Annotated in this window: 52 protein-coding genes (2 of these 52 cut by a window edge); 28 read left to right on the forward strand and 24 right to left on the reverse strand. The window is 64.4% G+C overall.

Features of this window, described 5'->3' with window-relative positions; translation table 11 throughout:
• A protein-coding gene (locus V3388_RS03645; RefSeq protein ID WP_336366157.1) for an NAD-dependent protein deacetylase crosses the window boundary here: on the forward strand, positions 1-563 show its 3' portion. Its footprint begins 334 nt before the window's first position; 563 of the gene's 897 nt are visible here — the last part of the coding sequence; the start codon falls outside the window, past its left edge; its stop codon occupies positions 561-563.
• A gap of 28 nt (positions 564-591) precedes the next feature.
• Here the strand turns inward: V3388_RS03645 and V3388_RS03650 are convergent, their stop codons facing one another.
• On the reverse strand, positions 592-2004 hold the full coding sequence (locus V3388_RS03650; protein WP_336366158.1) for a sodium-dependent transporter: 1413 nt from the start codon (positions 2002-2004) through the stop codon (positions 592-594).
• A gap of 108 nt (positions 2005-2112) precedes the next feature.
• The gene (locus tag V3388_RS03655) at positions 2113-3213 is read right to left on the reverse strand and encodes a Glu/Leu/Phe/Val family dehydrogenase (RefSeq protein ID WP_336366159.1); all 1101 of its coding nucleotides are present in this window, start codon (positions 3211-3213) and stop codon (positions 2113-2115) included.
• Positions 3214-3458: 245 nt separating this feature from the next.
• Between V3388_RS03655 and V3388_RS03660 the strand changes: the two genes are divergently transcribed.
• The gene (locus V3388_RS03660; RefSeq protein WP_336366160.1) at positions 3459-4202 is read left to right on the forward strand and encodes an AzlC family ABC transporter permease; all 744 of its coding nucleotides are present in this window, start codon (positions 3459-3461) and stop codon (positions 4200-4202) included.
• Positions 4192-4509 (forward strand): AzlD family protein, encoded by a 318-nt coding sequence (locus V3388_RS03665; protein ID WP_336366161.1) that lies wholly within the window; start codon positions 4192-4194, stop codon positions 4507-4509. The genes V3388_RS03660 and V3388_RS03665 overlap by 11 nt, the downstream gene beginning before the upstream one ends.
• A 132-nt stretch (positions 4510-4641) precedes the next feature.
• On the opposite strand, the gene V3388_RS03670 is transcribed toward V3388_RS03665, so the two are convergent.
• The 3 genes from V3388_RS03670 to V3388_RS03680 form a co-directional block, all read right to left on the reverse strand.
• Positions 4642-5427, reverse strand: coding sequence for a DUF3750 domain-containing protein (locus V3388_RS03670; protein ID WP_336366162.1), 786 nt, complete (start codon positions 5425-5427; stop codon positions 4642-4644).
• A 27-nt stretch (positions 5428-5454) separates the two neighbouring features.
• Entirely contained in the window at positions 5455-6669 is a 1215-nt protein-coding gene (locus V3388_RS03675; protein WP_336366163.1) for a GNAT family N-acetyltransferase, read from the reverse strand.
• Positions 6670-6776: 107 nt separating this feature from the next.
• Positions 6777-7154 (reverse strand): hypothetical protein, encoded by a 378-nt coding sequence (locus tag V3388_RS03680; RefSeq protein ID WP_336366164.1) that lies wholly within the window; start codon positions 7152-7154, stop codon positions 6777-6779.
• A gap of 171 nt (positions 7155-7325) precedes the next feature.
• Here V3388_RS03680 and V3388_RS03685 point away from each other — a divergent pair, with 171 nt between their 5' ends.
• From V3388_RS03685 to V3388_RS03710, 6 genes are all read left to right on the forward strand, one after another.
• Positions 7326-8012, forward strand: a complete 687-nt coding sequence (locus tag V3388_RS03685; protein ID WP_336366165.1) for a response regulator transcription factor — start codon at positions 7326-7328, stop codon at positions 8010-8012.
• Positions 8009-9361 carry a sensor histidine kinase gene (locus V3388_RS03690; protein WP_336366166.1) on the forward strand — a complete coding sequence of 451 codons (1353 nt, stop codon included), beginning with the start codon at positions 8009-8011 and terminating at the stop codon, positions 9359-9361. The genes V3388_RS03685 and V3388_RS03690 overlap by 4 nt, the downstream gene beginning before the upstream one ends.
• Positions 9358-9966 (forward strand): IMPACT family protein, encoded by a 609-nt coding sequence (locus V3388_RS03695; protein WP_336366167.1) that lies wholly within the window; start codon positions 9358-9360, stop codon positions 9964-9966. Before V3388_RS03690 ends, V3388_RS03695 begins: the two co-directional genes overlap by 4 nt.
• Before the next feature lie 73 nt (positions 9967-10039).
• Positions 10040-10573, forward strand: coding sequence for a DUF4136 domain-containing protein (locus tag V3388_RS03700; RefSeq protein ID WP_336366168.1), 534 nt, complete (start codon positions 10040-10042; stop codon positions 10571-10573).
• A gap of 48 nt (positions 10574-10621) precedes the next feature.
• Entirely contained in the window at positions 10622-10975 is a 354-nt protein-coding gene (locus tag V3388_RS03705) for a translation initiation factor Sui1 (RefSeq protein ID WP_336366169.1), read from the forward strand.
• A gap of 84 nt (positions 10976-11059) precedes the next feature.
• Positions 11060-12313, forward strand: a complete 1254-nt coding sequence (locus tag V3388_RS03710) for a D-amino acid dehydrogenase (protein WP_336366170.1) — start codon at positions 11060-11062, stop codon at positions 12311-12313.
• A gap of 94 nt (positions 12314-12407) precedes the next feature.
• Here the strand turns inward: V3388_RS03710 and V3388_RS03715 are convergent, their stop codons facing one another.
• The 8 genes from V3388_RS03715 to V3388_RS03750 form a co-directional block, all read right to left on the reverse strand.
• Entirely contained in the window at positions 12408-14054 is a 1647-nt protein-coding gene (locus V3388_RS03715) for a fatty acid--CoA ligase (protein ID WP_336366171.1), read from the reverse strand.
• A 181-nt stretch (positions 14055-14235) separates the two neighbouring features.
• The gene (ppnP, locus tag V3388_RS03720) at positions 14236-14517 is read right to left on the reverse strand and encodes a pyrimidine/purine nucleoside phosphorylase (protein ID WP_336366172.1); all 282 of its coding nucleotides are present in this window, start codon (positions 14515-14517) and stop codon (positions 14236-14238) included.
• Positions 14518-14603: 86 nt separating this feature from the next.
• Positions 14604-14936 (reverse strand): Na+/H+ antiporter subunit G, encoded by a 333-nt coding sequence (locus V3388_RS03725; RefSeq protein ID WP_336366173.1) that lies wholly within the window; start codon positions 14934-14936, stop codon positions 14604-14606.
• A gap of 11 nt (positions 14937-14947) precedes the next feature.
• Positions 14948-15217, reverse strand: a complete 270-nt coding sequence (locus V3388_RS03730) for a K+/H+ antiporter subunit F (protein WP_336366174.1) — start codon at positions 15215-15217, stop codon at positions 14948-14950.
• Complete coding sequence (locus V3388_RS03735; RefSeq protein ID WP_336366175.1) at positions 15214-15702, reverse strand: Na+/H+ antiporter subunit E; 489 nt, start codon at positions 15700-15702, stop codon at positions 15214-15216. Before V3388_RS03735 ends, V3388_RS03730 begins: the two co-directional genes overlap by 4 nt.
• Positions 15702-17219, reverse strand: coding sequence for a monovalent cation/H+ antiporter subunit D (locus V3388_RS03740; protein WP_336366176.1), 1518 nt, complete (start codon positions 17217-17219; stop codon positions 15702-15704). The genes V3388_RS03735 and V3388_RS03740 overlap by 1 nt, the downstream gene beginning before the upstream one ends.
• Positions 17216-17578: a Na+/H+ antiporter subunit C gene (locus V3388_RS03745; RefSeq protein WP_336366177.1), complete on the reverse strand. Its 363-nt coding sequence runs from the start codon at positions 17576-17578 to the stop codon at positions 17216-17218. The genes V3388_RS03740 and V3388_RS03745 overlap by 4 nt, the downstream gene beginning before the upstream one ends.
• Entirely contained in the window at positions 17578-20379 is a 2802-nt protein-coding gene (locus V3388_RS03750; protein WP_336366178.1) for a monovalent cation/H+ antiporter subunit A, read from the reverse strand. Before V3388_RS03750 ends, V3388_RS03745 begins: the two co-directional genes overlap by 1 nt.
• 367 nt (positions 20380-20746) lie before the next feature.
• Here V3388_RS03750 and V3388_RS03755 point away from each other — a divergent pair, with 367 nt between their 5' ends.
• On the forward strand, positions 20747-22549 hold the full coding sequence (locus tag V3388_RS03755) for an acyl-CoA dehydrogenase (protein ID WP_336366179.1): 1803 nt from the start codon (positions 20747-20749) through the stop codon (positions 22547-22549).
• A 314-nt stretch (positions 22550-22863) separates the two neighbouring features.
• Here V3388_RS03755 and V3388_RS03760 read toward each other — a convergent pair whose 3' ends face one another.
• Entirely contained in the window at positions 22864-24171 is a 1308-nt protein-coding gene (locus tag V3388_RS03760; protein ID WP_442915603.1) for an alkane 1-monooxygenase, read from the reverse strand.
• A 208-nt stretch (positions 24172-24379) separates the two neighbouring features.
• Here V3388_RS03760 and V3388_RS03765 point away from each other — a divergent pair, with 208 nt between their 5' ends.
• The 5 genes from V3388_RS03765 to V3388_RS03785 all read left to right on the forward strand — a co-directional run bounded on the left by V3388_RS03765 (position 24380) and on the right by V3388_RS03785 (position 30742).
• Positions 24380-24673, forward strand: coding sequence for a hypothetical protein (locus V3388_RS03765; RefSeq protein ID WP_336366180.1), 294 nt, complete (start codon positions 24380-24382; stop codon positions 24671-24673).
• A 218-nt stretch (positions 24674-24891) separates the two neighbouring features.
• Positions 24892-26712, forward strand: a complete 1821-nt coding sequence (locus V3388_RS03770; protein WP_336366181.1) for a PhoX family protein — start codon at positions 24892-24894, stop codon at positions 26710-26712.
• A 110-nt stretch (positions 26713-26822) separates the two neighbouring features.
• The gene (locus tag V3388_RS03775) at positions 26823-28508 is read left to right on the forward strand and encodes a hypothetical protein (protein ID WP_336366182.1); all 1686 of its coding nucleotides are present in this window, start codon (positions 26823-26825) and stop codon (positions 28506-28508) included.
• A gap of 154 nt (positions 28509-28662) precedes the next feature.
• The gene (locus V3388_RS03780; protein WP_336366183.1) at positions 28663-30303 is read left to right on the forward strand and encodes a methyl-accepting chemotaxis protein; all 1641 of its coding nucleotides are present in this window, start codon (positions 28663-28665) and stop codon (positions 30301-30303) included.
• 82 nt (positions 30304-30385) lie between these two features.
• Entirely contained in the window at positions 30386-30742 is a 357-nt protein-coding gene (locus V3388_RS03785) for a DUF4870 family protein (protein WP_336366184.1), read from the forward strand.
• 41 nt (positions 30743-30783) lie between these two features.
• Here V3388_RS03785 and V3388_RS03790 read toward each other — a convergent pair whose 3' ends face one another.
• Complete coding sequence (locus tag V3388_RS03790; protein ID WP_336366185.1) at positions 30784-31860, reverse strand: aldo/keto reductase; 1077 nt, start codon at positions 31858-31860, stop codon at positions 30784-30786.
• 823 nt (positions 31861-32683) lie between these two features.
• On the opposite strand from V3388_RS03790, the gene V3388_RS03795 reads away from it, so the two are divergent.
• Together V3388_RS03795 and V3388_RS03800 are read left to right on the forward strand one after the other, a co-directional pair.
• The gene (locus V3388_RS03795; protein WP_336366186.1) at positions 32684-33040 is read left to right on the forward strand and encodes a hypothetical protein; all 357 of its coding nucleotides are present in this window, start codon (positions 32684-32686) and stop codon (positions 33038-33040) included.
• Positions 33041-33228: 188 nt separating this feature from the next.
• Complete coding sequence (locus V3388_RS03800; protein ID WP_336366187.1) at positions 33229-34839, forward strand: methyl-accepting chemotaxis protein; 1611 nt, start codon at positions 33229-33231, stop codon at positions 34837-34839.
• Positions 34840-34918: 79 nt separating this feature from the next.
• On the opposite strand, the gene V3388_RS03805 is transcribed toward V3388_RS03800, so the two are convergent.
• Positions 34919-36082 (reverse strand): glutathionylspermidine synthase family protein, encoded by a 1164-nt coding sequence (locus V3388_RS03805; protein ID WP_336366188.1) that lies wholly within the window; start codon positions 36080-36082, stop codon positions 34919-34921.
• 143 nt (positions 36083-36225) lie between these two features.
• Between V3388_RS03805 and V3388_RS03810 the strand changes: the two genes are divergently transcribed.
• The 3 genes from V3388_RS03810 to V3388_RS03820 are packed head-to-tail and all read left to right on the forward strand — an operon-like array spanning position 36226 to position 38639.
• On the forward strand, positions 36226-36957 hold the full coding sequence (locus V3388_RS03810) for a DUF1190 domain-containing protein (protein WP_336366189.1): 732 nt from the start codon (positions 36226-36228) through the stop codon (positions 36955-36957).
• Between the two features lie 3 nt (positions 36958-36960).
• Complete coding sequence (locus tag V3388_RS03815) at positions 36961-37911, forward strand: hypothetical protein (RefSeq protein WP_336366190.1); 951 nt, start codon at positions 36961-36963, stop codon at positions 37909-37911.
• Positions 37912-37913: 2 nt separating this feature from the next.
• Positions 37914-38639 carry a hypothetical protein gene (locus V3388_RS03820; protein WP_336366191.1) on the forward strand — a complete coding sequence of 242 codons (726 nt, stop codon included), beginning with the start codon at positions 37914-37916 and terminating at the stop codon, positions 38637-38639.
• A gap of 119 nt (positions 38640-38758) precedes the next feature.
• Here V3388_RS03820 and V3388_RS03825 read toward each other — a convergent pair whose 3' ends face one another.
• From V3388_RS03825 to V3388_RS03855, 7 genes are all read right to left on the reverse strand, one after another.
• On the reverse strand, positions 38759-40378 hold the full coding sequence (locus V3388_RS03825) for a hypothetical protein (RefSeq protein ID WP_336366192.1): 1620 nt from the start codon (positions 40376-40378) through the stop codon (positions 38759-38761).
• Between the two features lie 49 nt (positions 40379-40427).
• Positions 40428-40880 carry a hypothetical protein gene (locus tag V3388_RS03830; RefSeq protein ID WP_336366193.1) on the reverse strand — a complete coding sequence of 151 codons (453 nt, stop codon included), beginning with the start codon at positions 40878-40880 and terminating at the stop codon, positions 40428-40430.
• Positions 40881-40989: 109 nt separating this feature from the next.
• Positions 40990-42834 carry a protein kinase domain-containing protein gene (locus V3388_RS03835; RefSeq protein ID WP_336366194.1) on the reverse strand — a complete coding sequence of 615 codons (1845 nt, stop codon included), beginning with the start codon at positions 42832-42834 and terminating at the stop codon, positions 40990-40992.
• Positions 42835-42847: 13 nt separating this feature from the next.
• The gene (locus V3388_RS03840; protein WP_336366195.1) at positions 42848-44140 is read right to left on the reverse strand and encodes a 2-oxo acid dehydrogenase subunit E2; all 1293 of its coding nucleotides are present in this window, start codon (positions 44138-44140) and stop codon (positions 42848-42850) included.
• Between the two features lie 26 nt (positions 44141-44166).
• A complete protein-coding gene (locus V3388_RS03845) occupies positions 44167-45144 on the reverse strand; it encodes an alpha-ketoacid dehydrogenase subunit beta (RefSeq protein WP_336366196.1) in 978 nt (325 codons plus the stop codon).
• A gap of 1 nt (position 45145) precedes the next feature.
• Complete coding sequence (locus tag V3388_RS03850; protein ID WP_336366197.1) at positions 45146-46372, reverse strand: thiamine pyrophosphate-dependent dehydrogenase E1 component subunit alpha; 1227 nt, start codon at positions 46370-46372, stop codon at positions 45146-45148.
• 275 nt (positions 46373-46647) lie between these two features.
• Positions 46648-47961 carry an MFS transporter gene (locus tag V3388_RS03855; RefSeq protein ID WP_336366198.1) on the reverse strand — a complete coding sequence of 438 codons (1314 nt, stop codon included), beginning with the start codon at positions 47959-47961 and terminating at the stop codon, positions 46648-46650.
• A gap of 246 nt (positions 47962-48207) precedes the next feature.
• On the opposite strand from V3388_RS03855, the gene V3388_RS03860 reads away from it, so the two are divergent.
• The 3 genes from V3388_RS03860 to V3388_RS03870 are packed head-to-tail and all read left to right on the forward strand — an operon-like array spanning position 48208 to position 51131.
• Positions 48208-49050 (forward strand): 23S rRNA (adenine(2030)-N(6))-methyltransferase RlmJ, encoded by an 843-nt coding sequence (locus tag V3388_RS03860; protein WP_336366199.1) that lies wholly within the window; start codon positions 48208-48210, stop codon positions 49048-49050.
• 28 nt (positions 49051-49078) lie between these two features.
• Positions 49079-50311: a hypothetical protein gene (locus V3388_RS03865; RefSeq protein ID WP_336366200.1), complete on the forward strand. Its 1233-nt coding sequence runs from the start codon at positions 49079-49081 to the stop codon at positions 50309-50311.
• A gap of 10 nt (positions 50312-50321) precedes the next feature.
• Entirely contained in the window at positions 50322-51131 is an 810-nt protein-coding gene (locus V3388_RS03870; protein ID WP_336366201.1) for a mechanosensitive ion channel family protein, read from the forward strand.
• A 117-nt stretch (positions 51132-51248) separates the two neighbouring features.
• On the opposite strand, the gene V3388_RS03875 is transcribed toward V3388_RS03870, so the two are convergent.
• A complete protein-coding gene (locus V3388_RS03875) occupies positions 51249-51650 on the reverse strand; it encodes a DUF4168 domain-containing protein (protein WP_336366202.1) in 402 nt (133 codons plus the stop codon).
• Between the two features lie 193 nt (positions 51651-51843).
• Between V3388_RS03875 and V3388_RS03880 the strand changes: the two genes are divergently transcribed.
• From V3388_RS03880 to V3388_RS03900, 5 genes are all read left to right on the forward strand, one after another.
• Entirely contained in the window at positions 51844-53316 is a 1473-nt protein-coding gene (locus V3388_RS03880) for a sensor histidine kinase (protein ID WP_336366203.1), read from the forward strand.
• Positions 53313-54692: a sigma-54-dependent transcriptional regulator gene (locus tag V3388_RS03885; RefSeq protein ID WP_336366204.1), complete on the forward strand. Its 1380-nt coding sequence runs from the start codon at positions 53313-53315 to the stop codon at positions 54690-54692. The genes V3388_RS03880 and V3388_RS03885 overlap by 4 nt, the downstream gene beginning before the upstream one ends.
• Before the next feature lie 49 nt (positions 54693-54741).
• Positions 54742-55683, forward strand: a complete 942-nt coding sequence (locus V3388_RS03890) for a DMT family transporter (RefSeq protein ID WP_336366205.1) — start codon at positions 54742-54744, stop codon at positions 55681-55683.
• A complete protein-coding gene (locus V3388_RS03895; RefSeq protein ID WP_336366206.1) occupies positions 55673-55951 on the forward strand; it encodes a GIY-YIG nuclease family protein in 279 nt (92 codons plus the stop codon). The genes V3388_RS03890 and V3388_RS03895 overlap by 11 nt, the downstream gene beginning before the upstream one ends.
• An 87-nt stretch (positions 55952-56038) precedes the next feature.
• On the forward strand, positions 56039-56179 hold the beginning of the coding sequence (locus V3388_RS03900; RefSeq protein WP_336366207.1) for an alpha/beta hydrolase. The gene runs 861 nt beyond the window's last position; only the first 141 of its 1002 coding nucleotides appear in the window; the start codon lies at positions 56039-56041; the stop codon falls past the right edge of the window.

Genomic DNA, 56179 nt, shown 5'->3' on the forward strand with positions numbered 1-56179 from the left:
TCGCCGAGCTGGAACTGCTGAACCACAGCGCCCTTGTGGTCACCCAGAACGTGGACCGGCTGCACCAGAAAGCCGGCACCCACGGAGTGCTGGACCTGCACGGCCGGGCGGACGAAGTGCTTTGCATGAGCTGCCAGTACCGCTGCCCCCGGGACGAGGTGCACGACCGCTGTGCCACCCTCAACCCCGGCTTCCTGCGCTACACCGCCGGCACGGCCCCGGACGGCGACGCGGACCTGGACGTGGATTTTGACGATTTCCGGATCGCGGACTGTCCCAAGTGCGGCGGTATCCTCAAGCCAGACGTCGTGTTCTTCGGGGATTTTGTGCCCAAGACCCGGGTGACCACTGCCCTGGAGACGCTCAAAGCGAGCGACGGACTGCTGGTGATCGGCTCGTCATTGATGGTGTATTCCGGCTTTCGCTTCTGCCGGTACGGGCGGGAGTGGGGCAAACCCATGGCCACCCTCAACTTGGGCCGCACCCGGGCCGAGGATCTGGTGGATGTGAAGCTGAACGCGCGGATTGCCGAAACGCTCTCGGTGGCGCTGTCCCGGCTGTAGCTTCCGGCCTTCCCTGGCCGGATTGGCGTCAGACCAGGTTGTAGAGGAACACGGCCGCCACGGCCACCGGCGTCACATAGCGCACCGTGACGAACCACAGCCGGAAGGCGGAAGACGACATTGCCATCTCCGCCTCCAGGGCGGGTTTGGACATCACCCAGCCGGCAAACACCGCCACCGCCAGGCCGCCCAAAGGCAGCAGGATGTTGGCGGTCAGAAAGTCCAGCAGATCAAAGATGGTCTTGCCTTCCAACGCCGGGATGAAACTCATCGGCGTCACGTCGGACCACAGGTTCAGGGACAGGATCGAGGCAATCCCCAGCAGCCAGCACACGGTGCCAGAGATCACCGTGCTCAGGGTACGGTTCATGCCCTTGCGCTCTTCCAGCCATTCCACAATCGGCTCCAGCAGGGAAATGCCCGAGGTCCAGGCGGCGAACAGCAGGAGCACGAAGAACAGGGTGCCAAAGAAGCTGCCGCCCGGCATCTGGCCGAACGCCAGGGGCAGGGTCTGGAAGATCAGGCCGGGGCCGGCGCCCGGCTCCAGGCCGTTGGCGAACACCACCGGGAAGATCGCCAGGCCGGCCAGCAGCGCCACCACGGTATCAATGATCGAGACGGTGATGGAGGTGCGGGCAATGGACACGCCCTTGGGCAGGTAAGAGCCGTAGGCCATCATCACCGCCATGCCCAGGCTCAGGGTGAAGAAGGCGTGGCCCAGGGCCACCAGAAGGCCGGTGGTGGAGAGTTTCGAGAAATCCGGCTGAAACAGGAAGGCCGCGCCCCGGGCAAACGCGCCGGAGTTCATGGCGTAGCCCACCATGATCAGCAGCAGCACGAACAGCGCCGGCATCAGGATGGTCACCGCCCGCTCCAGGCCGGCTTTTACCCCTTTGGCCACCACCACCATCACAAGCACCATGAACACGGTGTGCCACAGCAGCAGCGTGCCCGGGCTCGCCAGCAGACCCGAGAACAGGCCTCCGATGGCGTCCGCCGACTGGCCGGCGAGTTGGCCGCTGGCGGCAGTGCCGATGTAGGAAATCGCCCAGCCGCCGATCACCGAATAGAACGACAGGATCAGAAAGCCGGCGAGAATGCCGATGGCGCCCACCAGCATCCAGGCCGGTTTCAGTCCGTCCTTGCGGGCAATAGCCCTCAGGCTGTTCACCGGGCTGCGCCCGCCCCGGCGGCCGATCATCACCTCCGCCATCATGATGGGAATGCCCACCACCGCAATGCACACCAGGTACATGAGCACGAAGGCGCCGCCGCCGTTCTCACCGGTGATGTAGGGAAACTTCCAGATGTTGCCCAGGCCCACCGCCGAGCCGGTGGCGGCCAGAACAAAGGCGAGGCGCGACGACCAGAGGCCGCGGCCGGCGGAGGCGGCGCCGGTGCTGCCCGAGAGGGTGGTGGAGCCAGAGGAAGACACAGACATAACAATCTCCTGCAGTACTTGTTGTTGTCAGGGAAAGCGCTGCCGCGGCCCGCAGAGGGGGTAACCAGGGGCCGGGCAGCCTGCGTGGCCGGAGGGTCCGGCCGTGGGTTACCCGGCGCGGGCGACCGGCCGCTGGGCCGTATCGGAAGCCGGGTGGTGTTTGCGGAAGCGTTCTTCGGCCAGGGCGTTGGCAATCTCGCCGGTGGGTCGGCCGCTGCGGTCCGCCCGCTCGAAAATTTCGGTCAGGGTGTCGCCGATGGTGTCCACGTGGGCCCGGATGGTCTCGGGTGAACTGCCGGCCCGCTCGTGGAACACGTCGATGATGCCGCCGGCGTTGATGGCAAAGTCCGGCGCGTACAGGATGCCCCGCTGCTGGAGGGCCTGGTCATGTTCAGGGCGGTCCAGCAGGTTGTTGGCCGCGCCGGCGACAATGGCGGCGCGAATGGCGGGAATGCTTCGGTCGTTCAGCACCGCCCCCAGGGCGCAAGGGGCAATCACATCCACCGGCAGGGCCAGGATGTCCTCGGCGCTGGCCACGTGGGCACCCAGTTCGTCCACCGCGCGGCGAAGGTTGTCCGGCTGCACGTCGTACACCCACAGCTCGGCGCCCGACTCCCGCAGGTAACGGGCGAGGCGGAAGCCGACGTTGCCAACGCCCTGGATGGCCACCTTCAGGCCCGTAAGGTCGTCCAGGCCCAGGCGATGTTTGACGGCGGCCTTCAGGCCGATGAAGGTACCGTAGGCAGTCACCGGTGACGGGTCGCCGGTGCTGGGCTGGCCGTCAAACCCGGTACGGCTGGCAATGCCGGCCACGTGCCGGGTTTCCCGGCCCATGGTTTTCAGGTCCGGGACGCTGGTGCCGGAGTCTTCGGCCGCGATATAGTGCCCGCCCAGGCGTTCCAGGGCGCGGCCCATGGCGGCCAGCAGGGCGTCGGACTTGTCTTTGCGGGGGTCGCCAATGATCACGGATTTACCGCCGCCCAAGTCCAGGTTGGCCAGGGCCGATTTGTAGGTCATGCCCCGGGACAGGCGCAGCACGTCCCGCAGGGCGTCGTCGTCGCTGGCGTAGGGGTACATTCGGCAGCCGCCAAGGGCGGGGCCCCGGGAGGTGTTGTGGATGGCAACGATGGCGCGGAGGCCGGTTTCGGCATCGCAGACAAACGACACCTGTTCGTGGAAATCAAATTCCGGGTGGCTGAACACGTTCATGACGCTTCCCTCTTGAGCCTGGCCGCCCGCGGCCCGGTTGTCGGCGGCAGGGGCATCTTGTTGTTGTCGCTCCGGCTTGTGGCCGGCGATGGCTGTCCTTCCCGGAGGTGTCGGGGTGCCCTTTTGGGGGTGGACAAAAAATACGCTAGAGTAAGTTTACGTGAACGTCAACCAAAAACGGCCCTCTCAGTGCGTGGTGGTTTCTACCTATACGCGATGGGGTCTGTTCGGCATAGCGTCTGCAGATGACAACTGACGCCTACCCCTACCGTTTTGATCGCCGGAAAATCCGCTCGGAATTTTTCCGGCTCATGCCCATTTCCCTGTTTGTGGTGGCGTTCGGCATGGCCTTTGGCCTGGCCGCTGTTCAGGATGGCCTGTCGCCCCTGCAATCCATCCTGATGAGCGTGGCGGTGTTTGCCGGTGCCTCCCAGTTCGCCGCGGTGGATCTGTGGGGCGCCACGGTGCCGATCCTGCCCCTGGTGGCGGTGGTGTTCGCGATCAATTCCCGGCACCTGCTGATGGGAGCGGCCCTTTACCCGATGCTGCGGGAGGTCTCACCGGGTAAGCGATATGCGCTGTTGCTGTTGCTGACGGACGCGAACTGGGCGGTGGCGGCGCAGGATTACCAGAACGGTCGCCGCAATCTGGAGGTGATCCTGGGCGGCGGCGCGGTGCTGTGGCTGGCCTGGGCGCTGGGGACGTCCCTGGGGGTGTATTTTGGCGGTCTGCTGCAGCATCCGAAGGCGTTCGGGCTGGATATGGTGCTGGGCTGCTTCTTGCTGGCGATGGCCCTGGGTGGGCGTAAGACACCCCGAATCCTGGTGGCGTGGCTGGTGGCGGCGCTGGCGTCCCTGGCCGCCTGGCGCTGGCTGCCGGCGAATACGCATGTGGTGGCCGGAGCCCTGGCGGGCGGCGTGGTGGGTCTGTTCTGGACGGAGCAAGGGCCGTCGAAAGGGGCGATGCAGGGAGCCGCGGATGAGCATTGAGACGACGCCGGCGGGGGTGCTGGCGCTGATCGCGATTATGACGGTGGTGACGTTGCTGACCCGGTTTGGCGGGGTGTTTGCGATGTCGTTTGTCCGCATCAGCCCGCGGGTGGAAAGTTTTATTACGACCATGGCCAGTTCGGTGCTGATTGCGATCATTGTGCCGATGGCGGTGGCCGGCGACCTTGGCGCGCTGGCGGCGTTGGTGACGACGGCGGTGGCGATGCTGGTGCTGCATCGGCCGTTGCCGGCCATTGCACTGGGGTTGGTGGCGGCGGCCTCTGTGAGATATGCCTTCGGGGCCTGAGGCAGCCTTCTTTTGGCCTGATGGTTGGGTGGTGCGCTGGTCGAACGTTGAGGATATCGCTCCTACTTATCGACCCTTTTGGACAATTCCCTGTCGTTCCAACCGCTTGTTAAATCCTGATCGGTTGTGCACCTACTGCACGTCACCTTCCTCTCGCCCTTCCATCGGGTTTGTCGATCTGAGTGCCAGTTCACCAATACCGGGGAGTTTGATGCCCAGGGCCAGGGGATTCACGCCCACGGATAGGCCAAGCAGGTTCAGTTCGAGCCCTTCGCGGACGCCGGCGAGAATACCGAAGTAGCCGCCGAGGGAGATCTGGTAGCCGGTTCCGCCGGGGACAGGGGCGGCTAGGCGGTCGCCCAGGTAGTCTTTGCCAATGGCGTTATTGGGCAGTGCCACGTCCAGGCCCGGGGTCTCGCGGATCACCCAGGCGGTGAAGGTGTTGCTGTTAGGCCCGGGCCAGGCGGTGTATTCCGTGGCGTAGGGATAAGCAGCAACGGCTTTTTCGATGGCCGGGATCAGGCGGGCGGCGTCGGGGCCGCGGAGGTCGGCGTAGAGTTCGGGTGTGGCGCCGTACCAGCGTCGGTCGGGGAGGTCGGGCCGGGAGTTGACCACGTAGTGGCGCCAGCCGGTGACTTCGTGGACTCGGTAGTGGTCGGCGCCCGCTTCCTTGGTGGCAATCCAGGTGTGGACGGCAAAGTAGCCGCGCCAGCCCCAGGTTCGGGCGCCATAGACCTGAATCACGGCTTCGGGGGCGTCCGACGGTGTCGGGGCAATGCCGGCGCTGTCCCGGCTGGCGGTGCGCCAGCTGGCGGGTTCGTCGCCCAGGCTGGCGGCGGCGAGCAGGGCAGGGCCGGCCAGGAGCACAGCGAGGGTGGCCACCAGGGCGGTCAGGCCGATACGGACGCGTTTGATCATCGCGATGTCCTTAAGGGTGTCTGTTGTTCAGTCGTCCTGCCGATAAGGCAGCGCGCCCCGGGCGTGGTCCAGGTACTGGCGGACCTGGTCGGCTTCGTCGTCAACGAAGTCGGCAATGGCCTCGCGGAAGCCGGGGTGCTCGATGCCGTGCCAGGAGTGGGTGAGCAGCGGCTCGAAGCCCCGGATCAGTTTGTGTTCGCCCTGGGCGCCGGCGTCGAAGTGGCTCAGGCCGAGAGTGAGGGCCAGTTCGATGCCCTGGTAGTAACAGGTTTCAAAGTGCAGATGCTGGTACTCCTCCAGGCAGCCCCAGTAGCGGCCGTACAGGGTGTCGCCGCCGGCCAGGAACAGGGCGCCGGCGATGACCTCGCCGTTCCGGAGGGCGAGTACCAGGTGGAGGTGTTCGGGCATTCGATCCCGTAGGGCGGCGAAGAAGTCCCGGTTCAGGTAGGGGCGCTGGCTCCGTTTGTAGTAGGTGGCCTGGTAGAACACGAAAAACCGGTTCAGCACGGTGTCCGAGATGTCCCGGCCGTGGACGTGGCGAAAGCCGATGCCCATGTCCGCCACCTGTTGGCGCTCCTTGCGGATCGATTTGCGCTTGCGGGAGGTGAGTGCCGCCAGGAAGTCGTCGAAGGTGGTGTAGCCCCGGTTGTGCCAGTGGAACTGGCAGCCGAGACGGTGCAGGGTGCCCGGGTGGTCCAGCAGGGCTTGGTCGTCGGCGTTGGGGAACAGCAGGTGCCAGGAGTGGGCGCCCATCTGGGTCATTACCCGGTCCAGCAAGCTGTGCAGCCGTCCGCCCCGGAGCTGGTCGCGCAGGGCCGGTTCGAGGAGCAGGCGCGGCCCCTGGGAGGGGGTGAAGGGTACCGCCAGCAACAGCTTGGGGTAGTAGGGCTGGCCGTAGCGTTCGTAGGCGTCGGCCCAGGCCCAGTCAAACACGTACTCGCCCCGGGAGTGGGTTTTCAGGTAGGCAGGGGCGAAACCCACCGGGCGACCCTGTTGATAAAAGGCCAGGTGGCAGGGCTGCCAGCCGGTCTCGGCGCGGGTGCAGCCAGCATCCTCCAGGCTCTGGAAGAACTCGTAGCGCAGGAAGGGGTGACCGGTACCTGCCAGCCGCTCCCAATCTGCCCGGGGCAGATCACTGAAGCGGCTGTGGGTGGTGACCTGAAGGGCCTGGGGGGGCTGGCTCGCGTTCGGCGTGGCGTCGGATGCCGATGAAGGCGTGGGTTCGGACGTGGGTTTGGGCATAGAACAGCGGATCACCGTTGAGTTCGGATGTCATGCCATACCATACGTCAGATCGGCCACGCTGATCACCGGGGCCCGGCCAGAATTCTTGCCGGGCCCCTGCGCCCTTACTGTGCCGGAGCGTCGCAGCGCTCGGCCATCTTGGCTTTCCACGCGGCCATGCGCTCCTGGCGCTTCTGGCGCTGTTCGGCTTGCATCTGGTCCCAGATCTGGCGCTGTTCATCGCTCAGTTTCAGGCGCTTGGCCATCTCCTCATGACGGGCGTCGGCCTTGGCCCGCCATGTCTCCATTTTTGCCTCGCGAGCCTCTTTGGCCTCAGGGCTGAACTTGCCCGTGCCGGCTTTGTACTGTTCGCAGAGCTGGGTCATGTCGCGCTTGCCATGTTCGCCGTCTCCATGCTCGTGGGCCAGGGCGAAGGGGCTGGCGGCCAGCAGCGCGGCAGTGAGGGCGGTGGCGGTGATCAGGTTGCGTTTGGTGGTTGCCATGGGTGTCTCCTATGGGCGGTTGGGTCCGTGAATCGGATGGGGCCAGCATAGCGCCGGGTGGCGTCAACCGGTGTCAGCGGCCTGTAAAGGTTCTGCAAAGGAAGTCAGCGTGAAATCAGCGTCTTGGCAGCGGCGTGATACACTGCCCGCAGACGGTCAGGAGGTCACACAATGCAAAATCGCGTGTTGCTGGTGGAGGACGATGACGAGCTTCGGGAACTGCTCGCCCGGTACCTCACCAACCAGGGTTTTGAGGTCCGCGAGGCGGCCAATGGTCGGGACGGCTTGGCCCTGGCGTTGGGGCAGGACTGCGACATTGTGGTGCTGGACATCATGCTGCCGGACATCAGCGGGCTGGAGGTGCTGCGTTCCCTGCGGGGGCAGGCGCATCTGCCAGTGGTGCTGCTGACCGCCCGGGGCGATGAGACGGACCGTATTGTCGGCTTTGAGGTGGGTGCGGACGACTACATCCCCAAACCCTGCAACCCCAGGGAGCTGGTGGCCCGGTTGCAGGCGCTGCTGCGTCGCATCGCCTGGGACCAGAAAGCCGAGGTCAACAGCCCCCGGGAATACGGCGATCTGCGCATCGAACCGGCACACCGGCGCGTGTACCAGAGCGATCAGCCGGTGGAACTGACCGCCACCGAATACGAGGTCTTGCAGGTGTTGCTCGCCCACGCCGGCAGTGTGGTGCGCAAGACCGATCTGATGCAGTGGGCGCTGGGACGGCGCCTGGAGGCCTACGACCGCACCCTGGACATGCACATCAGTAACCTGCGCAAGAAGCTCGGCAACGAGGACCCGCCGCGCATCGAAACCGTTCGTGGCCTGGGCTACAGCTATCGGGTGCCGGTATGAGTCGGTGGTCCCTGTCCCTGTTCTGGCGCATTTTTCTGTCCATCTGGCTGGCGATGGCGACGACGGTGGTGGCCAGCAACCTGGCGACCCGCTTCCTGCTCGATCGGGAACGCCAGGCCATTGAGCGGCAGGTGGGCCTGCAGGACCTGGCCCACGAGGCCATCCGCATCCGGGAGCAGGAAGGCCGGGGTGACGCCTGGCGCTTCCTGCGGGACCAGGGCGAACGGCTGGATCTGCACCTGGTGCTGATCGAGCGGGGCGAGCAGGGCGACCCCCTGCCCAAACCGATCCGCGAGCGCATGCGCTCGGACTGGTATCCCCAGAAACCGGCGGTGATCAACGTGTCTGACGGCTACCAGTTGATCGCGTGGCCCCGCGCCAGCAGCGACGGCTGGCTGGACCCACGCTTCTTCCGCGCTCTCGAGCTGGCCCTCGCGTTTGTGCTTATCACCCTGGCGTGTGTGTGGATCGCCCGCTTTCTGTCCCGGCCGCTCAAGCACATGGAGGCCACGGCCCGGGCGATTGCCGCCGGCAAGAACCGGCTGCGGGTCAACGCAAAAATCGCGGGACGCGGGGATGAAATCGGCCAACTGGCCACGGCGTTCAACGCCATGACCGACCAGCTCTGCAAACTGCTGGAGCGCCAGCAGGGCCTGTTACGGGACATTTCCCACGATTTGAGAACGCCCCTGGCCCGGCAGCGGGTGGCCATCGAGCTGGCCAGCGAGGCGGGCGCGGACGCCGGCCTGATGGCCAGCATCTTACGCCAGAACGAGCGCCTGGAGACCATGACCGGGCAGATCCTCAGCCTGTACCGGGTGACCGAGCAGGGCGGTGACCTGGCCCGTGTGCCGGTGCAGGTTCAGGGGCTGGTAAACCGGGTACTGCAGGATGCCGCTGACTACGCCGAGCACCAGCGGGTCGACTGTCGGCTGGTGGCCAATCCTGGCGTCGTCGGGGTCAGCGTGCTGGGTGATGCCGAGCTGCTGCAGCGGGCGCTGGACAACATCCTGCAAAATGCCCTGGACCACACGCCGCCTGGCCATGCCATTCACCTGACCTTGGCCAGCGGCGCCGAGTGGGTCACCCTGACCCTGGACGATGAGGGCCCGGGTGTGCCCGAGGAGGCCCTGGCGCATCTGTTCGAGCCCTTCTATCGCGGCGATGCGGCCCGGGGCGGCCAGGGCTGGGGGCTCGGCCTGGCCATTGCCCGCAACATCCTGGCGGTCCATGACGGCCACATTCGCGCCGAAAACCGCCCCGAGGGTGGCCTGCGGGTGACGGTCACCCTGCCGGTGTTCGTCCACGACGGCCGCGGCTCGCCGTTAAACGATGAGGCCGTCGGATGAGCCGTGACTATCCGGTACCAGCCGGCTTTCTGGAGCGGGAGACCGAGATTCGCAAGAGCCGGTTTATCGCCCGGGTGGCACCGGTGGCGTCCCGGGAAGAGGTGCACCAGTGGCTGGCCGAGGCGCACCGCGATCATCCGGACGCCCGTCACATCTGCTGGGCCTACCAGGTCGGGCGCCCGGGATCGGCCGCTGAGGCCGGCATGAACGACGACGGCGAGCCCTCGGGTACCGCCGGCAAACCCATCCTCAACGTGATCCAGCACAAGGACATGGGGGATGTACTGGTGATGGTGATCCGGTATTTTGGGGGCATAAAGCTGGGCGCCGGCGGTTTGGTTCGGGCTTATGCAGGCGCGGCGGAGAGCGTGCTGTCGGCGGTCGAGCGTGTCGTCCAGCCGACCCTGACGCCGGCCCGGGTGACGGTGCCGTTCGCCGGGGAGCAGCCCCTGCGCCACTGGTGCGACCAGCACGGCGCGCAGATCGACGCTGTCGACTATGGCACCGAGGTTCACATTCGCCTGTCGCTTCCGGACACCGAGTGTGAGCCCTTTGTCGCCTACTGCGAGGCTGGTCAGCTGGATTACCATCTGGACAGGGAATAGGGCCCGGCGACATCGGCCCGGGCCGTGTCGGCGTATACTTTCGGACATCGGTTTGTATGGAGGAGTGCAGCGCATGCGTGGTCTGATTCTTTCCCTGGTCGCAGCCCTGTCGCTGGCGGGCTGCGCCAGCAACGTGGTCACCGATTACAACGACTCGGTGGTGTTCGGCCACTACGCCACCTGGGCCTTTGCCCCCGACGCCGGCAAGTCGTCGTTTGTGTCCCTGGACGGCAACCGGGTTCGCACCGCCATCGACCGGGCGCTGACCCGCAAGGCCATGCGCCAGGTGCCCGCTGACGAGGCGGATCTGCTGGTGAACTGGCAAATCGTCGAGGAAGACCGGCTTGAGCAGAGCGGCCTGGGCCTTGGCTTCGGGTTCGGCACCGGTCACTTTGGCTGGGGGCTGGCCGCGCCGCCACCGGTCCGCCAGGTGACCGAGGGTAAGCTGGTGGTTGAGCTGGTCGATACCGACACCCAGCAGGTGGTGTGGCGCGCCGCCAGCCGCCGTTACCTGCGGGAAGGCCAGTCGCCGGAGGAGCGCAAGACCCTGATCGACGAAGTGGTCACGGAAATGTTTTCAAAGTACCCGCCCGGGCTGGATGAGTAAGCGGGCAGAGTACCAGCAACAGTATCGACAACAGGAGTTGTAACCGTCATGAAACGCGGAAGCGGGGGCCTGGTCTATTCCACCGATCAGGGCCGCATGTGCCCGCATTGCCGGCACCCGATGGACGATTGCCAGTGCGGGAAAGCGCGCCGCCCGGTCGGTGACGGCATTGTTCGGGTGAGTCGGGAAACCAAGGGCCGCAAGGGCAAGGGCGTGACCCTGATCACCGGTATCCCCCTGGATGACACCGAGCTTAAAGCCTACGCCAAAATCCTGAAAGCCAAGTGCGGCACCGGCGGCACGGTCAAGGACGGTGTCGTCGAGATTCAGGGTGACCAGCGGGACCTGCTGATCCCACTGCTGGAACAGCGGGGCTGGACGGTCAAGCGCGCCGGCGGTTGAGCCGGCTCGCCAGCGGCCAGGCGGGTCTCGTCGGTCACCGATTCTCTTTGGATTAACCTGATTTTTCGATGCATGGAGGTACCGATGCATATTGTGGTTCTGGGAGCGGGTGTCGTTGGCACAACCACCGCGTGGTACCTGCAGAAGCAGGGCCACCAGGTGACGGTCATCGACCGGCAGCCGAAGGCCGGCCTGGAGACCAGTTACGCCAACGGCGGCCAGATTTCGGTCTCCCACGCGGAACCCTGGGCCAACCCGTCGGCGCCCCTGAAAGTGCTGAAGTGGCTGTTCAAACCCGATGCGCCGCTGCTGTTCCGGCCCCGGCTCGATCCCGGCCAGTGGCGCTGGGCGCTGGCGTTTCTGCGGGAGTGCACGTCCGCCCGGGCGGCCTACAACATCCGCCAGATGGTGAACCTGGGCACCTACAGCCGCGAGCAACTGCAGGCCCTGCGGGTCGAACTTGGGCTCGAATACGATCATCTGGAGAAGGGCATCCTGCACTTCTACACCAACCCGGATGAGTTTGAAGGCGCCCGCGAACCCACCCGCATCATGCAGGACCTGGGCTGCGACCGGCAGATCATCAGCGCCGATCGGGCGGTGGAGCTGGAGCCTGCGTTGCGCCCCATCCGCGATCGCATTGCCGGCGCCACGTACACTGGCGAAGACGAGTCCGGCGACGCGCGCAAATTCACCCAGGCCCTGGCGGAACGCTGTCGGGATGCCGGCGTCACCTTTCACTACGACACCGACGTGGTGGGCTTCGATTATGCGGGCGACCGGGTGCTCGGTGCGCAGATCCTGCGGGAAGGTCATCACGAAACCCTGCGGGCCGACGCCTACGTGCTCAGCCTGGGCAGCTTCAGCTCGGCGCTGGCCCGGCAACTGGGCATCACCCTCAACATCTACCCGGCCAAGGGCTACTCCATCACCGTGCCGGTAAAAAACGAAGAGGCCGCGTTCAAGGTCAGCCTGACCGACGACGAGTACAAGCTGGTGTACTCCCGCCTCGGCAACCGCCTGCGGGTGGCCGGCACCGCCGAACTCAACGGCTACAGCCGGCAGCTCAATCTCACCCGCTGCCGCGCGATCGTCCGCCGCTCGGCGGAAGTGATGCCCGAAGCCGGGGACTGGGACCGCGCCGAATTCTGGACCGGCCTGCGCCCGGCCACGCCCTCGAACGTGCCCTACATCGGCAAGAGCCACTTCGGCAACCTGTACCTCAACACCGGCCACGGCACCCTGGGCTGGACCCATTCCTGCGGCTCCGCCGCCGCCCTGGCGGATATCGTTGGTGGCCGCCGGCCGGAGGTGGATTTTTCGTTCACCGGAGTTTGAGGTCGGCGCAAACCTGGGGTCAGATGAAACTCATCTGACCCCCCTTCTCCACCCCTGGGGTCAGATGAATTTCATCTGACCCCTTTTTACCCCCCTAGCCCTTGATCTGATCCCGAATCAGCTTCTTGTTGATCTTGCCAACGCTGGTCTTCGGAATGTCGTCCACGAAGCGCATCTGCTCGGGGATGGCCCACTTGTTGATGTCGCCGCTGTCGACGAACTGCTGCAGGTGGTTCTGGATGTCCTGCTCGCTCGCCGTCTCACCGGGTTTGAGGGTGATCATGGCGTAGGGGCGCTCGCCCCATTTTTCATCGGGAATGCCGACCACCGCTGCGCCGGCGACGGCCGGGTGCTGGCTGATCAGGTTTTCGAGGTCCAGGGAGGACAGCCATTCGCCGCCGGTCTTGATCACGTCCTTGATGCGGTCCTTGATCAGGATGGTGTGATCCGGGTCCATGCTGGCGACGTCGCCGGTGTGCAGCCAGCCGCCTTCCCACAGGGCCTCGCCTTTTTCCGGTTCCTTGAAGTAGCTCTGGGTCAGCCAGGGCGCCCGGGCCACCAGTTCGCCCTTGGCTTCGCCGTCGTGGGCGACGGGTTTGCCGTCCGGGTCGATGATTTCCAGTTCCACCATGGGCACGGCCACGCCGGTTTTCACCCGACGGTCGGTCTGCTGCTCCAGGGGCAGCTCCAGATCGCGCGGGGTCAGGTGGGTGGTGCTCAGCAGCGGGCAGGTCTCAGACATGCCGTAGCCGGTGTACATGCGGATGCCAAGTTTGGCGCCAGCGTTGCACAGGCCCTGGGTGAGGGCGCTGCCGCCGATCAGCACGTGCCAGTTGGTCAGGTCCGCCGTTTTGATGGACTCGGTGGCCAGCATCATCTGCATGATGGTGGGCACGCAGTGGGAGAAGGTAACCCTGTGTTCCTTGAGCAGGGTGACCAGCAGCTCCGGATCGTACCGGCCCGGGTACACCTGCTTGATGCCCATCATGGTAGCCGCGTAGGGCACGCCCCAGGCGTGTACGTGGAACATCGGCGTGACCGGCATGTACACGGAGGTGGAGCGCAGCAGCGGCATTTCATCGGAGAAGCCGAGGGAGCCGACCTGGGCCAGGGTGTGCAGTACCAGCTGCCGGTGGCTGAAGTACACGCCTTTCGGGTTGCCCGTGGTACCGGTGGTGTAGAAGGTGGTCGCGACGCTGTTCTCGTCGAAATCCGGGAAATTAAAGTGCGGCTCGGCCTTGGCCAGCAGTGCTTCGTACTCGCCCAGGGTGCTCACGCTGGCAGCAGCGGGCTGGTCGTTATCGGTGAGCTGGATGTAGCTTTTGACGGTTTTGATGTCGCCTTTGACCGCGTCCAGGATCGGCAGGAAATCATCGTGCACCAGCACAACGTCGTCCTCGGCGTGGTTCATGGTGTAGACAATCTGCTCCGGGGACAGGCGCACGTTGATGGTGTGAAGCACCGCGCCCAGCATGGGTACCGCGAAGAAGCATTCGAGGTAGCGGGGCGTATCCCAGTCCATGACGGCCACGGTGTCACCGGGCTTGACGCCCGCTTCCGTCAGCACGTTGGCCAGCCGGTGAATGCGCTCCACCAGGGTGGTGTAGGTGTAGCTGCTCCGGTTGGCGTAATGGATCGCCTGGTCCGGGTTGTAGCGCGGGCCGGACAGCAGGAGCTGCTTGATCAGCAGGGGATAGGGGTGGGCGTTCCTCGCCGGAGGCAGAATACGCGTCTGTGCCATGGTGTCTTCCTCATTCTCTGCGTTGTGGTTGTTATCGCTTGAGCCACGAGAACCCCAAATCTGACACAGAATGACGGAAACCGGAACCGCAGAATGAGAAAAATTCGCAGAACGGACCTCTTAGATTTCAACCAGATGGACCGCTCTGCGAATTCGAGTATTGCAGAAAAATGTTTAGTCGTTACTCGTAGGTGCAGAGATAAGCGACATCAACATCGTTTTTCACTTTAAAGCTGGCTTGGCCGGCCACGTTAAAGCTCTCGCCAGCGCCGTAGGTCATCCACTCATCCATGCCCGGCAGCAACACCTTCACAGCACCGCTGATGATGGTCATGGTTTCTTTTTTGGTGGTGCCAAACTCGTACTCGCCCGGACTGAACACGCCAATGGTGGCGGGCAGGGTGGCGGTCTGGAAGGCGATGGACTTGGCCTTGCCGTCAAAATATTCGTTCACTTTCAACATGGGTTGGCCTCCTGGAACGTTATGGGCCGCTTACTATACGGCAAAACGCCGACAGTCCAATGACAATTTTCGGGGCTGGCGTGGCGCTACTGATCCCACGGTCGGCCCCGGGTATTGTCCATGCGCCGCACCTGCAGGTGCATGGCGGCCTTGGCCAGAATGTTGGCGCTGATCGGGGCGGTGATGAACAGGAACACGGTAATCAGGATCTCGGAAATGGCCGGTTTGCCGTCGGCGACGGTGAACCAGACCACCGAGGCCAGCATGATGGCGCCGACACCGATGGTGGTTGCCTTGGTCGGCCCGTGCAGCCGGGTGAAGAAATCCGGCAGCCGGGCCAGGCCAATGGCGCCGACCAGGGTAAACAGGCCGCCAATCACGAGCAGCGCCGATACGGTGTATTCAATCCAGGGACTCATACGGGGCCTCCTTATTCAATGACGCTGCCGCGCTTGAGGTACTTGGCCATGGCCACCGTGCCGAGAAAGCCCATGACGGCGATCAGCAAGGCGGCTTCGAGGTACAGCCGGGTGCCCAGGGTCATGGCCAGCAGGATGATCAGCGCGATGGCGTTGATGTACAGGGTGTCCAGGGCCAGCACACGGTCCGGGGCGTCGGGGCCCCGGATCAGCCGGTAGACGTTGAGCAGCACGGCGGCGATCACCATGGCCATGGTGATCCACAGGGCGTAGTGCATCATTGGAACATCTCCTGCAAGCGGCGTTCGTAACGCTGGTGAATGGCGTCGACGACGGCCTGGTCGTCGGTCGCATCCAGGGCGTGAATCAACAGCCGGCGCTGGTCGTCGCTCACATCCACCGTTACCGTGCCCGGCGTCAGGGAAATGGTGCCGGCCAGCAGGGTGATGGCCAACGGATCGTCCAGCGACAGCGGGTAGGTGACGAACGCCGGCCGGGGCTTGCGGCCGGAGACGATCAGCCAGCCGACCTGAACGCTGGCCACGGCGATGTCGTACAGCACCACCGCCAGGTAGGATGGAAACCGCCACCACTTGAGCACGGACGGGCGTTCCGGCCAGAAGCCCTGGGTCATTTGCGGGATGCCCCAGGCCAGCAACAGGCCCAGCACGGCACTGCCGCCGCTGACGCCGCCACTGAGGAATTGCCAGACCACAAACAGCATCAGGCTGAGCCACGGCTGGGGGAGAGTGAGTCGGTCGAGCATCAGTGGTCCTCCCCAACGGTTTCAACGGTCAGGATATTCACATAGCCGTTCTGGTCCAGTAGCTGGTCAGCGGTGGCATCCGTGTACTGATGGATCGGCCCCGCCAGCGCCACAATCACCAGGCTGGTGGCGATCAGTGCCCCTGTGGCCACCCGGGTGGTGTTGCTGAGCCCGGGCGGGGACTCAATGTGGCCATCAACGGTGCGCCAGAACACGATGCTGCCGGCCCGGCTGTAGGCGATCACCGTGAAGAAGCTACCGGTAATCACCACGGCCCACAGCCACGCCAGGTCAGGCCCGGAGGTGACGGACTGCAGGATCAGCACCTTGGAGAAAAACCCGCTCAGCGGCGGCAGGCCGGCGGCGGACACGGCACCCAGCATGAACAGCACGCTCAGCAGGGTCCGGTGGGCCATGGCCGGCGCGGTGACAATGCGGTCACCGGCGCTGCCCCGCTGATTGGCTACCAGCTCGGCCAGCAGGAACAGCCCGGCGACGGTCCAGGTGGTGCTGAGCAGGTAGAACAGCGCTGCGGAAATCCCGGCCCGGGAGCCCAGGGCAATGGGCGCCAGCAGGGTGCCGACGGAAATCACCACCTGCCAGGCCACCAGGGTTTTCAGGTTCTGGGCGCCCAGGGCGCCGATCACGCCAATTGCCAGCGTCGCCAGCGCGACCGGGAACAGCCAGTCCATGCCCAGGCTGGCCAGGCCGCCGGCGCCCTGCCCGAAAATCAGCAGGTACACCCGCAGGATGGCGTAGACGCCCACTTTGGTCATGACGGCAAACAGCGCAGCGACCGGCGCCGTGGCCCGGGCGTAGGCCCGGGGCAGCCAGAAGTTCAGGGGCAGTATCGCCGCCTTCAGGCCAAACACCACCAGCAGCATCAGGCCGCCGGCCTCCACCAGGCGCAGGTCGGCGCCGGTGAGATCGGGTACGGTCCGCGCCAGATCCGCCATGTTCAGTGTGCCGGTGGCGCTGTAGATCAGGCCCACGCTGATCAGGAACAGGGCCGAGCCAGTGAGGTTGAGTACCACGTAATGCAGGCCCGGGGTGGTCCGCGAGGTGCCTTCGCCGTGCATCAGCAGGCCGTAGGAGGCAATCAGCAGGACCTCGAACGCGACAAACAGGTTGAACAGGTCCCCGGTCAGAAACGCAATGTTCAGGCCCATCAGCTGAAACAGGAACAGGGCGTGGAACTGCCGGTTGCCCTCGTCCCAGCCGCCCACGGAGAACAGGTGGCAGAACAGGGCCAGCACGGCGGTGAGCAGGACCATCAGCGCCGCCAGCCGGTCCAGCACCAGCACGATGCCGAACGGCGGCTGCCAGTTACCGAAGGCGTACACCCGGTACTGATCGTCCATGGCCAGGCTCAGCAGCACCAGGGCGCTGACCAGCAGCAGGCTGGTGGTGATCAGCGCCAGCGTCCGGCGCAGGCTGATCGGGGCGTAGCCCATAAACACCTGGATCACGCCGCCGATCAGCGGGATCAGTATGGGCGCCAGCAACCAGTCGTTCATGCGCGGGGCTCCTCGTGGTCATTGGCGGGCGCGACTTGCTGTCGGGACGGGTTGACGTGGTCATCGTCATGGTCCGCCAGGCTGCGCAGGGACAGCACCACCACGAACGCGGTCATGGCGAAGCCGATCACGATGGCGGTCAGTACCAGCGCCTGGGGCAGCGGGTCGGCGTAGTGGTCGGTGCTGCCGATGATCGGCTGCCCGCCGGTCACCAGCCGCCCGGTGGCGAACAGGAACAGGTTCACGCCGTAGGAAATCAGGGTCAGGCCCACCACCACCGGAAAGGTCCGGGCCCGCAGCAGCAGGTACACACCGGAGCCCACCAGGGTGCCAATGACCAGGGCATATACCAGTTCCATCAGACGGTCTCCTGTGTTGGCTTGATGGCGGAATGGGGCGACAGACGGCCAATGCTGACCAGCGCCAGCAGGGTGGCGCCGACCACGGTCAGGTACACGCCCAGATCGAACACCATGGCGGACGCCAGTTCAAAATCACCCACCACCGGCCATTCGATGTGGCCAAAGGTGGAGGTGAGGAACGGGTAGCCGAAGGACAGGCTGCCGGCGCCGGCGATGATTGCGAACAGCAGGCCCAGGCCAATCATGTTCTGGTAGCGGAAGGGAATGCGATCTTCCGTCCAGGCCATGCCGCTGGCCACGTACTGCAGCAACAGGGCCACGGAGGTCACCAGGCCGGCGATGAAGCCGCCGCCGGGCAGGTTATGGCCGCGCAGGAAGATGTACGCGGACACCATCAGGGCCAGTGGCAGCATCGGCCGGGCGATCTGCCGCAGCATCAGCGGGTGCGGATCCCGGCTCCAGGCGTGGCCCTGGCCGTCGCCGGTGGTCGGGGTCAGCGCGGTGTTCTTGAGCATGGCGTAGATGCCCAGGGCCGCGATGGCCAGCACGGTGATCTCGCCGAGGGTATCAAAGCCCCGGAAATCCACCAGAATCACGTTGACCACGTTGGTGCCGCCGCCCTCGGGCTTGCTGTTCTCCAGGAAGAACGAGGAAATGGACGAGAACGGCCGGGTCAGCATGGCCAGGGTCAGCAGCGTCATGCCGCCGCCGGCCAGCACCGCCACCACCAGATCCCGCACGCGCCGGCGTGCACTGGTTTCCAGAGGCGTCCAGGACGGCAGGTAGTACAGCGCCAGCATCAGCAGCACGATGGTGACCACTTCCACGGAAAGCTGGGTCATGGCCAGGTCCGGTGCGGAGAACCGCGCGAACGCCAGCGCCACCAGCAGGCCCACCACGCTCAGCAGGGTGAGGGCGTAAAACCGCTGGCGGTGCATCAGGGCCGTGAGCACGGCGGAGAGCGCCAGCACGGCGGCGGCGATGGCGGTGGGCGCGTCCACCGGGGACAGGCCAGACTCGCCAATAAACACGCCCAGGCCCAGCAGCGGCGCGGCGGTAATGGCAATCACGCTGATCACCAGCAGCGCCAGATAACGTTGCAGCGAGCCGTTCTCCAGCAGGCCGGTGACCCGGTGGGCGGCGGCGGTGAAACGGGCCACCACGGCTTCGAACACCGCTTTCTCATCGATTTCCCGGAAGCGGGCGTGGAAGCGGAAGAACCGGTGGCGCTGGCTGTACATCAGCAGCCCGCCAAAAAACGCCAGGAAACTCATCATCAGCGGCAGGTTGAAGCCGTGGGCGACGGTGAGGTGGTATTCCGGCACTTGCCCGCCGAGGGTAGCCGACGCCGCCGCGTACAGAAGCGGCCCGACGGAAAGCGCTGGGAACACGCCCACCATCACGCAGGCAAACACCAGGATTTCCACCGGAATCTTCATGTACCGGGGCGGCTCGTGGGGCGGGAACACCGGCAGGTCCACCGGCTTGCCATTGAAAAACACGTCGTGCACGAAGCGGGCGGAGTAGGCCACCGAGAAAATGCCGGCGAGCGTCGCGATCACCGGCGGCAGCCAGGCCCAGAGCCCCGGTAGGTTCAGGTCCAGGGACTCGGCGAAGAACATTTCCTTGCTCAGGAAGCCGTTCAGCAGCGGTACCCCGGCCATGGAGGAGGCCGCCACCATGGCGAGGGTGGCGGTGTGGGGCATGTAGCGCCAGAGCCCGTTGATGCGGCGCATGTCCCGGGTGCCAGTTTCATGGTCAATGATGCCGGCGGCCATGAACAGGGACGCTTTGAAGGTGGCGTGGTTGATCACGTGAAACACCGCCGCCACGGCGGCCAGTTGGGTGCCCATGCCGAACAGCAGGGTGATCAGGCCCAGGTGGCTGACCGTGGAGTAGGCCAGCAGGCCCTTAAGATCATGCTTGAGCATGGCGGTGTAGGCGCCTAGCAGCAGCGTGGCCATGCCGGTGAAGCTGACCATGTAGAACCACTGCTCGGTGCCGGCCAGGGCCGGGTACAGCCGCGCCAGCAGGAACACGCCGGCTTTGACCATGGTGGCGGAGTGCAGGTAGGCGGACACGGGGGTGGGCGCCTGCATGGCGTGGGGCAGCCAGAAGTGGAACGGGAACTGGGCGGACTTGGTAAAGGCGCCTAGCAACACCAGGGTGAGCGCGTACGGGTAAAGCGCGTGGGCCTGGATCTGGTCCCGGGCGGCAAGCACGTCGTCCAGCTCGAAGCTGCCGACGATGTTGCCGATCATCAGGATGCCGGCCAGCAAGGCCAGGCCGCCACCCCCGGTGACCGCCAGCGCCAGGCGGGCGCCGCGACGGGCCTCCTGCTTATGGGTCCAGAAGCCGATCAGCAGGAACGACACCAGGCTGGTCAGCTCCCAGAATATCAGCATCAGTAGCAGGTTGCTGGACAGCACAATGCCCAGCATGGCGCCCATGAAGCACAGCAGCAGCGAGTAGAACTTGGCGACGTTTTCCTGCGCTTTGAGGTAGTACCGGGAATACAGAATGATCAGCAGGCCGATCACCAGGATAAGCAGGGCGAACAGCAGGGACAGGCCATCCAGTCGGAAGCTCAGGGTCAGGCCCATGTCCGGCATCCAGGGCTGGGAAAACAGCACCACGCCGCCGTTGGCCAGCACCGGCCACTGGGGATAGAGCGCGGCCAGCGCGATCAGCGGCGGTACGGACGACGCCACGGCAATCGCCGTGCGCCCGCCCTGGGCAAACAGGGGCGCGGCAATGGCCCCCAGAAATGGCAGCAAAACAACCAGCGGTAGCGACATCGCAACCTCGTTATCGGGTTTTCGTTCCTGTGCGGCAGGCCGTGCTCAGAAGTGTAGTTGGCGCCGGTGCACCGTGCAGTGAGTCCGGGCCGTCACGGCGTGTGTCAGAGGGCGTGGCAGCGCCACGTCAGACCGCTGGCGGGTCCGGGAAAAACGGCAGGCTGCCCCGGTACAGGGCGATGTCCGCCGGCAGCGGCGGGCGGGGAAGGGACGTGCAGCCGAGCGACCTTGCGGTCATTGGTTGCTCCATAAGTGAGACATGGCCCCGATGATACGGAACGGGGGGTGCAGGTCAAGTCGCAGGCTATCGACCAAACCCTGAGCGATGTGAGAGTCTTATGATCAAACGATAGGAGACGAACCACCCATGACGGCTACCCTGATTGACCGCAGAGACCTGGCCTTTCAACTCTATGAAGTGCTGGATACCGGCACCCTGAGCGAGAGGGACCGGTTCAGCGAGCACAGCCGCGAAACCTTCGATGCGGTGATCGAGACCGCCGACAAGATGGCCCGCGAGACCTTCGCCACCCATAACAGCGCCGCTGACAAGCAGGAGCCGGCGTTCGTGAACGGCGAGATCAGGATGCTGCCGGAGGTGAAACGCGCCTTTGACGCCTACGCCGAGGCCGGGTTCATCGCCGGCCGTTATGACTACGAGCTGGGTGGGATGCAACTGCCGGAAACGGTGATGGCGGCCTGCAACGGCTTCTTTACCGCCGCCAACCCGGGCACCGCTGGCTACCCGTTCCTGACCACCGCCGCGGCCAACCTGATCCGGGTGTTCGGCAACGAGGACCAGCAGGCGCGGTTCCTGCCCCACATGCTCAGCGGCCGCTTTACCGGCACCATGGCGCTGACCGAGCCCCATGCGGGTTCCAGCCTGGCGGACATCCGTACCTCGGCGACGCCGACGGACGATGGTCACTATCTGATCAAGGGCGCCAAGATCTACATTTCCGGCGGCGAGCAGAGCCTGACCGAGAACATCGTCCATATGGTGCTGGCGAAGATCAAAGGCGCGCCGGCGGGGGTCAAGGGCATTTCCCTGTTCATCGTGCCCAAGTTCCGGGTGGACGAGGCGGGCAACGCGGGCGAGCGTAACGGTGTCAGCCTGGCGGGGTTGATCCACAAGCTGGGCTACCGGGGCACCACGTCCACCGCGCTGAGCTTTGGCGATGACGCGCCCTGCCATGGCTACCTGGTGGGTGAGCCGCACCAGGGCCTGAAGTACATGTTCCAGATGATGAACGAGGCCCGTCTGGGGGTGGGTTTTGGCGCGGCGGTGATCGGTTACCGGGGCTACATGCACAGCCTGGAGTACGCCCGTGACCGGCTGCAGGGCCGCAAGGCCAGCGAGAAGAACCCGGGCAGCCCCCAGGTGCCGATCATCGACCACGCCGACGTGCGCCGAATGCTGCTGGCCCAGAAGGCCTACTGTGAGGGCGGCCTGGCCCTGTGCCTCTATGGCGCCCGGCTGGTGGACGATCACAACACCCATCCCGATGCCACCAAACGGGCCGAGGCCGGCAAACTGCTGGATCTGCTGACGCCGGTGATGAAAGCCTGGCCGTCGGACTACGGGCTGAAAGCCAACGATCTGGCCATCCAGGTATACGGCGGCGCGGGTTATACCCGGGAATACCCGGTGGAGCAGTGCTGGCGGGACAACCGCCTGAACCCGATCCATGAGGGCACCAACGGCATCCAGGCGCTGGATCTGCTCGGGCGGAAGGTCTGGCAGGACCAGAGCCATGGCCTGCAGCTGCTGATGCAGGCGATGCAGGTGGATCTGGAGGCGGCGACGGCGGACCGTTGCCAGCAGTGGGCGCTGTCCCTGAGCGAGACGCTGCAGCAGGCGGTGAAAGTCACCCAGAGCCTGGGCAAGTCGCTGATGGGCGGCGAGGTGGATAAGACGCTGGCCAACGCCAGCTGTTACCTGCACCTGTTCGGCCACATCACAGTGGCCTGGATGTGGCTTCGCCAGGCCAACGCGGCGGCGAAGGCCCTGGCGTCTGCGAACAGCGATCAGGAGCGGCATTTCTACCAGGGTAAGCTGCAGGCGGCCCAGTATTTCTTCCACTGGGAGTTGCCGACGGTGGCGCAGGATCTGGTGTTGCTGCGGAATCAGGACGATACCTGCCTGAATATGAAGGCGGAGTGGTTCTGAGTTTTTGAGATTGGGTGCAGGCCTGCCTGGCCGGTGCGTGGTTCCGGGACACGCCACGAGTACGTCCCTGTAGGCTCGTTTCGGGCCATCCCTGGCCCTCCACGGTCCCGGAACCACGCACCGGCCAAGCAGGCCCAAGCCTGTGTGCCAGGCAGTTAGCCTGAAGCGGCCGACCGGGGAGCCCCGCGCGGGAGTGTGCGCAGCAGGGATGCTGCGCACAAGCCTACAGGGACGTATCCACGGCGGCTCCCGGGCGGGGCTCCCCGGTTGGCCGCCGCCCCCGCAACCCGAAGGCTCCGGGGACTATCAAACCGTCAGGCTGCCTCAGAATCCGAAGCCGCCTGCCCGGCCCGGCGCGCTTTCGCCTCCGCCGCCACCTTGGCCGCGAAGTCGGCGTATTTGGCCATCAGCTCGTCCTTACGGTCCGGGTCCCAGTTGATCTTGCTGAGGTCGCCCTCGTAGTGCTCGATCACCCGCTTATCCATCTCCTCGAACCACCATTTGGGTACATAGGCTGGCATCAGCATGGAGGCATAGCCGCCCGGCAGTTGCGGGGCTTTCTCGAAGTGACGCAGGGCCTGGTAGCTGCGGGTGGGATGGGCGTGATGGTCCGAGTGGCGCTGGAGCTGGTACAGGAACAGGTTGGTCACCACGTGGTTGCTGTTCCAGCTGTGCTCCGGCTGGGTCCGCTCGTATTTGCCGTTCTTGTCCTTCTGGCGCAGCAGGCCGTAGTGCTCGATGTAGTTCACGCTCTCCAGCAGGCTTGCCCCGTATACCGCCTGGGCCGCCAGGAACGGAACCGCGCGCGGGCCGCAGGCCAGGGTGGTGACGCCGAAGAAGCCGGCGCTCATGGCCCAGCCCTGCAACAGTTCGTTGTCCAGTGACCAGAACGACTTGTTTTTGCGGGCCAGCCGCGCCTTCTCAATCTTCACCGCCGACTTGATGCCGCCGAACACGGTGCGCGGCAGGAACTTCCAGAAGCTCTCACCCATGCGGCTACTGGCCGGGTCTTCCGGCGTGGCCACGCGCTTGTGGTGGCCGAAGTTGTGCTCCACCACAAAGTGCGTGTAACCGGTGGGGGCCAGCGCAGCCATGGCGGCGAGCTTGTTGAACTTGTTCGATTTGTGGCCCAGCTCGTGGGCGGTGTTGATGCCGACGCCGTTGATGGCGCCCACCGTCAGGGTCAGCCCGATCTTGTCTTCCAGCGGCGTGCTCTTCCGGCTGGCCAGCCAGGCGCCGAGGAACGTCATGGCGTACTGGGTGGGAATGAAGGCCTTCACAATGCGGTCGTAGTACTTGTCCTGCTCAAGGAAGGCCACCGCCGATTCCGGCGGGTTGCTTTTGTCTTCGCCAATGGCGCGATCCAGCGCCGGGATGATGCCGTGGACCAGGGCCGGACCCGTCCAGGCCAGGGCTTTCAGGCGTTTGGGCGCCAGCGCGTAGCCGGTAAGGGCGGCCAGGCCGATGCCGGGCAGGGCGGGCCCGAGCAGCCACATATAGCGCTTCGGGTCTTTCCAGGGGGCATCGCCCTTGGTGCTGCTTTTGGCGTTGCCGGACGGCGCGCTGGCGCCCGGCCCTTGGGTGCGGTGGGCGTCGAGCGCCCCGTTGGCTTTGGCGTTCATCTCCAGTACTCCCTGTTGTTGTCCGGTCTCTTGAATTTATGTCGGACAATCTTGCAGTTCAACAAGATTTTTGGGGTGATCGGGCTTTGGCGTGAAATGACAAGCCGGAGCCGTTTCCTTAACACAGCCTTAATATCGGCGTAATTGCCCCGTATCCGGGGGTCCCGTACCGTGGGGACGCTCGACATCCGATTCAAAGGAGGAAGCTATGAAACGCGAACTGATGATGGCTGCACTGATGGTCTCCGCACTGGGACTGACCGCGTGCGGCAACGAGGACAACGAAGGCGTTGATGTGGAGCAGGCGGCCGAGAACGCCAGCAATATTGCTGAAGATGCCGCCGACAGCGTCGAGGAGTCTGCCGAGGAGGCGACCGGGCAGGACGAGAGCGCCCTGGGTGAGATGAAAGAAGGCGCGAAGGACGCCGCCGATGAGATGGGCGACGCCATGGACGAGGCCGGTGACGAAGCGAAGGAAAGCTACAACAACATGACGGAGTAAGGGCCCGTTAAACGGCAATCACTCCGTCCCCCCCCTGCCCGAGGCCTGGATAACGGCCTCAGGCCCACCGGCTCCGGCATTTTCGCCGGGGTCGGACGGGGCCGCCGGCCCTGTCATGTTTTCGCCCCCGTTCGGTCACCAAATCAACACCGATCTGTCACGAACTCTCTCTAACGTTGGCGACTCAAACCGTCAACAATGATGAGAGGATACTCGCAATGCGCGCTGTACCATTCCAACGCAAGGCTCTGGCCGTTGCCCTGATGGCCTCCCCGCTGCTGCTGGCCGGCTGCGGCAGTGACAGCAACTCTTCCGACACGAGCAATTCCGGACCCACCACCAACTCCCTGAGCTTTGAGTCCGTTCCTGCGCCGACCACGGATGCGGGCAAACGCATCGTCAACGTGTCGCCCATGGCCAAAGTCAACGGCAACGGGGTGTCGCTGGATTACCACGCCTGGGCCCGTACCGGTAACTACTACAGCACCTTTGACGGTGGCACCGTGCAGTTTGGCCGGCTGATCGATGCCAACGGCGACGCCATCCTCGGGGGCGACGGCAACCCGTCCGTGTCCGACAACCCGGACTTCAGCTCGCTGATGGTGGTGAACGACCGCATCTTCACCATCACCCAGATCGAGTCCCGTCCCGGCGCCATGTTCCTGTCCGAGCTGAACCAGGACGACAACGGCAACCTGAGCGTCGCCTCGATGGAGCAGCTGGACCAGTCCGGCATTCGCGGCGGCTGGAACCACTGCGCCGGTTCGGTCACGCCCTGGAACACCCATCTGGCTTCTGAAGAGTACGAGCCGGACGCCAGTGATCCCAATTCTGCCAATGCCATGGCTGATTACTTTGGCGGCGACGCTACCCAGGTGAACCCTTACGACTACGGCTGGAACATTGAGATCACGGTGGACGCCAGCAACGCCAAACCGACGGCTACCCTTGAGAAGCACTACGCCATGGGCCGCCTGGCGTCCGAGATGGGCACCATGATGCCGGACCAGAAGACCGCCTACATCTCCGACGACGGCACCAACGTGGGCTACTACATGTTCGTGGCCGACACCGCCGGCGACCTTTCCACCGGTACCCTGTACGCCCTCAAGTGGAACCAGACCTCCGCCGACAACTACGGCAGCGCCGACATCGACTGGATCAGCCTGGGCCACGCCAGCGACAGCGAGATCAAGCCGCTGCTTTCCGGCGCCGGCAAGCTGACCTTCAGCGATATCTTTGCCACCGAGACCCCGAACGGCGACGGCAGTTGCCCGACCAGCGGCTTCGTCTCCATTAACGCCGGGGACGGCGGCAACCAGTGTCTGCAGCTGCAGCCGGGCATGGAGATGGCGGCCTCCCGCCTCGAAACCCGCCGCTACGCCGCCTACATGGGCGCCACCACCGAGTTCCGCAAGGAAGAAGGCGCCACGTTTGATCCGGAGCGTAAGAAGCTCTATGTGGCCATCTCCGAGATTGAGCGGGGCATGGAAGACAACATGAAGGGCGGTGTTGCCAACACCCAGTACGACATTGGCGGCCCGAACGACATCCGGGTAGAAGCCAATGCCTGCGGTGGCGTGTATCAGTACGACCTGGGCACCGACGCCGACATCGGCTCCGATTACGTGGCCAAGTCCGTCAGCAGCCTGATTGCCGGCACCGTCGGCCAGTCCGCCGGTAACGAAGCCTACGCCGCCGATAACAGCTGCGACATCAACGGCATCGCCAACCCGGACAACATCTCCTACCTGCCGGGCTACAACACGCTGATCATCGGTGAGGACACCGGCAGCGGCCATCAGAACGACGCCATCTGGGCCTACAACCTGGACGACAAGTCCCTGACCCGCATCCAGACCTCCCCGTACGGTTCCGAGAACACGTCCGTGGACTGGTATCCGGACATCAAGGGCTATGGCTACCTGACCGGCGTCATCCAGCACCCGTATGGCGAGTCCGATCAGAGCAAGGACACCGGAAACGGCGAATCCCACGCCTACATCGGTTACTTCGGGCCGTTCCCGGCGCTGAACTAAGCCAGGAAACGGTTCTGAAGACCCGAAAGGGGCGCCTCGGCGCCCCTTTTTGGGGTTTGTCGCGGGGGCCGTCCTCCAACCCCGCCGGATAACAAAGAGAGCAAGACACCATGAAATCTTCAGTCTGGTTGCTGGCCGTGGCCGTGCTCGCCGGATGCAGCGACCCTGACAATCCCGGCCCGGCGAACACTGCCCAGAGCACGGAGCGGGCCCTGTCACCGGGGCAGGAACTGACCGTGGCACAGAACAAGGCGGCTTATATCCCGGCCCAGTGCTACACCAACCCGAAGGACGCGCGGGGCACGGGCAACCCCTGTTACGTGTGCCATACGGACAGCCAGGAGCCCAACTATCTGAACGATGCAGAAAACCAGTTGATCTGGGCGCTGCCGGAAAACGCCCTGAGCAACCACTGGGACAACCTGTTCGTGGACCACAGCGCCGATGTCGCGGCGATCAGCGATCAGGCCATCGACAACTACGTTAGCCAATCCAATTATCAGGGGCCGGACGATCAACTGGTGCTGGCGGACGTTCTGGCCGACGTGCCCAAGCGCTGGGATGCCAACCAGAACGGCCGCTGGGACGGGTACGTACCGGATGCCTACTATCGTTTCGACAATCAGGGCTTTGACCATTCGCCCACCGGCAGCTTCACCGGCTGGCGCTCGTTTGCCTATTTCCCGGTGCCGGGCGCCTTCATGCCCACCAACGGCTCCACCGACGACGTCCTGATCCGCCTGCCGGAGGCCTACCGGCAGAACCGGCAGGGTGAGTTTGACCTGGACGTGTACCGCACCAACCTGGCCATCGTGCAGGCGCTGATCCAGCGGGCGGATGCCCATCTGGCGCCGGTGAACGAGCGGGCGCTGGGGATGGACCTTGATGGCAACGGCGTGTTGAGCACAGCGGACCGCATCCACTACGACTGGGCCCCGCTGGAGGGCCGCACCATGCACTGGGCCGGCCGTGCCGGCGAGCTGGACCGGAAAGAGGCGCCCCTGGCGGCCGGTCTTTTCCCGCTGGGGACCGAGTTCCTGCACAGCGTCCGTTACCTGACGACGGGTGCGGACGGTGCCGTGGCGATGGCGCCCCGCATGAAAGAGTTGCGCTACGCGGTGAAGACCAGTTGGCGAACCTATTACGACCTGCAAACCAACGCGGAAAACGACGTCAAGGAGCGGCACGACTACCCGGATCGCCTCAAGCTGGTGCCAGGAAACACGGAAACCGGCGTGGCCACCAACTTGGGCTGGCGCTACCAGGGCTTCATCGAAGCGGAAGACGGCGCCCTGCGCCCCCAGAACTATGAGGAACTGCTGACCTGCAACGGGTGCCACAGCGGCATTGGCGCCACCACCGACGGCACCTTCGCCTTCGCAAGGAAAGTACCGGACAGCGGCTTCCAGAACGGGTGGTACCACTGGCAGCAGAAGGCGCCGGCCGGTCTGGCGGACCCGAAGCGCCGGGATGGCGAAGGCGAGTACGCGTTTTATCTGCGCCACAACCCCTGGGGCAACGCCTTCCGCAGCAACGATGAACTGCACGACCGGTTCTTTACCGCCGATGGTGCTGAACGGCCCGAGGCCTTCGCCGCGCTGTCCCGGGACATCGCCATGGCCTTGCAGCCTTCGGTCGCCCGGGCTCGCCAGCTGAACAAGGCCTACCGGGTTCTGGTGCAGGAACAGTCGTTCATACACGGACGGGATGCGTTCGTGACACCGCCCGCAGCCGCCCAGCGTGAGGTCTCCGTGAACCAGCCAACCGGAATTGAGGAGGTGCTCCAGGCCCGCTGAGGCGCCGCCCCCCTGCCGGGAGAGCCTCAAGAAATCCGCATTCCCGCCGTTATCCGTGGTATGCACTAAAGTATGAGTTCATAAGGTAGACGGTTTCTTTAGGCTCATCGACGACCTTCGGACAAACGGATAGAACAAGAACGATGAGGTTCATATGGGGATGTGGGGGCGTTCAACGGTATTGGGGGGCGCTGTGGCGGCGGTGGTGGCCACGGCTGTCGCGGCGGGCGTGGCGCCCATGCTAGGGCTGGACGCAGTGTCCGCCGCCCTTGGGGTGATCGTCGGCCTGGCCGTCGCCGGCACGTTTCTGGTGCTGCGGGTACTTGAGCCGCTCGAGCGGGGGCTGCGCGGCCTCAACGACGGCACGTTGCCGGAGGACCATCCGGTTCGGCGCCAGTGCGCCGACCTGCTGGCCCAGGCCAAAGCGGGCCGGGCCCTGGTGGAAACCCTCTCCGGCAACGCCGACCGCAACGCCATTTCCGCCGCCCAGGTGTCCATGGCGGCCGACCAGCTCAAACAGCGCCTCGACCAGCAGGTGGAGCAGACCGCCCAGATGGCCGAACACGCCGCCCACATCGCCGAGACGGTGAAGGAATCCTCTGCCCAGGCGGCCGCCGCCGCCACCATGGCGCACCAGGCCAGTGCCACCAGCGCCGAAGGGCGCGAAGCGCTGGTTGGCGCCATTGAACAGGTGCGTGAGGTGCACCAGCAGTCCGGTGAGAACCTGCGGCTGATCCAGGCCTTGAACGAGAAATCCAACCGCATCCAGGGGGTGACCACCACCATCCAGGGTATCGCTGAGCAAACCAACCTGCTGGCCCTGAACGCCGCCATCGAAGCGGCCCGGGCCGGCGAGCAGGGCAGGGGCTTTGCCGTGGTGGCCGACGAAGTGCGCCAACTGGCCGGCCGCACCGCCCAGGCCACCGGCGAAGTAGCCGGCACCCTCGAAGAAATCCGCAACGACACCGCGTTGATTGTTTCCCGTATCGAAGGCCTGGCCGGCCGAATCGACGCCGGCCTGACCGCCGTGGAAAGCGTCGGCGAGCGGCTCGACCAGATCCGCGACCAGTCCGACCGGGTGCAGGCCCAGGTGGCGCGGATTGCCGAGATAGACCAGGACAACGAACAGAGCCTGGCGCAGGTGTTGGCTGCCGTCGAAGCGGTACGGGACCAGATTGCCGAGAGCGACAGCAGCGTAGCGGCGCTCGCGGAGCAGGCCGCCACCCTGATGGAACTGGCGGAGAAGGCCAACGCCGCCTTTGCTCGCAACAGCACCGCCAGCTACCACCGGTTCTTCTATGAGCAGGCCCGGGACGGGGCCAGGCGAATCGGCGAGCTGTTCGAGCAGTCCGTCAAGAACGGCGCGATTACCGAAAGCGCGTTGTTTGATCGCACCCGCACGCCGATTCCCAACACCCAGCCCACCAAGTACACCAGCGCGTTTGATGGCTTTACCGACAAGACCCTGCCGGCCATCCTGGAGCCGATCAAGAGCAGCAACCAGGCGATGGTGTTCGCCATGGCCAGCACCCCGGACGGCTACGTGCCCACCCACAACCGGGAGTACTCCCACGCGCCCACCGGCGACCCCAAGGTGGACCTGGTGCGCAGCCGCAACAAACGCCTGTTCAACGATCGCACCGGCATCCGCTGCGGCAGCCACCAGGAAGACATGCTGCTGCAGACCTACCGGCGGGACACCGGCGAGATCATGCACGACCTCTCCGTGCCCATCTATGTGAACGGCAAGCACTGGGGCGGCCTGCGCCTGGGCTACCGCCCCGAAGCGCGCTGAGGTTCTACACCTGCACGCGTGACGGAAGACCGGTGTGACGGCTGTGGTAGACTGCCGTCACACCTTGTTTCGGAGCCCACCCATGCCTGAGTCCGAATACATCCCCGCGGGCGGCCAGCGCGCTGCCCGGCATCCCGCCCATAACCTCGTGGTGCTGGTCTACATCCTCCAGGCCCTGGCCTTCTTCACCGGCGGCGTCACCGCCCTGGTAGGCGTGATCATCAACTACGTGAAGGTTGAGGACGTGCGCGGCACCTGGCTGGATTCCCACTTCCGCTGGCAGATTCGCACCTTCTGGTTCGCGCTGCTCTGGTTTGTGATCGGCACCGTCACCACCCCGCTGATCATCGGCTGGCTGATCCTGCTGGCCATGGCCATCTGGATGATCTACCGCATCGTCAAAGGCGCGCTGGCGCTGAATGATGGGCGGACGGTGTGAGGCGGCTGAAGCCGCTCCCTGTTCACTCGCATCAGTGGGGCTTAGCTGCGATAACTCCCCTGACGCGCGAGCATCCAGCCCGGATACTCTTCCGGCAGCCGACTGACCTCATCCAGCGCTTTTAATTCGTCTTCCGAGAACTGAACCTGGGCGGCGAGGATGTTGTCTTTCAACTGATCGACCCGCTTGGCGCCCACAATCACGCTGGTGACGGCGTTCTGATGCAGCAGCCAGGCGAGGGCGATTTGGGCCACGGAAACCGGCTGGCCGTTGACGGTCTTGCCGGCGGCGATTTCCCGCATCGTGGCGATCACCTGGCTGCCACGTTCCCGGTTTACCGGTGGGAAATCGAACTTGGCGCGACGGTTTTCTTCGGACACGTTCGGTCCTTCATATTTGCCAGACAGGTAGCCACCTGCCAGCGGACTCCAGACCATCAGGCCGATGTCTTCGGATTCCAGCATCGGGATCACCTCCCGCTCCAGATCCCGGCCCACGAGGGTGTAGTAGGCCTGCAACGAGAGGATCGGGCAGAGCTGACGGGCGCGGGTGATGCCCACGGCTTTCATGACCTGCCAGGCGGCCCAGTTGGAGAGGCCAACGTAGTGGACGTGCCCGTGCTGGACCAGCGTGTTCAGGGCTTCCAGGGTTTCTTCTATGGGCGTGGCCGGGTCAAAGCCGTGAATCTGGTACAGATCGATGTAGTCGGTTTGCAGCCGCTCAAGGCTGGCCCGGCACTGGCTCATGATGTGGCCGCGGGACGCGCCCCGGGCGTTGGGGCCTTCGCCCATGGGGCCAAGCACTTTGGTGGCCAGCACCACGTCTTCACGTGCCACCCCCAGGTTCTTCAGTGCCTGCCCGGTGATACGCTCGCTGGCGCCGCCGCCGTAAACGTTGGCGGTGTCGATAAAGTTGATGCCAGCCTCAAGGGCGGTTTTTACCAGCTCATCGGCCTGATCCTGCTGGAGCTGGCCGATCAGCCCCCACATATCGTCGCCGCCACCAAACGTCATGGTGCCGAGGCACAGCTCGGACACAAACAGGCCGGAGTGGCCAAGGGTACGAAGGCGCAGGGGCGCGTCCTGGCCGGATTGGGGCATGTTGGGTGTGGTAGTCATGAGGGTCACCTCCTTGGGTTGGAAGAGCCTGCCGGGGCAGGGTTGCTATCGGATGGTACGGTGAGCGTGGCGCGCTTGGACCAGAGGCACGTCTCTCAAACTGTGACCTGGCGGGTAGTCTTTCGCTCTCGGCTTCCCTAGACTCTACGCCGTGGATGGACCTGATGTCAGGGCAACGCCCTAGAATGGATTCTCAACGTGATGTATCAATGGCCGGAATGTGTCGTATCCGGATGTCTGCTTCCTGACTCGCCCCGCGAGCAGGTCCTTGTACGGACTGCTAAGCAGATCAACGAAACGTTCCCCAATCGAAGGCTCGATGTTCGCCCGAAGCACTTCAGGCGCCATCGGGCTAGATGCCAGTACGGACCCGACTGTGGGTTCGCTCGGCAGGCGCTTCCTCGCTTACAAACCTTTATCTCCCGTTTCTCAGTGCTTGCGGCCAGATCCAGCGGCTCTCCTTGCCGTGAGCTCGTTGCGCTGCGCGTACGACAGACATCAGCTCCCAGCGTTCCAAGGAATAGTGCGTTTGATGCTATGAGAACCCCTGTCGTCTGTTTCGTTATGTTATTGAACCAAAAGGAAGAAACACCGTGTTAGATAGTCGTATTAGTATCGTGGAAGATTTCAGAAGTCGCTTTGGCGCTGGTGGCATTCTGTTGAAGATGGGGTTTTTGTGGCTGGTGCTTACTCAACTGCTGTCGGAACGCTGGCAACAGTATGTGTAGGCGTGTGCCCTCGGCGCACAGCATTTTTTGAAACGTTGAATATTCGGTGTCCGGTATACCGGGCATTTATGGAAACTCGAGAAGGATGAGTCAGGATGAACTACCGGTATAAAGTTTTTGTTCCGACGTTGGTATTCTTGCTTGCGGGCTGCAGTGCGGGGCCGACCATATCAACAAGCTCCTACGAGGCAGATATAAGGGATCGATGTCTTTCACGTTTGCCTGATGAGCTTAAGGAGGATCGCGAAAAGATTACAGGTTGCACGACGACGGCATTGTTCAATGTCCGCCTTGCCAGCCGTATCTACGAAACGATGGCGGATGATCATAAAGCTGCTTGCGAGCAGGAATTCGCAAAGCCGGCCGAGGCCGAGGCGTGCTTTATAAAAAAGCAAAAGGAGTTTTTTAATACCTGGTTTTACGGCCACGCCTCTTCAAAAAAGGCCGAATGATCACCGTAACGCTCAAGAATGAGTCTACGGTTCAAGTGTGAGGCCGTCGCGTCCATAGGCGCCAGTCACAAAACCGTCACACAATCCCTCTAACGTCAGACGCACTTCCCGGGGTCAGAAACGGACCGGTTTGCAGTTGTCCGGGAAGATCGGCCTACCGCATCCGGTTCCAGCCTGGGGGGCGCCCTGTGTCTATCCGTCTGAAAGTTATCCTGTTGTCGTCGCTGTCCATGGCGTTGGCGCTGTTGATCAGTGTGCTGGCGTTAATGGGTTCGGAGCGGGCGATGGAGCAGTCGCTGCGGTTCAACGAGGCGGCGAGAACCACGCAGACCCTGGCCCAGGCCCTCGCGCGGGCCACTACGACCATCAAGGCCGACCCGATTCTGCCGGAGACGGCGACCCAGCTCGAACAGGTCAACGCGGATCTCAAGGCGCGGTTTGCCGACGCCCGGGAGGCGTTGTCGGCGCCGGATACCGCTGAGCTGCTTAGCGCCGTTAAGCAAATTTCGGGCGCGTGGCAGGCCTACTACCAGCAGAGCCTGGCCCTGAGCCAGATGGCGGAGACGGACCCGGCTTCTGCCCTGGGGATGATCGAGAGCGTCTACCAATCCCAGTTCGTGCCGCTGCAAGGGCAGTTCCGCCAGACCATCGAGCGCGCCGCGGCGTACAGCGATGCCCTGGCCAATGGCCTGCGGGCGGACCTGCGGGCCCAGCGGCTGCGGATTCTTGGGGTGCTTGGCGGTACGGCGGCGTTGCTGCTGGTGCTGGTGGCCGTGGTGCTGGTTCGGATGAAGCGGTCGGTCGCGGCGTTTCACGGGCAGTCGGCCCGGCTGGTGGAGGGCGATCTGGACCACCGCTTCGAGGACCGGGGGCGGGATGAGATCAGCCGCATTGGCGCGGCGGTCAACCACTTCCTGGAGCGCTTTGTCAGCACCTTGGTGGCGGTACGCGCCGCCGCCGAACAGAGCGACACCGTGATCACCAATCTGCGCCAGGCCACGGTGGACGCGGACCGGAACATGGCGGCCCAGGCCGACGAGGCGGGGCAGATGCGGGAGGCGGTGGAACAGCTCAGCCTCAGTTTCCGGGAGGTGGCCCAGAAGGCGGCGCAGGCCAGCGACACCGCGGCCGAAGGTGAGCAGCTGGTGGCCCGGGGCAATGCGATGGGCGGGGCCAATAAAGAGGCGCTGGCGTCCATTGACCAGACCGTGTCGGCCACCCACGAGACCGTCGCCGAGCTGGCGTCGGCCATCGACGAAGTGGCCACGGTCACCCGGGCCATTCACGATATCTCCGAACAGACCACGCTGTTGGCGCTGAACGCGGCCATTGAGGCCGCCCGGGCCGGGAGCCACGGGCGCGGGTTTGCGGTGGTGGCGGATGAGGTCAAGCAGCTCTCCGACCGGACCCGTTCACTCACCTCGGACATTGCCCGCATCGTCGGCGCGGTGCAGGAGGGCACCGGCAGGGTTCACGGGCGCCTCGACGACGCCCGGCGTGCCATCGCCACCGGCGTGGAATCGGGGGAGTCCATGAGCCACCTGCTGGGGGACATGAACCGCTCGATCCAGTCCGTGGCCGCCATGCTACGAGAGGTTGCCGCCGCTACCGAGCAGCAGTCGGCCGTGACCGTGGACATGAACCACCGTATCGAGCGGGTGGCCAGCGGCGGCGAGCAGGTGCAGGCCCAGATGGCGTCCGTGCTGACGGTGGTGGAGAGCCTGGAGCAGGCGAACACGGAACTGCACGGCCACCTGGGGGCGTTCCGGGCCTCCAGTGCCCTGGGGGTGCGCGGGTAGCTAGTCGCATGTCGATTCGCTTCAGGTGCATCGCACTGAATCGCCTCTATGCTCGGTGGGGCGCAGATCTCCAGTTGCACTACTCGTGAATGAAGTGCGGCACAAAGCGGGAGGTGTCTTTGGTAATGACGGAACTGTCTTCCCGGATGCCCATGGCAACCGCTTCATTGCCGACAACCCAGCTCCCGATCAAGCAGTAGTGGCCTGCAAAGGTCGGCGGTGGGCACCAGCCTTGAAGGATGGTCGGCCCGTTGCCATAGGGCCCTTCCACCTGCGACTCCACGCCCTGGAGGGTTTCAATGGCAATATTGGCGCCCTCCCGTGAGAATAGCGGCTTGCGAACCCAGCGCTCTGGCAATGCCCCTCCCGCCGCATCACCTTCAAACCATGCCGGCAAAAGGTTTGGGTGTCCGGTGTGTCGCTCCCAAAGCAGCGGCAGAATGCCTTTGTTGGAGAGAATCAGCTTCCAGGGTGGCTCAATAAACTGTGTTCCGCCGTGGGCAAGGGCGCCGGCAAAGGCTTCCTGCCAGATCCATTCCCAGGGGTAGAGTTTGAACAGCTGGTCCACGGGCTTGTCCTGCATATCCACGAACCGACCTGCCTCGTTGAGGCCCAGCTCGTCCATACACAGGGTGGACGGTTTGAGGCCAGCCTGTTCGGCGCAGTCGGCGAGGTATTGTATGGTGCCGGCGTCCTCTGGGTGGTCGCGGCAGCAGGCCAGGTGAAACGACTGCCCGGCCCGGCCAATCATCGTCAGCCGTTCAATCAGGGCTTCATGCAGCCGGTTGTACTGGTCAGCACCGCTGGGCAGTTTGCCTTCCGCCGACTGCTGTTCCAGCCACAGCCACTGGAAAAAGCCGGTTTCGTACAGGGATGTCGGGGTATCGGCGTTGTACTCATAGAACTTGGCCGGGCCGGTGCCATCGTAGCAAAAGTCCATTCGGCCATAGAGCGACGGCTCTGAGTACTTCCAGCTCTCTGCAATCAGGTCCCAGGCTTCTTCCGGAATGGCCAGTTGAGTCATCAGGCGCTCACTGGTGACGACCTCTGCCACCAGGTCCAGGCAGAGGGCATGAAGGGCCTCTGTGGGCGCCTCAATATCGTCTTCGATTTCCCGAAGGCTGAATTGATAGGCGGCGGTCTCATCCCAGTAGGGCTCGCCTTCCAGGGTATGGAAGTAAAAACCGTGGGATTCCGCCTGTGAAACCCAGTCGGGTCGCGGTGTGAGCTGAATACGCTGCATGGAGTTTCCTTCTCCGGGGGTAATCCAAAAGCCGAAAGGAGTCTACTCAGAAAAACGCGTGTATGAAAGCGAACCGGTTTGACCTTCTGGGTGGTCTTCTATACATTTCTCGGCCGTAACTGCTTTTAGGAGAAGGATGCTCCATGGCCGCCCAGGAAGGGATAAGTGCTACCCTCAAAACACGCTCCCGTCGCCAGAAACGCTCGCAGGCAGCCACGCTTGTGTTGATGGGTGCTACGCCGTTTGTTGTTCTGGCGTACGATCCTCTGCACATCGACGTCCGGGTATTTCAGAATCTCGCGGCTTGCCAGCAGGCGTTGCCGTCCGCTTCAGACTACTGTAATGCTCTGAGCCGGGAAGCGGCGTCGCGTCACCCGACCATGGCGCCCAGATACACCTCGCGGGCGCAATGCGACACTGATTTTGCCCATATAATTAACGAAGATGCCTGTGAATCAGGCTGGTGTAGCGCCGACAATCTGATCAACTGCGAGCAGACCGGCGACGGACATTACCGGCCGCCGTTTTCCGGCTTCATGGTGGACCAGTCGGTGCTGACAAGCGGCGCGGAAGGTGGACGACCTAATCCATCGAAGCTGAGCCAGCAGCAGCTCCAGCCGGTTTACGAAATTCCGGACAACGCACTCCACCGCGGCGAGAACAGTGATAGCGGGTCAAGTTACGGCTATCACCCGTTAATCTGGCACTATGTGACGGCCAACGGACAGTATCTGGGCGATAAGGGCCTTAGCACTCCTGTCACCCTGGCCCGCACTCAACTGACCAGTCGCTCCGGCAAGGCGTATAACGGCAGCACCCGGCGCGGCGGGTTCGGCGCGACAGCGCTGCGGACCATGCAAGCGGCAAGGAGCTGAGCCATGTCCGTCATCTTTCGTGTTGCCTTACTGCTCCTATGCATGGGCGTTGTGTCGTCCCCCGTCCTGGCTGAACCTTCGATGCGCGAACTTGCCGAATCGCTGAATCAGAGGCTGGTGCTGGCCCCGGACTCGCTTCAATGGCGCTTGCCCAACAAGGTGGAACGTCTGACAAGCGCAGAGATGGGCGTCAAATCGGGCGATTGCGACAGGCCCATGCCCGCGCGCACTGGCGAGGCACCACGATTCCTCGTTCGGTGCGTTGTCGTTGAGTACATCGATATGTCTGTGACAGCTATCCAGCTCGTGTCGTCCTGGACCTACAAAGACGGTAAGTGGGGTACGGGGCAGGTGGTGTCCATCCGCGACGTATCCCGCCTCGCCTTTGAGCAGGTTGAGAAGGACCGCAGGCGATACGGCGGGGCGGATTACGCGTCGGCCAAGCCCCGATTTTCCATCGTTTGGCATAACGGTGATGAGCGAGGGCCCTATGAGAAAATGTTTACCTATATGTCCGGGGCGGTTAGGGATGAGCTTTCGTCGTTCTGGCGATCCCGTCCGTTTGATGAGTCGCCGTCATTTGACGCGCTCAAACAGTGGCGCTCTCTGACATGGCCTTCGGGTGTCATTGGTATCAGGCGCGACGGCCAGCTGTTGTTGCAGGCGGGATCTGTCGCTGGCACGACGCCGCTTCTGAAGCATATGACGACGTCCGGCGCGCTCCCGGACTTTGCCGAGGGCCTGATCCGGCCAGTTAAAATGAGGCAGTACTGGGAGGCTGAGGTGCTGCCAGGCGATGCCATGTACCTTCTGAAAATGTTTCGGGCAAACCATATTCTATACGCCCTGGCGCTCTCCGACCGGCAGCCATCGGATTTCCAGGAGGGCGTGGAGATCCTCAGTTCAACCCCGGAGTTCACTCTGGTTTTCTTCGCTGTGGAAAGGAACCTGTAGCCATGCCAAGCCATTCTGAATCGGATCAAAACGCCGGCCCATTGGATGGCCTGCAGAAAATAGAGACGGCCGCAGGCTCAGGTAATACGGTGATCTTCGTGGGAAAGCGCAGTGGCTGGACGTCACTGTTCGTTACATGGTTTCCAGTGATTGCTGCGCTCTGCTACGGTTTCGTTGTTCCCTTTGTTTTCACGGCCTGGGGAGAAACCAACCTTGTTCTGATTCTTACGGTCTGGCTCTGCGGTTGGGTGCTGCTCGTCGCGGTCACCCTGTTGGGAGGAACGGGGCGGCACCTGTACGCCGTGGATTTTGAGCGGCGGGAGATTGGGCACCTGAATTCCGGCGAGAACGTTCCTCTCGCGGTAACGCTCCGGCAGGGAAGTGACGGCGCTGAGTTGAAGCTGGCGCAACCGCTGGCGTCTGGCTGGCATCTGAACGCCAGTGAACGCGCTCTGGCCGAATTGCGGTGGGAAGACGCCGAGTCCATTCCTCCCTGGCGCCCCATCCCCCTGAAGGCGCATCTGGAAACCCGATGGAAAGACGGGAACCTGCTGGTGCTCCTCATCGTGGTCGGCGTGCCCATGTTCGTGATGCATCTGGCTTCTGAAACCTTGGGCTATTTTGCTATCTCCCTGGGTTTCGTACTTGTGGCCTGGCTGTTGGGGCAAACGGTGAGTTGGCTGCTGGATTGCCGCGACTTTCGGCTGTTGTCCGGCGCTACTGCGTAATGGCGAGTGTCCTATATTGCCCTCACCTTTCCCGGGTCAGAGTCGGGGAAGGGTGTGCCTGATATGAGGTTCAGAGGGGCAAGGAGTCCCCTCCTGATCTGACTCCGAGTGCCCCAATGTCAGGGGCCTATCAGTGTGCCGATGAGTAGCGCCAGTGCCGTAATGCCACCCGCGAGTCCCAACAGCTTTATGCCCCTGAAACGGGGAATGCCATCGGGGTCGTGATCCGACCTGACCAGTGCCCTGTCCAGCGGGATAAGTTCGTTGCGCATCGCCTTCACTGTCTGGCTCGGCGATATCCGTGCTCCTCGGTACCAGCCGTCCGGGCACTCAACCAGTTGCTGCGGTGCAAGGAAGCAGCCGGATCTCGCTCGCACTTTCAACCGGCCGCCGTTGGGTAGAAGGTGGCGCCCGGGTAGTGCGGTCGGCACCGAGCCTCCGGGTATCACGATATTCGCCAGAGGTTGGCATGCCAGGTTGCCGTCCAGTTGCCCGAGGACCATGACTGGCGTCAGCTTTTTACCCCACCGAAACCCGGCGAGAAACGGAAATTGCTTGTCATTCGGGTCGTAGACGAAGGGCTTGTCCGCGTTAACGGCCCTTGCGACGAACGGGTGACGCATCAGGTTCTCGGGCGGCAACGCCTGGTTGTCCAGCTCGCGTGATTTGGCGAACAACTCCCATGCGAGCCGGCGCTTCACAAGCCCCAATAACGCTTCAGGTAACGGATGCATGCCCGGTGCGGTGGGCACGCGATAAGGTAGTGCACTCAGTTCCTTTTCGGTCAGGGAGTCTTCGGCGATCAGCCAGGGAGTAATGTTATTGCTCGTGTGGCTATGGTCCAGATAGACGACCGCAAGGTCAATCCGCTGCGCGGGTAGATTTCCGGCCCCGGCGTTGCCCCCTGAAATTCGCTTTGGCGTAACCTCAAGCATGAAGTGGTTGGGGTTGGAAAAAGTCTGTTGCTCGATCAGATGGAGAAGTTTTCTCGGTCCCGCCAATCGACCTGCCGTGAGCCATTTGTGGGGTGGTAGTGCTGACGTGGCGTCGGCGCCGGTCCTGCCCAGGTCAGCGGGATGATTCAGGGGCAGCTCCGGATTTGCCCGGCGATCAAAAACCCGGCGCTCGTCTGGCGTCAGGGATGACAGAGGACGAGCGGACGGCGGGAGATCGGGCATCTGCGGGTTGCCGGTCCACGGGTGATGATCGTTGTAGATCAACTGGCGATTGGGTGCCTTCGAGCCACTCCGCCGGGTCCACCACTGCAGGTCGCCAGTGGCCAGTGGGCCCTCGCTTCCTTCGTCAATGGGAACCACCTCTATTCGAATCAGCGCTTCGGCCTCTTCCATATCTGACACAACAGCATGGTGCGCCAATAGGTCAACGGTCTCATCAGGGACCAGCAAGCCCTCCTTCGCCCAGGCCAGTGCTCCGCTGTGATTGTGTGCATATCGTGCCAACTCCCACAGTGGAATCGGCTTCACCATCGGAGTCAGCGTATGGTCCTGAATATCAAGGGAGGCCGCGAGGCGGTCCGCTTCCGCTTTGTTGAGCGTTATCAGCATCGCCATCGCCCGGCCGTAGGGCAAGATGAGTGCGCGTTCACGCCCTATGGTGTCCACGGCAAACAGAGTGTAAAACGATTTGGCCGCCCATTTTTCGAGCAGTCTGGCGGGGCGATCGTTGCGAAGCGCTCGCTTGAACACGGAGCCTTCGGACACTTTGCCGGTAGTCGTCATGAGTTACGATCCTTGTAACAGGTGTGGGGGCGAACGCTGATTGAGCCGTTCAGGCGCTTGGCTTCGCCTCGGCAGGCGACTCAAGGGACACGGCTGTCAGGTTAAGCTTGCCGCCGGGCTCCACCTCCCAGAGGATGGCCGAATTCATTAGTGGAATGCCGTTGTCATCAATCAACTCGAACTGTTTTTCGACAAAGGCCGTGATTTCCCGTTTGGTGGAAGCCGTGACGTTCGCGCTCATAAACAACAGCACACATCCCACGGTGAAGATAGGGCCTGGAATCAGAAGGATCGTTTCCCAGAGCGTCGGGCCTTCCCAGCCGACCATGATGGACTTGGGGCCAGCGATCAGAAGCAGGCCGCCGAAAAGCGCGACTACCCAGCCGGCATAGTTTAGCGCCGTGCCTATTCTCTCTTGGGAAGCGAATTTCGTAGCGAGGGGTGATTGCATGCAATAGGGGAAGTCGGCCAGCGTCAGCCGCTTCGGGTCGGAAAGTTCCATTCCGCAGACTCCATGTCTTCAGTTCCATTTGAAGCTGCGATAGTACAAAGCCGCCACCCGGTATTCAACCCGAGCGGTGCTTAATGCGCGGGTGGAAGTGTGGCGCCACTCACGGCGCGCTGGATAGCGCCCTTGGATTGCGCGGATAAAACCGCTCCGGCATCGACTCAATGTGGGGAAAGAACCGGGTGTCCTTATAGGGCATTTTCATAAAGCCTGAGACCCCGAGGCCGGTGATCTGGTCGACGGCGGCGAGGATCTCGTCCAGGCGCTGGCGGAATTCCGGTTCCCGGTCCGGGTCCAGCAGGCGGTAGTGGCTGTGGATCTTCAGGTGCCGGGGCAGCGCTTCGAAAATGATCATGCCGGTGTGGTGGATGGTGTTCAGGGCCTCCAGAGACCGGATGATGGTCTCCGGCAGCACCAGGAATTCCTCCGGATCCGGGCCGTCTTCGAAGTAGGAGTGAATCCGGGAGCGGTCTTCAATCTCCGGCGCGGGGCTGACTTCGTAGGGCAGGCGGGTGCCCGGTTCCGGGATAAACGGCTGGTCCGGGCTGTCCCGGTCCAGGTGCAGGGTGTCCCGGGCGTTGAACAGGCAGCTTTTGAAAATGCCTTTGCGGTAGATCGCCTGGGCCAGGTTGACCATGTTGTTGACGGCGGTCACGAAGGCCTTCTTCAGGGACGGGTCGTGCAGGTTCAGGGACGTGTCCACGTACACGCCGTCGGCTTCCCAGCGCACCGCCAGGCCGCCCTCCACCGGGTAGCGGCCGAGCCGGCTGACCGCGGCCAGGAACGCCTTCTCGGTTTCCCCCATGCCCTGCATGAAGTTCTTGTAGTAGCGGTCGAGCTGCACGTCGTTCACGTCGCTGAGGGTTTCCGGGCCGCCTTCTTCCCGCAGGAACGCCTTGCGGGAGCTGTACACCACGGTATCGATGTCCCGCTCTGAGGTGCGGGTCCACACCGGCACCAGGGGCACCGGTTCCGGCTCGGGCAGGTCGATCATGACGGTCCGGGCCATGCGGGGCATTTCCCGCAGGTAGTAGTCGCCGGCTTTTCGGCGGGTGTCCGGGTCCGGGTCGAGCATGCCGTCGAGCATGCGGGCGAATTCCATGGGAAGGCCCAGGGAGGTGGCCGGAATGGCCCGGTGGCCGAAGCGGCAGGACTGGCCCGAGGCCAGGGCGTAGAGGGTGCCGGCCGCCCCCTGCTCGTCAAAGCGGGGGGACGACAGGCCGCCGTGCAGTTGCTCGTCGCCGATGAAATACACGTCCCCCAGCCGGGCGTTGGTCTGCTGCAGGTTGTCAGACATCAGCTCCATCACGTTCGGCGCGAGGTACTGCTGGTTGGCGTCGAGCTGGGCGAACACGGAGGAGCCCCAGTCAATCAGCGCGATGGTCTCCCGCTCGGCGTCGAACACCAGGTTCGAGGGCTTGATGTCCCCGTGCACGATCGGCCGGCCGGCGGGGCCGTTCTCCCGGCGCAGGTTGCGGAGGATCTCCGCGAGCTGGTCGGCAATGCGCACGATCAGCCGGGGCCGCAGCCGGCCTTCCCTCAGGGACACTTCCTCCAGGTTGAAGCCGGGGGCCCGCTCCATCACCAGGATCGGCTGGTTGCGCACCTTCTGGTAGGCGATCAGGCGGGGCACCCGGGGGTGCTCCACCTGTTCAAGGATGAAGGCCTCGTCTTCCAGCCGGTCCTGCAGGTGCTGGGGCAAATTCACCCGGGTGAATTTGAACACGTGCTCCAGATCCGGCGCGTCCTTGAGCGCCAGCCGGCCGGAGAACACGAAACCGTAGGCGCCCTTGCCGATCATCTCGATGTCGCGGTAGCCCAGCTGGCGCAGCTGGTCAGTGCACAGCGCCACCCAGTCCTTGAGTTTCCGGGCGTCGTCGTGACTGAGCAGATAAATGGACTGCTCTTCCGGAATGTAGAACTGTTGCAGCGGCGCCTGTTGCGACATGGAGGTCCCGGCCTCAGCCCAGGTGCAGCAGCATGGACTGGGGCGCTTCCAGGTACCCCTTCCACAGGTTGCAGAAGCGGGCGATGGTGCCACCGTCGATGATGCGGTGGTCCCCGGCCCAGCTGACCGGCAGGATCGACCGCGCCACCACCTGGCCGTTGGCGTCAAACCTGGGCAACTGCTGGGTCCGGCCCAGCGCGACGATGGCAACCTCCGGCGCGTTGATGATCGGCGCGGCGTAGGTGCCGGCCAGCGCGCCAATGTTGGAGATGGTGATGGTGCCGCCCTTGAGGTCCTCCTGGCTGACCCGGCCCTCGCGGGCCGCGTTGGTCAGGCGGGCGACTTCGTCGGCGATCTCCAGCAGGGTCAGGTGCTCCACGCCCTTGACGTTCGGCACCAGCAGCCCGACCTTGCTGTCCACCGCCATACCGATGTTGCAGCCGGGCTGGTAGTGGATCTCGGTCACGTCCGCGTTGATCTGCGCGTTCAGGATGGGGTACTCCCGGATCGCAAGGGCCATGGCCTTCATGAAGAAGGGCATCAGCGTCAGCCGGGTGCCCCGGGCTTCCGCCTCGGGCTTGAGCTGTTCCCGCAGCTCGAGCAGGGCGGTGACGTCAATGTCTTCGTTGAAGTTGAAGTGCGGAATGGTGGAGGCGGATTCCACCATGCGTTTGGCCATGGCGGCTTTCATGCCGCGGATCGGCTCCACGCGGGCTTCCAGGCCGGCGGACGGGCGGCGGGGGCTCGTCTCCGCCGCCGTCTGGGTGCCGGCGCCCTGGGGTTGTTCCAGATGCGCCAGTACGTCCGCCTTGAGCACGCGGCCGTCCTTGCCCGAGCCGGGGATGTCCGCCAGCGCCAGTTGATGCTCGCGCACCAGGCGACGCACGGCGGGGCTGGCGGGTACGCGGGGCTGGTTGCCGGCCGGCGCGTTGGGCTGGCCTTGTGCCGGCGCCGTGCTGGTCTTGGCTTCTGAAGGCGGTTCTTCGGGCTGAGAGGCCGCTGCGGGTCTGGCGTCGCCCTTGCTTTCGGCCCCGGCGTTATCCGATGCGGCCGCATCGCCTGCGCCGTCGCTCAGGTCCACCAGCTCAAACAGCGGGGCGTGCACTTTCGCGATGTCGCCTTCCTTGTGGTACAGGCGGGTGACCCGCCCCTTGTAGGGCGCCGGGATTTCCACCAGGGCCTTGTCGGTCATCACCTCGACGACGGGCTGGTCCTCTTCAATCACGTCGCCTTCGCTGACCAGCCATTTGACCAGCTCACACTCCACGATACCTTCGCCGATATCGGGCAGAATAAAATCACTCATGGTTGCTCTCCTGTCCGGATGTCGGCCTAGAATTCGATGCTGTCCCTGATGGCGTCATACACCTTCAGGTGGTTGGGCAGGTGCTCTTTTTCCAGCACCAGCGGGAAGGGGGTATCCATCCCGGTGACCCGTGCGATCGGGGATTCCAGGTACAGGAAGCAGCGCTCCTGAATGGTGGCCGCAATTTCGCCGGCAAAGCCGCCGGTGCGGGGTGCCTCGTGGGTGACCACCAGGCGGCCGGTTTTGAGCACCGACTGCACCACGGTCTCCACGTCCCAGGGCAGGATCGTGCGCAGGTCGATCACCTCGCAGGAGATGCCGTCTTTTTCCGCCTGCTCGACGGCCTCACCGATCACTTCCATCTGCGCGCCCCAGCCCAGCACCGTCACGTCCGTTCCTTCCTTGAGGATTTCCGCCTCCCCCAGGGGCAGCCGGTAGTCGTCCTCCGGCACCTCGCCCACGGAGGCGCGGTACAGCCGCTTGGGTTCAAAGAACAGGACCGGGTTGGGATCGTGGATGGCGCTCAGCAGCAGGCCCTTGGCCTGGTGCGGGTTGCGGGGCACCACGATTTTCAGGCCCGGAGTGTGGGCAAAGTAGGCCTCCGGGGACTGGGAGTGGTAGAGCCCGCCGGCAATGCCGCCGCCGTAGGGCGCGCGGATGGTGAGCCCGCCCACGTTGAACAGGTTGCCGGAGCGGTAGCGGAACTTGGCGGCCTCGTTCACGATCTGGTCAAAGGCCGGGAAGATGTAGTCGGCGAACTGGATCTCGGCCACCGGCACGGAACCCTGGGCGGCCAGGCCGTTGGCGAAGCCGATGATGCCCTGTTCCACCAGCGGCGTGTTGAAGCAGCGGTGCTTGCCGTATTTTTCCTGCAGGTGGCTGGTGGCGCGGAAGACCCCGCCGAACACCCCCACATCCTCGCCGAAGCAGAGCACTTTCTCGTTGGCGGCCATCGCCGTGTCCAGGGCGTTGTTGATGGCCTGCAGCATGTTCATCTTGGCCATGTCAGGCGTCTCCCTGTTTTGCGTGGGACGGTTGTGCGTTGGACGAAGGCGCGACGGACGGGTCGTGGGCACTCTTCGGGTACGCGTCCGGGTACTTGCGAATGTGCGCCTTGAGGGCGTCGAACTGCCGTTGCAGTTCCGGCGGCACCTCGTCGTACACGTCCGTCACCAGGGACTCAAGCGGGGGCGGCGAGCGTTTCTGGGCCCGCTTCATGGTGTCCAGCACCTCCTTGCGCAGGCGCTCCTGGAGCGACTTCTCTTCGTCGGCGGTCCACCATTTTTTCTTCTGGAGCCAGTGCTGCATGCGCAGGATCGGGTCCTGCTCGCGCCACACGGCCTCTTCGTCCTTGCTGCGGTAGCCGGACGGGTCGTCGGAGGAGGAATGAGCGGCCAGGCGGTAGGTCATGGCTTCCACCAGCACCGGGCGGTTCTCTTCCACCGCCAGTTTGCGGGCGGCGGCGGTGGCGGCGTACACCGCCAGCACGTCGTTGCCGTCCACGCGGATCACGTCCATCTTGTAGCCGTAGGCCCGGGGCGCCACGCCGTCGGCGGCGAACTGCTCGGCGGCGGGGGTAGAAATGGCGTAGCCGTTATTGCGGCACAGGAACACCACCGGCACCCGCAGCACCGCGGCCATGTTCAGGGCGGCGTGAAAATCACCTTCGGAGGCGGCACCTTCACCAAAATACACCACGGTGCAGTGGCCGTCGCCGGCAAGCTTCTGGCCGTACGCATAGCCGGTGGCCTGGGGAATCTGGGTGGCCAGCGGCGAGGAGATGGTCATGTAGTTCAGCTTGGTGGACCCGTAGTGCACCGGCATCTGCCGGCCTTTGCCGTAATCCAGGTCGTTGCCGAACAGCTGGTTCATGAACTCGTCGATGGAGAAGCCCCGATAGGCCAGGGCGCCCTGTTCCCGGTACTGGGCCATGATCATGTCGGCGTCGTCGAGGGCGGCGGCGCTGCCGATCACGGCGGCTTCCTCACCGGTACACTGCATGTAGAAACTCAGGCGGCCCTGGCGCTGGGCGGCCAGCATGCGCTCGTCCAGCACCCGGGTGGTGACCATGGCGGTGTAGATGCGCAGGGCTTTGTCTTTGTCGATGGCAGGAGCCTTGCCGCCTTTGTACAGCGAGCCGTCCTGCTTGAGCAGCTTGAAGGTTGGTATGCGGAACTCGGCGCCATCGGTAAAGACCGGCGCGTGAGTTACCTTGGGCGTTGTTGTTGTCATAATCCTCGTCCTGGGGTAGTGGCTAGAGGAACACACGGCCCCTTTTGGGAGCCTTGTCGGTTCGGAAGCGATGCCAGCCTGGGTGGATTTACCCAGAGTATAGACGCCGGATGCGAGGCGTCCTGGGGTGGCACGGTCTTCCAGGCCCGTTCGGCGGGTTTGGGTAAAACCCCCTCGGACGGGACAATGTTTACCTTAACGTAAACTGCTAATCAAGGGTAGTCTGCGAGCCGAGAACCGCCTTCCGGGCCTGCCGGGGGCTCCGACGGAGGCGGTCAGTCGTTGGTAACGTCGTTCAGACGCAGGGCGCTGGCCACGCCGGCCGCGCCCATCAGGCCCAGCAGCAGAATCACGGCGACGTTGGACACCAGGGACACCAGCGCGGTCAGGCCGCCGGCCACCAGCAGCAGCAGGCCGATGACGGAATTGCTGACGGAGGTGTAGTCGGTGCGTTTGTTGCCGCCGGCCATGTCCACCAGGTAGGTCTTGCGGCCCAGGCGCACGCCGGCGTGGGCCACGCTGAGGGCGAAGAAGGCCAGGGGGAAGAACCACAGGCCGCCAAAGCCTTCGCCGGTGACGGCGGCCACGGTGCCGGTGACCAGGCAGATCCCGCTGGCCAGGGCGCCGGCGCGGATCATCACCTGCCGGCTGGAGCGGTCTGCGGCCCAGCCCCAGAAGCTGGCGCTGAGGGAACTGGCCAGGCTGCTGGCGAGCAGGAAGACGCCCAACAGCCAGCCGTGGTCGGAGGCTTTCTGGGCCATCACCACGAAATAGGGCGAGGCCAGGGCGGAGCACAGCAGCAGGGCCCGGGTGATGACAAACCGCCGGAACGGAGCATCGTCCCGTAGCAGGGAGAGGTTGCGAAACGCGTCCGCCATGGCGTTGCCGCCACCGCTGGTTTCGCCCTCGTACTCGTCCACGCTGGCGAACAGCAGGCCGGCAATCACCCACAGGGTCGCCGCCAGAAGCAGCAGCGCGGCGTAAAAAGCCACGGTGGGGTCGCCCCGGTCCCAGAACAGCAGCACGGTCAGAATCACCGTGCCGGTACCGCCCAGGGTGCTGGCCAGTCCGGACAGGCGGCCCCGGCGCTTCTTGGGGATGCACTTGCCCTGCACGTCTTTCATGGCCACCGAGCAGAAACCCCGGGACAGGGAAAACGCCACCAGCGCCGCCAGCACGACGCCGCCGGCGGCGTATCCTTCAAGAAACCAGACCCCGGCCGCCATGGCCGCCACACTCACCGCCTGCCCCAGGCTTCCCATCACCCAGAAGCCCTTGCGCACCGGCCGGCGCCGCACCCAGGCGCCGATGACCATCTGCGGCAGCATGGAGCCGGATTCCCGGATCGGCACCAGCCAGGCCACCAGGGCCGGCGCGCCGATGGCGCTCATCAGCCACGCCAGCACGGTTTTCGGGCTGGTCAGCAGGTCACCGAGTTTGGTCAGCACGTTGCTGGCGAGGATCAGGAAGAAATTGCGGGGCACCTCCCGGCAGGCGGAATCCGGGATGTCAGTGCAGGCCCTGGCATCCTCTTCGTTGGCCACCAGGCTGTAGAGCTGGTCCAGGGTGTCCTCGTTGCGGGTCGGCAAAGCTGATCCTCCAGAAGGCGGTGCAGTGGCCACGGCGTGGGCGAGCGTCGGCGTGGTTCGGGACTGGCAAGCATAGCAGCCGCCCGCCGTGCCTGACACCGGGCGAGTAGCCTGGCCGGCGGGTTTGTGCCCCGTAAAGGCACGGCACAGCCCTTGCCTCTGGCGGACCGCTGGGGCTAAATGGCGCAAACACGATCCCAGCCGATCCCAACATCATCCAACGCATTTCAACACCCTGGCCCGAGCATGCTCAGTTACCTTCACGCTTACCACGCCGGCAACGTTGCCGATGTCCAGAAACACGCGGCCCTGATGCTGGCCACCACGCTGATGCAGGCCAAGTCGTCTCCGATCGCGTTTTTTGATACCCACGCGGGCAGCGCCCTGTACGATCTCACCGGCGAGCGGGCGCTGAAAACCGGTGAGGCGGCCGAGGGCATCCAGAAGGTCTGGGTCCGGCGCCAGGCGCTGACCAACCCCGACTGGGTGGCGATGCTGAACACGCTCGCGGCGCTGAACGGCGAGAGCGCGACGCTCATCCGCTATCCAGGGTCGCCCGCCTGGATCCAGGGCCGGATGCGCCCGGACGACCGGCTCACCGCGTTCGAGCTTCACCCTGCCGAGCAGCACAGCCTGTCCGACTGGGCCAAAGGGCGCCCGAACGTGCGGGTACGCCATGAGGACGGGCTCAACGGACTGCTGGCCAGCCTGCCGCCGTCGCAGCCCCGGCTGCTGGTACTGATGGACCCGTCCTACGAGATCAAGAGCGACTACGCCGACGTCGCCCAAACCCTGGAGCAGGCGTGGAAAAAATGCCGCCACGGCGTCTATCTTGTGTGGTACCCCATCCTCACCAGCGGCCTGGAGCAGGGCCTGAAGGACGCGGTGGCCGGCAGCGCCCTGCGCAAGGTGTGGTGCTCGGAGATTCACCGGACCCAACCGCCAGCGCGGGGTATGACCGGCTCGGGCCTGCTGGTGGTCAACCCGCCCTGGGGCCTGGACCAGCGGCTGAACGCGTTGCTGGACGACGTCTCGGGCGATGATGGGCTCGCCGTGCGGGTGCAGAGCCGCTGGCTGATACCGGAATAATGATGATCTACCGCGCAGGGAGCACCCCGTGACCGATACCGCCGACACCGATCCGTTTGCCGAGTTGTTGCCCGGAGGGCTGGTGCTGCTGGAGCACTGGCAGGCTCCGGAGATTTCCGTTCAACGGACCGTCAAAGGAGCGTTTCGCCACTGGCTGGAGCAGTTCCAGGGCGGCGGCCCGGAACCGGGTCTGGATGGCCCGGAGGAACGGGACGACCTGCCCGCACTGGCGGATGAGGCTCTGGACCGGATCGCGCCGCCGGTGGAGCGGGCGATGGCGCCGGCGAGGTTGGGCGACGAATTGCGGCGGGCGCTGGACCAGATCCGGTCGGTCTCGCACTCCGCCTTGAACACGGTGGCCATCGTCGCGCCCCCGTTCTGCGGCGTCGCGCCCGCCCTGGCGGCGCTGGCGGATCTGGAGGACGAGGGCTGGCGGGTGCTACCGGCCCCGCCGCACCGACGCCTGACCGCCACCGAGGCGCACCGGTGGTGGTCCGAACAGGACCTGAGCGGCCGCTGGGTGATTCCCGAGCTGGCCCATTACTGGCTGCGCCACCCGGATGGGCTGGCCCTGGTGTCGGCGCTGTTCGAACGCCTGGCCCGTGCCGGAGCGGAGCCCGACGGCAGTGAGGGCCTGGTGGGCTGCTCCAGCTGGTGCTGGCAGTTCTGGACACGCTACCTGCCCACGGGCCTGCCCCTGCACGCGTTCACCCCGGCGCCCCTGGACGCCTGCCGGCTTGGCACCTGGCTGCAAGGCCTGACCCTGTCGGCCGCCCACGCACCGCTGACGTTGCATCACCGAAGGGACACCGCCCCGGTGTTGCCTCGCCCGAGCGACGCCGAGTTTCGGCCGGGGGGCTATCTTCGCGAACTGGCGGCGACGGCCCGGGGTAACGCCGGCGTGGCGCTCGAGCTGTGGCGCCATGCCCTGCGGGCGGTACCGGACGCACCGGAGTCCGGCCAGCTCGCCGCACAGGTGGCCTCGCTGGACGATCTGTCCCTGCCGGCGGTACCGCCGGATCCGTCGTCCTCCCTCGGGTTTGTTCTGCACGGGCTGTTGCAGCACGACGGATTGGACCCGGACGATCTCGCCGCCTGCACCGGGCTGGCGCCTGTGACCGTGGCGCTGTCCCTGGACCGTCTGGCGCGGGCAAGGCTGGTGGTAGGCAATGCTGACGGTGTCTGGCGGTTGACTGCTCTGGGGTATCCGGCCGCGCGCCGTTACCTGCAGGGTTGGGGTTTTCCCATGGACGCGTTCTGAGGAGGCAACGATGGAGCAGGGAACCGAAGCGCTGAAAAACGTCCTGGCAGCGATGACCTCCCAGGCGCTGCTCGAGGCCTTTCTGGTGGTGGCCTTCGCAGCGCTGGTGATCCTGGCCATACAGAAGGTATTGCCGGGCATTGCGGCTCGTATCGGCGGCAAGCCCCGCCTGTATTTGCTGGCTTCCGTGCCGCTGCTGCGGCTGGTCGTCATTGTGGTCACCATCGTCGTCGTGGTGCCGATTCTGATTGAGCCCTCGTTCGAGAACATGGTGGCGGTGTTTGGCGCCGTCGGCCTGGCGCTCGGATTTGCGTTCAAGGATTACGTCAGCAGCCTCATTGCCGGCCTGGTGGTGCTCTACGAGATGCCCTACCGCCCCGGGGACTGGATTGAGGTGGACGGCTACTACGGGGAAGTGCGCTCCATTGGCACGCGCGCCGCGGAGATTGTCACGCCCGATGACACCGTGGTGGTCATTCCCCATGGCCGCCTGTGGACCGCGCTCATCGCCAACGGCAACGACGGCTCCGATGACCTCATGTGCGTAGCCGAGTTCCACCTGGCGCCGGGCCACGACGTGGGCCTGGTGCAGGCCCGGCTGCGGGACGCGGCCTTTACCTCACCGTTCACCAAGACCCACAAGCCGGTAATCGTGGTGGTGGCCCACCGGCCCTGGGGGCTGACGTACCGGGTCAAGGCGTACCCGCTGGAGCCGCGCCAGCAGTTCCAGTTCATCAGCGACCTGACCGCCCGGGGTGACGAGGTGCTCAGCCACCTGGGGGTCGAGTGGGCAACGGTGCCGCTGGCGACGAACGTCTGAGCCAGTGGTTCACGCTACCGTCCACAACCTTGCTTTACCGGCCATAAAAAAGCCCCGCACGCGGCGGGGCAAGCACTGACGAATGGAGGTTGAGCGGAGGTTGGCGCGCCTGAGCGCTTACATCAGTGCATCAACGCGGTTGCGGACGGACGGCTCACTGTTGTAAGCCGTCGCAATAGCGTTGTAAGTCGGGATGTCCATGCCGGCGTCCTTGATGATGCTGACCATTTTCTGGTTGGCCTCGGCCTGTAGCTTCTTGGCCTGGGTCTGGTCCGTGGCCTTCTCAATCTTCGGGATGTAGGTCTCGCGAACCTCTCCCAGGCCTTCCTGAGCCTCGATGAATTGCTTCAGCTGCGCATCGGAATAATTGGTTTTCTGGGTGCCGGCCGCGGCCGGGTTTTTGTAGCCTTCGGATTGCGTGGTTTCCGGAGAGGCGTTCTGCCCTTGCTGGGCCAGGGCCACTGGGGCGGCGGCGAGCAGGGCGAGAGAGGCGGCGGCGGATACCATCAGCTTGTTCATATCAGTCTCCTTGGTGACGAATGATCAAAGTCGCTGGGTGTCTTTCAAAGCCCGTGCCAGAATTGGATTCTCTTTTAAGTTCAATCAAAACAATAAGTTAAATCGTTTATTGGATTAATAATCGGTCATCCGGGTTGTGGCAAAATGCCACATGTGGCAGAAGTGTGTGGCACCTTTGTCCCTGGAGACCGACATGACACGGCTGATGACAGGCCCCATCCGGCTGTTCCATTCCCTTCGTCTGACCTTGCTGCTCAGCATGGTGGTGCCGCTGCTGTTGATCAGCGGTGGCGCCATTTACCTGGGCCTTGGCGCGGTGGAGTCGCACCTGAACGACCGCCTGCGGGGTGATCTCGAGCTGGTAGCCCGGGCCGTCAGCGGGCCGGTCTCCCAGGCGCTGTCCGATGGCAATGACCTGGTGCTGGGGGAATCGTTGCGGTCCCTTCTGAAGATCGGGCGGATTTCCGGCGTTTCGGTGTTCGATGAACAGGGCCAGCGTATCCAGAGTTTCGGGCTGGCGGACCAGGACGTGCAGGACAGTGCCAGCGCCGCCCGGGTTATGGCCAGCGGTCGTCAGGACGGCGTTTTTCGGCGGGTGGCGGGCGAGTCGGTCTATTCGCAGTTTCTTCCGTTGATGACCGACAGAGGCCGTATCCAGGGCCTGCTACAGGTGACCCGCAAACGCAGCGATTTCCATGAGCTGCTGGCCTCCACCCGATTCTGGGCGCTGGTGCTCTGGTGTGGGCTGGCGGCCGCGATCGCTCTGATTGTTGTGCTGGGGCATTACGGCTCGGTGGGGCGCCACGTCAGTCGGCTGCTATTGGCCATGGACCGCATGGCGCCCGGGCGCTGGCGGGTGGCTACTCCCGCCAGCGGGCCGCGGGAACTTCGACAGATACACCAGGGCGTGTCGGCGCTGGCAGAGCGCATGGCCACCGCAGAGGTGGAAATCGACGCGCGCATCGAGCGGGAGCGGTCGTTGGCGGAGCAACTGCGGCACCAGGAGAAAGTGGCGATGATCGGCCGTGTGGCTGGCGGTGTCGCCCACGAGCTGGGTGCGCCTTTGAATGTTATCCAGGGGCGGGCGGCCATCCTCGAACGGGAGGATACGGACGAGCGCCGCCTGCGCCAGGTTCAGGATATCCAGGTGCAGGTGGGCCGGATGACGGCCATCATCCGCCAGTTACTGGACTGCTTTCGCCACGTGCCGGACTCCCGGCGCCCGGTGCCGGTGGCGGCCATGGTCTCCGAGGCCGTGGCCCAGGCCCGAGAAGACGAACGTTGCCAGCGGGTGCGGCTGTCCGTGTCCGGCACTGACCGACCCGAGCGTATTCTGGCGGAGCCGATCCGGGTGGAACTGGCGTGCCTGAACGTGATCCGCAACGCCTGCCAGGCCGCCAAGGCGGTGGTACAGGTGCAGGTGCTGAATCACGACCGGGAGGTAGAAGTGCGGGTGGACGACGATGGCCCGGGCATTCCCCAGGATCAGCGCCAGGACGTGTTCGAGCCGTTCAACACCTCGCGCCCGGCCGGAGAAGGCACCGGGCTTGGGCTGGCCGTGGTCAGCAGCGTGCTGAAGGAGCACGAGGGCCGGGCCGAGATCCGCGACAGCGATCTGGGCGGCTGTCGGGTGAGTCTGTTTTTTCCCGTGGAGACGAAGCAATGAGCCGGAGCAATGCGGACATCCTGCTGGTGGAAGATGACAGCAGCCTCGCCGCGCTGCTGGCAGAGGAACTGGAGCTGGACGGCTACCGGGTGCGCCAGGCGGCTGACCTGACGGCGGCGATGCAGCAAGCGGACCAGGCCGTGCCGGACCTGGTGGTCTCCGATCTCCGGCTGCCGGACGGCGACGGTCTGGGCCTGCTGACGCGCCTGCAGAGCGCCGGGCACTCGGTGCCATTTGTGATCATCACCGCCTTTGGTACCGTGGACCAGGCGGTGGACGCCCTGAAGGCGGGCGCCGACGACTTCCTGACCAAGCCGCTGTCCACGGACCATCTGCGATTGAAGATCCGGCGCCTGCTGGCCCAGGCCGATATTCGCCGGCAGCTTGCGGAAATCCGGGGGCGGGCCGATGGCGACGACAGCCTGGGCCTGCTGGGGGACAGTCCGGCCATGGCCAGGCTGCGTTCGGAGATCCGCCGGGTGGCCCGCAGCGATGCGGCGGTACTGGTGGCCGGCGAAAGCGGCACCGGCAAGGAGCTGGTGGCCCGGGCCATTCACCGTTGCAGCGATCGGCATGATCGACCTTTCGTGGCGGTTAACTGTGCAGGCATTCCATCGGATCTGATGGAGAGTGAGTTTTTCGGCCATGAGCCGGGGGCCTTCACCGGCGCCCGCCAGGCGCGCAAGGGGCTGTTTGCGGAAGCCGACGGCGGTACCCTGTTGCTGGATGAGATCGGTGAAATGCCCATGGCCCTCCAGGCCAAGCTGCTTCGCGTGCTGCAGGAAGGTCAGATCAAGCCCGTGGGCGCCGACCGGGAGGAGCCGGTGGATGTGCGCGTGCTGGCGGCCACCCACGTCGATCTGCTGGAAGCTGTGGCCGAAGGCCGGTTCCGGGAAGATCTGTACTACCGGCTGGAAACCCTGACCCTGCCGGTGCCGCCCCTGCGGGAGCGGGGCGACGATGTTGAACTGCTGGCCATGCATTTTCTGCGCACGGCGGCGCGGCGGCAGGAGCGCGGGCCGATGCAACTGAGTGAGGTGGCGTCGCGGGTCCTCAAGGACTATCCCTTCCCAGGCAACGTCCGGGAGCTGGGCAGTGCCATGGAGCGGGCGGTAACGTTTTGCGACGGCGATACCGTGCTGCCGGAACACCTGCCGGACCGCATCCGCCGGCGCCAGGCCGTGATTGATACCGATCAGACACTGGACGGTGCCCCCGGCAACCTGGCCCAATGGCCAACGCTGGACCAGTATCAGCGCCAGTACGTTGAGCGGGTGCTGACGGCGGTGGAGGGCAACAAGCGCCGTGCCGCGCAGGTGCTCGGGATTAACCGGCGTACGCTTTACCGCTGGCTGGACGATGGCAAACCCACGTAACACGCATGAACCACAGGCAGGATACAGATGCCATGAGAGGCCGAAACGGATGAACCAGGGCAGCGCCCGCGAACGCGATCCGTCGCGCAATCAGAAGCACGCCATGCTGTACGGGCTGGCCACGGTGTTGCTGTGGTCCACGGTGGCCACCGCGTTCAAACTGGCCCTCGGTGCCATGGCGCCGGTGCAGATGCTGCTGGTGGCCACCACCGCGTCGATTCTGGTCATGGGGCTGATCCTGCGTTTACAGGGCCGCTGGCAGTTGGTGTTCCGCCTGAGCCGTCGCCAGTATCTGCTGTCTGTTGGCCTCGGGTTGATCAATCCGTGCCTGTATTACTTCTTCCTGTTTGGCGCCTTTGATCGGCTGCCCGCCCAGGAGGCCCAGCCCCTGAACTACACCTGGGCGCTGGTGCTGGCCTACCTGTCGGTGCCGTTTCTCGGCCAGCGGCTGCGGGCCCTGGACATTGTCGCCGGGCTGGTGTGTTACGCCGGCGTGGTGGTCATCGCCACTCGCGGCCAGGTGTTGTCACTGTCGTTCTCGGATCCGGTGGGCGTCGGCCTGGCCCTGGGCAGCACGGTGGTGTGGGCGTCCTACTGGATTCTTGCCACCCGGGACGACCGGGACCCGGTGGTGGGGCTGTTCCTGAATTTCCTGTGCGGCTGGCCGGTGATCCTGCTGGCCTGCGGCCTGACCGAGGGGTTTGAGTTTCCCACCGGGGTGCCGCTGGCGGCGGCGGTCTACGTGGGCGTGTTCGAGATGGGGGTGTCGTTCGTGCTCTGGTCCTACGCCATGAAAAAGGCCGAGAACACCGCCCGGGTCGGCAACCTGATCTTTATTTCGCCGTTTCTGTCGCTGGTGTTCATTTCCGCCATTCTCGGTGAAGTGATCCTATCGTCCACCTATGTTGGCCTGGTATTGATTGTGGCGGGGCTGTGGCTTCAGCAGCGCAAAACCCGGGTGCGGGAGGCCGCGCTGGCCGATGAGCGATAACTGGTACCTGTACCTGGTGCGCACCGCCGGCGACGCCCTGTACACGGGTATTTCCACGGACGTGGAACGCCGGTTTGCCGAGCACCAGGCGGGCGCACCCCGGGGTGCCCGCAGCCTGCGGGGCAAAGGGCCGCTGAGCCTGGTGTACCAGGGACATGCCGGGGACCGGCGGCGGGCCTCCCGGCTGGAGTGGCACATCAAACGCTGGCCCCGGTCCCGCAAGGATGCCCTGATCCGAGGTGAGATTGATCTGGCGCAGCTGCCCTGAGGTCATTCGACCCTGTGTTCCGCCGGTTGCATGGGTTAGGATGTCGCCTTCGGCTTGCCGCTCACACTCCAAGGATCTGCCCCAACCGTGTACTGGAAAACCGACCGCATCGAGATTCCCGACTGGGACCGGACGTCGCTGCTGGAGCGACTGGTGCCGTTCGATCCCGCCGGCGACCGGGCGCTGAGTGACGAGATGGAAGCCTACTGCCGCTTCTACGGCCTGGAC

This window comes from Marinobacter sp. C2H3, assembly GCF_037080155.1.
In the GTDB taxonomy this organism is placed as follows: domain Bacteria; phylum Pseudomonadota; class Gammaproteobacteria; order Pseudomonadales; family Oleiphilaceae; genus Marinobacter.

What these genes read in the sequence shown, in the direction of transcription:
- V3388_RS03650 (WP_336366158.1), bottom strand. Translation starts at nt 2,004, where the DNA reads ATGTCTGTGTCTTCCTCTGGCTCCACCACCCTCTCGGGCAGCACCGGC.
- V3388_RS03655 (WP_336366159.1), bottom strand. Translation starts at nt 3,213, where the DNA reads ATGAACGTGTTCAGCCACCCGGAATTTGATTTCCACGAACAGGTGTCG.
- V3388_RS03660 (WP_336366160.1), top strand. Translation starts at nt 3,459, where the DNA reads ATGACAACTGACGCCTACCCCTACCGTTTTGATCGCCGGAAAATCCGC.
- V3388_RS03665 (WP_336366161.1), top strand. Translation starts at nt 4,192, where the DNA reads ATGAGCATTGAGACGACGCCGGCGGGGGTGCTGGCGCTGATCGCGATT.
- V3388_RS03670 (WP_336366162.1), bottom strand. Translation starts at nt 5,427, where the DNA reads ATGATCAAACGCGTCCGTATCGGCCTGACCGCCCTGGTGGCCACCCTC.
- V3388_RS03675 (WP_336366163.1), bottom strand. Translation starts at nt 6,669, where the DNA reads ATGCCCAAACCCACGTCCGAACCCACGCCTTCATCGGCATCCGACGCC.
- V3388_RS03680 (WP_336366164.1), bottom strand. Translation starts at nt 7,154, where the DNA reads ATGGCAACCACCAAACGCAACCTGATCACCGCCACCGCCCTCACTGCC.
- V3388_RS03685 (WP_336366165.1), top strand. Translation starts at nt 7,326, where the DNA reads ATGCAAAATCGCGTGTTGCTGGTGGAGGACGATGACGAGCTTCGGGAA.
- V3388_RS03690 (WP_336366166.1), top strand. Translation starts at nt 8,009, where the DNA reads ATGAGTCGGTGGTCCCTGTCCCTGTTCTGGCGCATTTTTCTGTCCATC.
- V3388_RS03695 (WP_336366167.1), top strand. Translation starts at nt 9,358, where the DNA reads ATGAGCCGTGACTATCCGGTACCAGCCGGCTTTCTGGAGCGGGAGACC.
- V3388_RS03700 (WP_336366168.1), top strand. Translation starts at nt 10,040, where the DNA reads ATGCGTGGTCTGATTCTTTCCCTGGTCGCAGCCCTGTCGCTGGCGGGC.
- V3388_RS03705 (WP_336366169.1), top strand. Translation starts at nt 10,622, where the DNA reads ATGAAACGCGGAAGCGGGGGCCTGGTCTATTCCACCGATCAGGGCCGC.
- V3388_RS03710 (WP_336366170.1), top strand. Translation starts at nt 11,060, where the DNA reads ATGCATATTGTGGTTCTGGGAGCGGGTGTCGTTGGCACAACCACCGCG.
- V3388_RS03715 (WP_336366171.1), bottom strand. Translation starts at nt 14,054, where the DNA reads ATGGCACAGACGCGTATTCTGCCTCCGGCGAGGAACGCCCACCCCTAT.
- ppnP (WP_336366172.1), bottom strand. Translation starts at nt 14,517, where the DNA reads ATGTTGAAAGTGAACGAATATTTTGACGGCAAGGCCAAGTCCATCGCC.
- V3388_RS03725 (WP_336366173.1), bottom strand. Translation starts at nt 14,936, where the DNA reads ATGAGTCCCTGGATTGAATACACCGTATCGGCGCTGCTCGTGATTGGC.
- V3388_RS03730 (WP_336366174.1), bottom strand. Translation starts at nt 15,217, where the DNA reads ATGATGCACTACGCCCTGTGGATCACCATGGCCATGGTGATCGCCGCC.
- V3388_RS03735 (WP_336366175.1), bottom strand. Translation starts at nt 15,702, where the DNA reads ATGCTCGACCGACTCACTCTCCCCCAGCCGTGGCTCAGCCTGATGCTG.
- V3388_RS03740 (WP_336366176.1), bottom strand. Translation starts at nt 17,219, where the DNA reads ATGAACGACTGGTTGCTGGCGCCCATACTGATCCCGCTGATCGGCGGC.
- V3388_RS03745 (WP_336366177.1), bottom strand. Translation starts at nt 17,578, where the DNA reads ATGGAACTGGTATATGCCCTGGTCATTGGCACCCTGGTGGGCTCCGGT.
- V3388_RS03750 (WP_336366178.1), bottom strand. Translation starts at nt 20,379, where the DNA reads ATGTCGCTACCGCTGGTTGTTTTGCTGCCATTTCTGGGGGCCATTGCC.
- V3388_RS03755 (WP_336366179.1), top strand. Translation starts at nt 20,747, where the DNA reads ATGACGGCTACCCTGATTGACCGCAGAGACCTGGCCTTTCAACTCTAT.
- V3388_RS03760 (WP_442915603.1), bottom strand. Translation starts at nt 24,171, where the DNA reads ATGAACGCCAAAGCCAACGGGGCGCTCGACGCCCACCGCACCCAAGGG.
- V3388_RS03765 (WP_336366180.1), top strand. Translation starts at nt 24,380, where the DNA reads ATGAAACGCGAACTGATGATGGCTGCACTGATGGTCTCCGCACTGGGA.
- V3388_RS03770 (WP_336366181.1), top strand. Translation starts at nt 24,892, where the DNA reads ATGCGCGCTGTACCATTCCAACGCAAGGCTCTGGCCGTTGCCCTGATG.
- V3388_RS03775 (WP_336366182.1), top strand. Translation starts at nt 26,823, where the DNA reads ATGAAATCTTCAGTCTGGTTGCTGGCCGTGGCCGTGCTCGCCGGATGC.
- V3388_RS03780 (WP_336366183.1), top strand. Translation starts at nt 28,663, where the DNA reads ATGGGGATGTGGGGGCGTTCAACGGTATTGGGGGGCGCTGTGGCGGCG.
- V3388_RS03785 (WP_336366184.1), top strand. Translation starts at nt 30,386, where the DNA reads ATGCCTGAGTCCGAATACATCCCCGCGGGCGGCCAGCGCGCTGCCCGG.
- V3388_RS03790 (WP_336366185.1), bottom strand. Translation starts at nt 31,860, where the DNA reads ATGACTACCACACCCAACATGCCCCAATCCGGCCAGGACGCGCCCCTG.
- V3388_RS03795 (WP_336366186.1), top strand. Translation starts at nt 32,684, where the DNA reads ATGAACTACCGGTATAAAGTTTTTGTTCCGACGTTGGTATTCTTGCTT.
- V3388_RS03805 (WP_336366188.1), bottom strand. Translation starts at nt 36,082, where the DNA reads ATGCAGCGTATTCAGCTCACACCGCGACCCGACTGGGTTTCACAGGCG.
- V3388_RS03810 (WP_336366189.1), top strand. Translation starts at nt 36,226, where the DNA reads ATGGCCGCCCAGGAAGGGATAAGTGCTACCCTCAAAACACGCTCCCGT.
- V3388_RS03815 (WP_336366190.1), top strand. Translation starts at nt 36,961, where the DNA reads ATGTCCGTCATCTTTCGTGTTGCCTTACTGCTCCTATGCATGGGCGTT.
- V3388_RS03820 (WP_336366191.1), top strand. Translation starts at nt 37,914, where the DNA reads ATGCCAAGCCATTCTGAATCGGATCAAAACGCCGGCCCATTGGATGGC.
- V3388_RS03825 (WP_336366192.1), bottom strand. Translation starts at nt 40,378, where the DNA reads ATGACGACTACCGGCAAAGTGTCCGAAGGCTCCGTGTTCAAGCGAGCG.
- V3388_RS03830 (WP_336366193.1), bottom strand. Translation starts at nt 40,880, where the DNA reads ATGGAACTTTCCGACCCGAAGCGGCTGACGCTGGCCGACTTCCCCTAT.
- V3388_RS03835 (WP_336366194.1), bottom strand. Translation starts at nt 42,834, where the DNA reads ATGTCGCAACAGGCGCCGCTGCAACAGTTCTACATTCCGGAAGAGCAG.
- V3388_RS03840 (WP_336366195.1), bottom strand. Translation starts at nt 44,140, where the DNA reads ATGAGTGATTTTATTCTGCCCGATATCGGCGAAGGTATCGTGGAGTGT.
- V3388_RS03845 (WP_336366196.1), bottom strand. Translation starts at nt 45,144, where the DNA reads ATGGCCAAGATGAACATGCTGCAGGCCATCAACAACGCCCTGGACACG.
- V3388_RS03850 (WP_336366197.1), bottom strand. Translation starts at nt 46,372, where the DNA reads ATGACAACAACAACGCCCAAGGTAACTCACGCGCCGGTCTTTACCGAT.
- V3388_RS03860 (WP_336366199.1), top strand. Translation starts at nt 48,208, where the DNA reads ATGCTCAGTTACCTTCACGCTTACCACGCCGGCAACGTTGCCGATGTC.
- V3388_RS03870 (WP_336366201.1), top strand. Translation starts at nt 50,322, where the DNA reads ATGGAGCAGGGAACCGAAGCGCTGAAAAACGTCCTGGCAGCGATGACC.
- V3388_RS03875 (WP_336366202.1), bottom strand. Translation starts at nt 51,650, where the DNA reads ATGAACAAGCTGATGGTATCCGCCGCCGCCTCTCTCGCCCTGCTCGCC.
- V3388_RS03880 (WP_336366203.1), top strand. Translation starts at nt 51,844, where the DNA reads ATGACACGGCTGATGACAGGCCCCATCCGGCTGTTCCATTCCCTTCGT.
- V3388_RS03885 (WP_336366204.1), top strand. Translation starts at nt 53,313, where the DNA reads ATGAGCCGGAGCAATGCGGACATCCTGCTGGTGGAAGATGACAGCAGC.
- V3388_RS03890 (WP_336366205.1), top strand. Translation starts at nt 54,742, where the DNA reads ATGAACCAGGGCAGCGCCCGCGAACGCGATCCGTCGCGCAATCAGAAG.
- V3388_RS03895 (WP_336366206.1), top strand. Translation starts at nt 55,673, where the DNA reads ATGAGCGATAACTGGTACCTGTACCTGGTGCGCACCGCCGGCGACGCC.